The following is a 57,671-nucleotide window of genomic DNA, read 5'->3' on the forward strand; positions in this document are numbered from 1 at the left end:
GATAATATTATTAGAGATAACCGTTATGGTATTGCTATACTTGGTGATGATGTTTCTGCTAACGTTACAAATAATATTATTGAAGACAATGACACCCAAGGAAATCCAAATCTTGGTGGAAGTGGTATTTCTTTAAATGCAACTTCAGAAGGCAATATTGTAGTAGCAAGTGGCAATTCTATTCGTAGAAATTTATGGGGAATTACCCTTCAAGGAGAATCATCTATAAATTTAGGAGATGATATTGATAATGTTGGACAAAATGTATTTTCAGAAAATGGTAATGGCGGTTTTACTTATGCATTATTCAATAACACAGATAACGCCATAACCGCATTACATAATTGTTGGGATGAAGCTAATGCTCCAATTACTTTAGCAGATGCTGAAGCTGTAATCTCTCATCAAAATGATAATGCTACATTAGGACTGGTGACATTTGACCCTGTTGATTGTGGTTTTTTAAGTGTAGAAGATCTCGCTTTAGTTGATATTACCATTTATCCTAACCCTACGAGTGGCCAAGTGATTTTGGATAATAATAAATCATTTAAGCAAATGAATGTGTATAGTATTGACGGTAAGCTCATGCTGCAGAAAACACTTCAGATAGGAACTAATGAAATGAATCTTGATTTGAATTCTGGTATGTATGTATTAGAATTAAATGGAGACAATACTAAGGCTGTTAAAAAGCTGATTGTTAAATAATCGTTTTATTGAAAAAGAAAAATGAAAAAGAGGCTGTCTGAAAAGGCAGTCTCTTTTGTTGTTTTAAAAGTTTTTATAGTTTACTAATAGCAATTCGCTAAATGTGAACTAGAAACATCAAGAACCATGTTGTTTAAGTCGGAATAAGTTCCATTTTCTATTCCTGGGTCGTCTTTATTAGGTTTGTGTAAAAGTCTTAACATCAATTGTACACAACCACTATTACCTGTGGTTAAGGTGAAATTAGTGCCAATAGGTTTATTGTTAATATCAAAAGGACTGGCATATGCTATTTGAATATTAGAAGCTTCCGTAGGAGAGAAGATAAATATATGATCAGTACCTTCATTAATTATTTCTGAAGTTAAATCTTCAGGTGGACTCACATTTTCGTTGAGTAATTGCACCGAACAATTGTAAGTCATATTGGCGACAAAAGCGCCAGTAACATCGTCTTCTCCTGAATGCTGATTACCGTTCCATCCATCTTGGTCATACTTATATAAAACAATAGGTTCTAAACTAGTGTCTGTTGGTGTCATGGTGACGATGGAAGTGGTAATGAATTCAATCTCATTTACAGTTTCACTATCATCATTTCTGTCATCACTACTACAAGCTGAAAGTATTATTATTGAAGTGAAGAGGAATACATTTCTAAATAAAGATGGCATATGTAAGTTGATTTGAGTGTTTTTGAAATGGTATTTTTAAGTTTATAACAGAACCAAAATGCTACCCGTTTTAATCTTGTGTTGAATCTGACTTTTTGTAGGTAGAATGCTCAATGTTTTTTTGCTTTAAAATCGCATAAAATTTTCGTGGTGAAATTTTTAAATCCTTAGTGATTTCACTGACTTTTTTTTGCCCTTTTTTATAGTATTTTAAATTTTCAGTTACTTTTTTGTTGAAATAGTAATCTTTCAGTTTTTCAATAACCTGTAATTCGGTTAAATTAGCTTCCTCAGCGTAACTTTGTAAATCGGTTTTTAATTTCGATAATTTTGTTTTCATATTTGCGCTTTTTTTTAGGTTGAACATCAAATTAATTTGATGCTAACTTGTTTCTGGTTTGGTTGAATGGTTTGTGCTTTTAAGTTACAAAATAATTTAAAATAATAAAATGCTCTTTGTAAGTGTATTATATCTTAGTAGTTACTGTAGATGCCATAGAATAGGAAAAACCGTTAGCGTTACTACTTGATTTTTTAGTTATTTTCTCAACCAACCTAAAATTTTATTGTTGTCAATTTTCCATTTTTCCGCTTTATTAATCAAGTTGTATTTTTCTCTTGAATTTCCAAAAGGGCCAGGGTTTTGTTGAATAATTTCTATTTCTTTTTCGGTTACTTTAGAAACAATTGCTACATGGCCGTATTTATTGAGCAATGTGCCCTGGTAAACGACTAAATCATTGACTTTTGGTTTCGATTGACTAGGATTTGTGAATTGCGTTAAATTTCGCTGTTTATTTTTGTTACCATCATTTAAGTTTTGATCAAAAAAATCTTTTGCATGACCATAACTATTTGGCATTTTATGATGTAGAGCTTCATAGTAATATCGTTTTACAAATTCGACACATTGATATTTTAAGCCGATGTTATAACCATCATCAGTTAATTGCCGACCGTCAACATGTCCTACGCCACCGTTATAATAAACAGCAACACCATTTAGTTGGTCTATTTTTTGTCCGACTTCATATTTCGGATTGAGATTAATTTTTTTAGATATAAAAAATCCAACGAGACATAATATAAGTACTCCGAAAAGGCGTAAAATTCTTTTTTTCAATTTATTTGAAGTGTTTTTCGTGATTTTCTGAATAAGGATACCTTAAAAAAAATGTTTTTACTTACTTTTTTGCAAAATCAAACTTAATTGTTTTCCAAATACAGCAGAAATGCCAGCAGCTAAACCACCAATAGCGCCTGTAAGCAGCATTAAAATATAAGAACTGCCACCTAAAGGTAAAAGAATAGCGATACGTTTTGCTAAGGTAAAGTCGTTAGCATTACTCAATATAAAACTATAGGTAAACCATAAGATTAGGATGGCTAAAAATGGTATAAAAAATACAGCTGCTTTTTTTAGAGGAATAAAAAGAGCGGTCGCTGAAGCTGCTGCCATTATTGACCACCAAGGTAAAACGAATGATAAACCATAGGCTAATAAAAGTGTTACTATAAAATTAATAATATTTTTATTCATTATTTAATTGGTGTTAAGGTTTGTGTACCAATAATAACATCGGTTGCGTTATCATTTTGTAAAAAATTGAGATTGTGATATTTTCCTTCGGCCCAATCGTCTATAAAATTGTCGTAGTATTTACTCCCTGGGTTACCCGATTGTCCGCCAGGGTAAATGCCTAAAGCGGTAGGAGGTGAGGTCATTTCTACAATCATTCGCCATGACGGCCCCCAATTTTCGGACGTTGCATTTACGATATTTTTACCACCGCCAATCGGGATATCAAATCTAGAAAAAGCAGGTAAGCCCTGAAGTAAATGTCCTGCGAAAGTACCTTTGTAATTCACCCAATTAAGGCTGCCGTTTTCGGTTTTCCAATTGTTGAGGTCTTCTACGGCTTTGCTAAAGCTAAGATGAAATAAATCTTTTGCTGTTTCTTGCTTTGGAGTGTCTACAATATCCATAAAGGCATCGTCACCATTATTTTTTAATAAATAAATGGTCTGATAAGTAAAAGGTGAATCTACAGCTGTGTTTTCAATATCAAATTCATCCCAAACCATATCGTACAACACATCCCACCAGGCTTTCCAAATACTTGGACCGATTTCTTCCATATCATTATTGTACGTCCATTTTTTAGCCATCTCAAAAATCGCTTTTTCTTCGGGGGTTAGTGTAGAACTATCCATGGTGTTTAGCATGTAAGGCATTAGTTCTGCGGCTTTAAGATTGTAGTTGTTATTGTGTAAATCTTTAAAATCTTGAACGCTAAATTTTTCTTTAGACTTAAAAAAATCATTAATCACACGGTTTCTGTAAGTTTCATAACCATCATTATAAACAAAATAAGGGTAAGCTTCATCTACGGGCGATTGATTAGCGGAACTTACAAAACCACGTTCTGGATTTTTAGTATGGGCATTAAATTCTTGCGGAATAAAACTTTGCCAATCGTTTTCTGGTAGACTTCCGTCCATGACAAATTTCCCTTGGCCTTCCCATTTATTAGGAAACTGACCTTGCACCCAAATAGCAATATCACCTTCAGTAGAAGCAAATACAAAATTTTGTGCAGGAGCAACCCAGTTTTTTAATGCAGCAACATAGTCATCATAGTTTTTGGCTTTATTCATTTCGGTAAAGGTTTTTTGACCATTACCTGGAATATGACCGGTCCAACGCATGGCATAACCCGCCAATGCTTTGTCTGATTTAAAATTTTTGTCATACACTACAGGGCCATGATGGGTGTAAAGCACCGAATCTTTATAGGTTGGTTGCCCTTTAATTTTAATCTCCTCCACTCTAACCGAAACATCTTTCCATTGGTTATCAAATTTGTACTGGGTACGGTCGTCGTTAAATTCAATTTTATACCAATCAATAACATCTCTTGTGGCATTAGTTTCTCCCCAAGAAATATGTTCATTAAATCCCGAAATTACAGCTAATGCTCCCGGTAATGTGGCGCCAAAAGCATTATGATCCGGAGTACTCAACTGCATTACAAACCAAATGGAAGGTAGATTGAGACCTAAATGTGGGTCGTTAGCTAAAATTGCATTTCCAGAAGTTGATTTTTGTTTTGAAACAGCCCAGTTATTACTCCCATAATTAGGGTCTGGTTTATCTATAGTTTCTGAGATAGAGTCTAAAACGGGTGTGTTAAAAGGATTTTCTGTTTGTGGGACGTCAATAAAACTCCAATCTGTTTCTTTAGGAATAATAGGATCTGTTTTATCGAAGAATTCAGGAAATAATAAATCGAAGCGTTCTTGGCCAAATAAACGTAGCGCATTAGTGTTTTCCATGTCTTCATCACCACCAGCCAACATTTTGGTCATATACATTAATAGTAAGGCTGTTTTCTTAGGGGTCCAAACTTCAGGTTGGTAGTCGAGCAACTTATATTCAACGGGGTAATCTTTAGGGGCTAATTGTGAAATATAACTATTTACACCCTCTGCGTAGGCCTCTACTAAAGCCATCACTTCTTTATCTTTAGCCATTTTTTTTAGAGTTTGCTCTGCACCATAACCCATGCCTCGCCTACGTTCTTGTTTGTCGTAATCTAAGGCAGCTTCACCAATGATTTCTGATAGGCGACCAGCAGCTGCAAAGGTCTGAAACTCCATTTGCCAAAGACGATGTTTAGCCGTAATATAGCCTTGTGCTCGATATAAATCCAAATCGTTTTGTGCAAATAAGTGCGGAATTAACTCAGCATCATAGTGTACGGAGACCTTTTCTTGTAATTCAGGAATCGTGATATTTCCCGAAATGGATTCGTCCGTTTCATTTTGCCAGACACCCGTGTAAGGGTTTAAAAATTTTCCGATAGGCGGTATGGAACCAAATTTAGTGTTGAGTGCATAAAACATACCTATCATTAATATGAAAGATAGTGTCAGTTTGAAATACTTCATGAAATAGAATTATAGTCGGACTTAAAAATAGGAAAATATAAACTAAGGTTAGATATGATTCATACGAATTAAATCACACGGCGATACAATGAGTTTGCATAGCGCTTCATAAAAAAATATCACGCAAATCCGCAAAGTCGCAAAGTCGCAAAGAAAAATAAGGCTAGTAACTAAATTTTAATATTTTCTCACTAACCACCAATCACTAGCAAAAAAAACTACCGAAGTATTAACTTCTTAACCACTTCTTTTCTAAGTGATTCATTAAGCATTTTTATGATTTTTTCGGTACCGTAGCTTAATTCTTCACGTAATACACTAGAGCTGAGTTGTACATAGAGTGTTTCGTGTTTTAATTCTATAGCTGTAGTGTAATTATTGACACCATTTCCCATTAAATTTGCCCAAGCTTCACGCACATCTACCTTGTCTAAACCCGATTGTAAATTGTTGGTTTGGACGAATTCTTTTAAAATATCTTCAATAGGTTGATTGTCGTTCTTTCGTTTTGCCATAATCATTGCCGCCAAAGCGGTCATCTTTTTTTATTATTCTAAATCTAATTTTATTGGAACATAGCGTTTATAAAGATACACATTTTCATCTTCATTAATCACGCGAAGCTGTTCTGAAGTGGCCTCCAATACGGTTTCTTTCCAATTAGCATAAGGCGTCGTATAATACATATTTAATTGGTTGTCTTCAATTTTTAATTGAATGTTTTCCGCATCTTCAGACGTAAAATAAGTGTCATTAATTCCTGGTTTTAGTTTTTTTCTATACCCCTTTAAACTATCATTAACACTGATGTAGTCTATAGTTTCGTTGAACTTATACTCTTTTTTACTGCCATCTGCCATGGTGACTTCTTGTATTTCCCAATAGCCTTCTAAATGCTGGATATAGTTTTCTGGGTTTTTAGAGCAGCTAAGAACTAACAGTCCAATAGCAACTATAAGCGTAGATTTCCAACGGAAGAAATTACGGGAAGTTGTTGTGCGTCGTGCTTTCATCTCTTAAAGTTTAAAAATTTTATAGGATTGATGGGTTTGCTTTATCACATCTTCAGTACGTTCAGCATGAGTGTCGCTGATGAAAATTTGACCAAAGTGCTCATCATCAACCAGATTCATAATCTGTGCCACACGGTTTTCATCTAACTTATCAAAAATATCATCTAAAAGTAATATAGGGGCAACACCACTTTGCTGTTTTATAAAGTCGAATTGTGCCAACTTTAAGGCTATTAAAAACGATTTTTGTTGCCCTTGACTTCCAAATTTCTTAATTGGAAATTCGTCAATCAAAAACACCAAGTCATCTTTATGGGTGCCAACGCTTGTGTACTGTAAGCCTTTGTCCTTATTAATGTTTCTGTTTAATAATTCTTTTAATTCCGTATCAAACAAATCACTTTTATAAGTAAGGTTGATAGCTTCTTTACTTTGGCTAATGGCTTCGTAGCGCGATTTAAATATAGGGATGAAAGTCTTTAGGAATGCATCTCGTTTCTTAAAAATTTCACTTCCAAAGGTGTGTAATTGGTCATTGTATATTGCAAGTGTATCGGCATTAAAGGTATTGTTTAATGCAAAATATTTTAATAAAGCGTTACGTTGCGCTAATACCTTATTATAACTGATAAGTTCTGTTAGGTAGGTTTTATCACTTTGTGAAATTACACTATCTATAAACTTACGCCGTGTATCACTACCTTCTATAATTAAATCGCGATCTGCAGGCGAAATTATAACTAAAGGAATAAAGCCAATATGCTCACTGAATTTTTCGTAAGCCTTACTGTTTCGTTTAATAACCTTTTTTTGTCCACGCTTTAGGGAAACAATAATTTTTTCGTCACGGTCATTTTTAGTGAAATTTCCATCAACAACAAAAAACTCAGCATTATGATTAATATTTTGAACAGCGATAGGGTTAAAGTAACTTTTTCCGAAAGCTAAATGGTAAATGGCGTCTAATGCATTTGTTTTTCCGATGCCATTTGCACCAACAAAACAGTTGATTTTGACGTCGAAATCGAAAACCTGACTTTCAAAATTTTTATAATTAACTAAAGATAGTGTGTTTAGATTCATGAAAAGCGAAAAATTTGCTTGATTTTACTGAAGTAGCAAAGCTTTTAGACTTGTAAATAATTATTCAAAAATAACAAATAAATAGGCTTTTAAATCCCAATAAAAATTTTATTTTTGCGCACGCACAAAATGACAAGTTATGGCAACGTATAAGAAAAGAGGCTACAAACCAAAAACTAAAAAAGAGAAGGAAGAAATTGTTGAAGATGATTCAACAACAGCTGAGGTATTTAATTCCTTAGATGAAGGTGCTTCCCGAACTGAAGAATGGGTTGTAAGAAACCAAAAATATATTATTGGTGTCGTTGCTGCGATAGCTGTAGTAGTTTTAGGTTATTTAGGTTACAATAAAATTGTAGCAGAACCACAGCAAAAAGAGGCAATGAACGAAATGTACATGGCTAAAAAATATTTTGATGATGCTGTTAATGGTATATCATCAGACTCACTTTATAGAATGTCTTTAGAAGGTGGTGAAGGAAAGTACGGTATGCTCGATATTATTAATGAGTATGGCGGAACACCTGCAGCCAATTTGGCTAACTATTATGCTGGTATGGCATATTTAAATCTAAGAGATTACCAAAATGCTGTAACGCATTTAAGCGATTTTTCTAGTGATGATAAAATGCTAGACCCTATTGCTAAAGGTGCTATTGGAGATGCTTTTGTTCAATTAGAGCAGCCAGAAGAAGCTTTAGGTTATTATGAAAATGCTTTTAAAGCAGATGTAAACGAATTTACAACGCCTCTATATTTAATGAAGGCGGCAAGAATCGCGATTAGTTTAGACCAAAATAGTAAAGCTCTAGGTTATTTAGAGCGTATTAAAACTGAATTTTCTTCATCTAATGAAGCTGGAGATGCTGATGTTTTAATTGGAAAAGTAGAAGCAAGCTTGTAAAATATGGCAACCGAAAATCATAATTTATCAGAATACGATAAAGCATCAATCCCAAACGCGAAAGACTTTCGGTTTGGGATTGTTGTTTCAGAATGGAATGACACTATTACCGAAGGCTTATATAAAGGTGCCAAAGAAGCGCTTTTAGATTGTGGTGCTATAGAGGATCATATTGTACGTTGGAATGTACCTGGTAGTTTTGAGCTTATTTATGGCTGTAAAAAAATGCAGCAACCTAAAATATTTGATGCTATTATCGCTATAGGTTCTGTAATACAAGGAGAAACAAAACATTTCGATTTTGTTTGCGAAGGTGTTACACAAGGCATTAAAGATTTAAATATCATCAATGATACACCGGTCATTTTCTGTGTGCTTACAGATAATAATATTCAGCAATCTATTGACCGCTCTGGTGGTAAACACGGTAATAAAGGGACAGAAGCTGCAGTGGCTGCAATTAAGATGGCTTTTTTAAATAAGCAGTAAGCAGTTGTTTCCATTTTTATAACCTTTTCAGTTGTACTGTCTTGGTATAATTGACGTTTAATTTTGCCAGTGCCTACAAACTCTGGCATTCTTTTTGTTTATAATTTTAAGGAATCCTTAAGTGATTTTTCCTTGTATTTTCTTTACTTTTGAGTTTACACGGAATGGATTTGAAATAATCTAACAATTCAAATTAGTGTTCATTTAAAATTCATTAAGTAGTAGTAATCAAGTTTAATTTAGAGGTTAATTGTTTAAGCAAAGAAAAAATAAACGTTTTACATACAAACCACGCTTTCAGGATTCCGAAGAAACAAAGTTAAAAGATGGTTTAGAGTCAAAATGGAGTGAAGTTAAAGGCACATCAAAACGTAGTGGGAGCCAATTAAACACTTTAGTGGTTTTAGTTGTGATGTTATTTTCAATTTTTATTTTGTATTATATTCTCGAAGGCTATATTAAATAAGGATATTATGGGATTATTGAAAACGAAAAAAAATAGAAAGTATAATTATAAACCACGTTATTATAAAGGTGAAGGGAGTCCTTATGAGCTTAAACATAAATTTGATGATTATAGAACAACAGTAAATCCTGCCAAAGGATTTAAAGGAAAATTAAACGCAGCTTTAGATGATTATAAGCATAATCAGGATGATAATGTTAATAAGCGTGTTTTAATAATCGTAGCAATTTTAGTATTGTTGTTTTTGTTTATTATTGGTTTCGACCTTACTATTTTCTTTCCCAAAAACTAATGTCAGATATTATTCAACTTTTACCCGACCATGTTGCCAATCAAATTGCAGCAGGTGAGGTGGTTCAGCGTCCAGCTTCAGTAGTTAAAGAATTACTAGAAAATGCTATAGATGCCAATGCGACTGAAATAAAACTTATTATTAAAGATGCTGGTAAAACGCTAGTTCAAGTTATTGATAACGGCAAGGGGATGAGTGTTACCGATGCCAGACTCAGCTTTGAGCGTCATGCCACTTCAAAAATCCAGGCAGCTGAAGATTTATTTCAATTAAATACAAAAGGCTTTAGAGGTGAGGCATTAGCAAGTATTGCTGCAATTGCACATGTGGAGTTAAAAACTAAACAAGGTGAAGACGATTTAGGCACAACCATTGTTATAGAAGGCAGTGAGGTGAAATCTCAAGAAGTTACCGTAACACCAACAGGAACATCCGTTTCGGTGAAGCATTTGTTTTTTAATATTCCCGCGCGACGAAATTTCTTAAAATCAGATACCGTAGAATTGCGTCATATCACAGATGAGTTTCATCGTGTTGCTTTAGCGCATCCCAATATTGGTTTTTCCTTTTATCATAATGGTAGTGATTTGTTTAATGTGCCACAAGAGAACTACAGACAGCGTGTTGTTCATATTTTTGGGACAAAGACTAACGAGAAATTAGTACCTGTTGAAGAAGAAACAGAGGTTTTAAAAATTTCAGGATTTGTAGGTAAGCCTACATTTTCTAAAAAAACAAAATCGGAACAGTTCTTTTTTGTCAATCAACGTTTTATAAAAAGTCCTTATCTAAACCATGCTATAAAATCGGCTTTTGAAGGCTTGTTGAAGGATGGATATCATCCGAGTTATTTTCTAAATCTTACGGTGGATCCAAAATCCATAGATATTAATATTCACCCAACAAAAACAGAGATTAAATTTGATGATGAGCATACACTTTATGCCATATTGCGTTCAGCTGTAAAACATAGTTTAGGACAATTTAATATTGCTCCAGTTTTAGATTTTGAACACCAGAGTAGTTTAAATACACCTTACAATTACAAAGATAAATCTGCAGCGACTCCAGCCATTGAAGTGGATCGGAATTATAATCCATTTTCAGATGATTCTGCAGGGAAACCACAGTCTGTAAGTCGTAATACAGGATTTAAATCTGAACCTGCAGCATCTTGGGAAAGTTTGTATGTGGGCTTAGAGTCTAAGGGAAATACTGCTCAGTCTGATTTTAGTGAAGTTACTTTTGAAAGTGATTCTAAAAATGAATCCATATTTAGTGATTCATCTATAGAAACAAAAAAATCAACCTTTCAACTACAACAAAAATATATCGTTAGTACTTTAAAATCGGGGATGTTAATTATAGATCAAAATAAAGCGCATCAACGGGTTCTGTATGAAAATTTTTTAAAGCATATTACAGTTAAAGAAGCCACAAGTCAGCAATTATTATTTCCTTTGCAGTTACATTTTACACCTAACGAGACTAAAATTATTGAGGATTTAAAAACCGATTTAGAACATACCGGATTTGTGTTTTCAGAATTAAATACAAAAGAAATTATTATAACAGGAGTTCCTGTAGGTGTTCCAGAAAGTGAAGTGTCTATTATTTTAGAGCAACTGATTAGTGATGTAGAAAATGATTTGCCAGAAACTAATTTTAGTGCTGCCGACTTATTAGCTAAATCAATGGCTAAGAGTTTAGCGATTAAAAACGGGCAATCCTTAAGCAGTACAGAACAAGAACACATGGTAAACAGTTTGTTTGCATGTAAAGAACCCAATGTATCACCGACCAATAGACCCACATTTATTACGATGGCAGTTGATGATATTGAAAAAAAATTTATGTAACCTATGAGATTTAGTATAACAGATGGCGTAAAACATTTATTAATTATAAATGTTGTGATGTTCATTGGAACCGTAACTTTAGGCGATGGCGAATTGTTTAATCGGTTATTTACAATGTATTTTCCAACAAACGATTTGTTTCAACCTTGGCAAGTGGTAACACATATGTTTATGCACGGAAGTCCTGCACACTTGTTATTTAACATGTTTGCCCTTTGGATGTTTGGGACACCTGTTGAACAGCGCTTAGGCACCAAAAAGTTTCTATTTGTATATTTTTCGGCTGGTTTTGGAGCCTTGTTATTTCAGTTAGGGTATTATGCGGTCGATTATTTTTCAGCGATGCAAGTTATAGCTGATTTAAATATAGATAGTGATCTTTTACATCGTATTATGAATATTGATGCGTCTTCAGGTGATTATATTCAAGGTGAAATTCTTCATCAGAGAATGATACCTTTATTAAATGAGGCTAACTTTACGTCAACCATTTCTAATGATAGTTTTAAAGCTTTATTTGATTTGAATGTTTTAAACCGAAGTGCCATGGTTGGAGCATCAGGTTGTATAATGGGAATATTAGCAGCTTTTGGAATGATGAATCCTAATGCTGAATTAATGATGATTTTCTTACCAATTCCAATTAAAGCAAAGTATTTTATTCCTGGAATTATTTTATTAGATGTTATCTCAGCTGTCACCGGAACATCCTTCTTTAGTCCAAGTAATACCGCATATATGGCGCATGTTGGCGGTGCTGTTATTGGTTTTTTAATTATGTGGTATTGGAAAAAAAATGATATGAATAAATACCGCTGGAATTAATATGAGTACAGTTCAAGATTTAAAATATAAGTTTAATAATCTCGATGTTTTTGGTAAAATCATAGCGATTAACGTTGTGGTGTTTATTATTGCGCTCGTATTTAAATCGCTATTGCGTTTTGATATGTTCACATATTTTGAACTACCATCTGGTGCTATGGATTTTGTTTTGCAACCGTGGAGTTTAATTACTTATGGGTTTTTGCATTATGATTTATTCCATTTGATATTTAATATGTTGTTTCTCTATTATTTATCACGCATCACTACAAATTTATTTCGGACTAAAATGGTGCTCAATATTTACTTTTTGGGTATCATTTTTGGCGGGTTGGCTTATTTAGCTTTTACTAACTTAGTACCCACAGCTTTTTTTAGTGGAAGAGGTGTGCTGGTTGGTGCATCAGCAGGAGTTAGTGCCTTATTACTTTTTGTAGCAGCTTACATGCCGAATACCGAAATCCGATTGTTCAATGCTTTTAATGTCAAATGGAAACATATAGCTATAGTTTTTGTAGCCTTAGATTTAATTAGAGTGTTGTTAGGTCAGAACCAAGGCGGTTATATGGCGCATTTTGGTGGGTATATCTTAGGGTATTTATATGCTACCAAATTGATGAAAGGTACTGATATAGGTACTGGTTTTGAACGCACAATGGATACGGTTGTTGGTTGGTTTAAACCTAAATCAAATTTAAAGACAGTTCATAAAACGAAAACAAAAAGTTCAACATCTTATAAGACTAAAACTAAGTCTGATGCGTTAGATAAACAGAAGAAAATAGATGCTATTCTCGATAAAATAAGCAAGAGTGGTTATGATAGTTTATCAGCAGATGAAAAAGCATTTCTTTTTAAAGCAGGAAAAGATTAATTACAGTGAAGGGGTTAAGGTTTAGTAGTAAAATTATATTTTCAATCAATTCGTTGGTTGCATTTTTATTGCTTATTTCTTACATCTTACCCTACATTCCACCAAAAAGCTTTGCAACACTATCAGTTTTAAGTTTGGGTGTGCCTTTACTTATAATTCTCAATGTTGTCTTTTGTATATATTGGTTACTTCGAGTAAGAAAACAATTTATTTTATCTCTCGTCGTGCTATTGTTAGGTATAAACTACATTAATTCAATGTATAATTTTACTTCTACAACTAACATTGAAGATGATGCTAATTTTTCGGTGATGTCTTTTAATGTTCGGTTGTTTAATAAGTTTAATTGGATTCCTATTGATGACGTTAAATCAAAAACAGTTGAGTTTATAGAAAAGCATCAACCTGATATTCTAAGCCTTCAAGAATATCCTCGAGCAAACCCTATAAGTATAGCGGGCTACTTTAATTACAATGCAACTTATACTGAAAACGTCAAGGGGGGGCTTACGCTACTTTCTAAATTTCCAATTGTAAATTCTGGTTCACTTGAATTTGAAAACACTTACAATAATGGTATTTTTATTGATGTTGTAAAGCAAAACGATACAATTAGAGTTTATAATTTCCACTTACAATCTTCAGGAATTGAAACCGATGTAGAAAAGCTTAAAAAGGAAACTTCGGGACACTTATTTAAACAGGTAGGGTCAACATTTAAAACGCAACAAGATCAAGTAGAATTGTTTTTAGCGCATAAATCTAAAACGAATTACAGAACCATTGTTACAGGTGATTTTAATAACACCGCTTATTCTTATATCTACAAGAAAATTAAAGGGGATGATTTAAAAGATACTTTTGAAGCCGCTAGTAATGGTTTTGGGAGAACGTATGATTTTAAATTTTTTCCAATGCGAATCGATTTTATTTTAGTAGATGAAGACTTTACAGTCAATGGTTTTCAAACCTTTGATATCAAACTTTCGGATCACTATCCTATAAAAACGACTTTAAAATTACATTAACCAGCAATCTACGGTGTCCGCGATAATGTGTGCCACTAAGCCTAACCCTATAAATCGGGTTTTCTTAGAAAGTAGTAAAAGAACATATATTGCAATCGCATAGTAGGAGTGAAGCGGATGAAAATTGATGCTGCAACGGTTGGCTTCAAAAATCGGGCTAGCTAATAAATGGTCTAAATCAATCAGCATCCCTAACATCATAATGCCATATGCTTTTAGCCAATACGTTTTGTAGCATAAAATGGCAATAACTAAAGGTAAGCCAAAATGAATACCGTAATGGATAAATGATTGAAGCATAAATTCTTTACAGTGTTTGAATAATACGGGCTTGTTTCTTTAAATATAATTCTGTATTAGGACCTTCGTTAAACAATAAATCTAAAACACTAAGATTAGAAATAAAGCCATGTTTTTCTGTGAAAACTTGCGTATAAGGTTGAAGTGATTGTACTTTAAAATTACGTTTCACCAAATTTCTATAATCGGTTTTACCTGTTGGTGTTTTTTCAAAAATAGCAGTGTGTAAAGGAGAATTATCTAGCTGTAAGCATTCTGAAAGTAAATCAAAACACCCTAAATTAAAGTCTAATATATAATCGAATTGTTTTTCGAAAAGTGGCATTAAATCGTCGATATAGTATTCAAAAAAAGGAGACATGCTATAAGCCGATTGTAAGGATTTTAAATGTTGAAGTTGCCATTGTTCTTCATTAGCAATTTTTACATCCCTATAAAGCTGTCTGTTTTTCTGGGTGTAACTCACGGGAACAGTGAGTGCGAGTTTTCCATTAGCTCCATAAATTTCAGTGCGATTTCTATACGATTGTTTTTGGTAATTATCGGACACTTCAAAATAAACATCGTCTGAATTTACCATAGCCCCTATGTGTGCAATATTAGGAAAATATGTGGGGTAGATGAGACTAGTCATGTTGTAGGAAATCGATTTTTTACTTTTGTTAGGCTTTCATTTAGCTTTTAAAATACTACCAATTTAGAAGCAATTATATATAGAGGGCCACAAGGCATTCTTTTAAGTTTTAGTGATTATGTGTTTATCAATATATTGTCGCTACGACACAGGTGCTAAGTAGTTTTATTTGTTTAAGTTAAGAAATATCTTTCGCTTTTCTTTAGATCAAAAGTGTACAGTTATTTACAACTTTAAACAAATTATTAACTTACGTAATTAGATTTAGCTATTCTTAGCCTTTTTCTTTCGTCTCCACTTATTAAATCCGGTGATTCCTAAAACAAGAATAAGAAACGGAATAAAATAAGAGGTTCGTTCGCCAGAGCCACTAACGGTTGTGAAAATTCTATCCCAACGGAATTTCCAATTTTTAACACCATCATTTATACCATCGATGCTCATCCAAATGAATACGGGTTTTCCAATCACGTGATTGTAGGGTACAAATCCCCATGCTCTCGCATCAATTGAATTGTGGCGATTATCACCCATCATCCAATAATAATCTTGTTTGAATGTGTACGATGTTGTAGGCTGATTATTAATAAAAATTTGTTCACCTCTGGTTACAACTTGATTACCTTCATATTCTGAAATAGCACGCTTGTAAATCGAAATATTATCCATATTTAACTTCACTGTAGCGCCGGCTTTGGGAATCCAGAGTGGGCCAAAAAAGTTCGTATTCCAATTGTGTTTTAAATCGTGAGGAAATGTATTAGAATCTCTTATGCCTTCATCTTCAGCATGAAAAGTTAAGGATGTTATATTAGGGTGTATCTCAGCTTGTTTTGCTGCTTCAGGCGTTGCTTGTACAACAAAAGTTTCGCGTTGTTGGTTATAGCCAATACCATCTGTAATATCATATTTTTTTAGAATAGGCTTCACTTTTTGAGTGAGCTCATACATAGAGTTTGCAGTGATGTTGTTAAATTCAATATCATAAGAAAATTGAACTCTGGCTCTTTCTGGCAATACATTTTGTTTACCATTAATATAAACGACTCCATTTTTAATCTCAAGTGTATCGCCAGGAATACCAACACAACGTTTAACCAAGTTAGTTTTCTTATCAATTGGTTTGTAATAATTACGGTCTGGGGTAAATTGATTCATATCCACCAACGTATCTGCTGGTTGTCCAAAAACCACAATATCATTCCGTTCTATCTTTTCAAAACCAGGCAACCTAAAATAAGGGAGTTGCAGTTTGTTCATCCAAGAGGTATTACGTTCTTCATAATGATCGTTAAATAAATATGATTTTGATTTTATAACGGGAATAGTATCGTGTACCATAGGTGCAGCTACAGTAGTCATTGGTAATCTTGCCCCGTAGTGTACTTTACTTACAATAAGAAAATCACCAACAAGCAATGATTTTTCTAATGATGACGACGGAATAACAAATGGTTGAAAGAAATACGTATGAACAATAGTTGCAGCTACAATGGCGAATAGGATAGAAGTTATCCATTCTCCAGTAGATGTTTTTGGTGTTAATTTTCGGTCTTCAATATAATTAACATCTGTCATATAATTAAGGTAATACAGATAAAATCCTAAGGTAACGATGCATAATAGGGCATCAACTTTACTGTCTTTTCCAAAAGCACGTGCGGTTTCTACCCAAGCAGCAGGAATCATAATTAAGTTAACAATAGGTAAAAACATAATGATTACCCACCACCACGGACGCGAAATAATTTTCATTAAAATCACAGCATTGTATATTGGTACAAATGCTTCCCAAGCTTGTCTGCCTGCTTTAATGTATAATTTCCATGTGCCTAAGCCATGGATAACTTGTAATACGAGTAAAAAGATAAACCACTGTGTCCAGCTCATAATTTTATATTTTGTCTTGTGTGTAACACCTTATAAATTTCAAAATGTTTAGCCAACTAACTTGAAGTTTAATTGGTAAAGGTGTAAATTATTTCAGTTTGTTCTAATAGTTGGCAAATTAACCAATGTTTAACACATCTTTCATGCTAAATACACCTTTTTTATCTTTTATCCATTCGGCTGCAATTACAGCGCCTAAAGCAAAACCTTGTCTGCTATGTGCGGTATGTTTAATACTTATTGAATCTACTTCAGAATTATAAGTGATTTCATGAGTGCCAGGAACGTGTTCTATACGTTTAGCTTCAATATGAATTTCATTGGTTTTCGGTTGGTCTAAGGTCCAGTTGGTATAATCGGTATACTCTATAATTTGTTCTGCTAAAGTAATCGCTGTACCGCTTGGAGCATCTAATTTTTTGGTATGATGGATTTCTTCAAGTTCGGTTGTATATTCAGGGAAACCAGCCATTAATTGACTTAATTTCTTATTGAGTTCAAAAAACAGATTGACGCCTAAACTAAAGTTTGAAGCATATAAAAACGTTCCTTTTTTCGCTTCACAATAATCTAAAATCTCATTGTACTGATCTAACCATCCTGTTGTACCTGATATTACAGGGACTCCAGCATCTAAAGCTTTTTTTATATTAGACACGGCAGCTGTTGGAATACTAAAATCTATAGCGACATCGGTGTCTTTAAAGTTATAGTTTGCGTTAGCATCAGCTATTTTCAAGGTAATACTATGGTTTCTATTTAGCGCAATTGCTTCAATACTTTTGCCCATTCGGCCATAACCCAGTAAAGCTATTTTCATTTCTCTCTATTTTGTGATATGTTTTTTGGCTTAAAATTTAAAATTTAGTGTTAAGCCTAAATCTGAAGTGTTTTCCATTTCATTATATTGGTAATGTGGACTTAAACTTAGGTTTTCGTCAACATTGAACTGTAATAAATGTGCATCTACATTAGCATCAATAATATTTAATGCATATAGCCCAAGGGTTATTAAGAGTGACATTTCCTTGTTTCGGTTAAACTGCTGTTGGGCTCTCACAAGACCGTCGTCTGATATTAAACCATAAAACTCATCATCTTTAAAACCTGCTAAACGACTCTTGTAGGCATCTCTGTAGCGATTGTATTGCTTGTTGTTTCTCACATAGAAATAGACACCAGTACCAATAGCGCCCCAAACAATAGGAATTTTCCAATACCTTTTGTTGTAAGCTTGACCTAAACCAGGAAGCACTGCGGAATAAAAGGCTGCTTTAGAGGGTCTTAAAGGGTCGATTTCTTTTTTTACCAAAGTTTCATTGGCTATGATAGGAGTTTCTTCAATAGCAATACTTGTGCTGTCTTTTTCGGTTTGAGAAAATGAAAGTAGCACTGAAAACAAACCCAGTAAAAGACAATAGAACCCCTTATTTGTCACGTTGTACTAGTTTTTTTAAACGGTTGAAATCTTCTTCAGAATGAAAAGGAATAGTGATTTTTCCACTACCATTTTTAGCCACTTTAACATCGATTTTATGACCAAAATAATCTGAAAAATCTTTAACGCCTTTTTTGATGTTTTTTGAAATTTCAGTAATTGGTTTTTCTGTTTTTTCAGTAGGAGGTGTGTCTTCTGTTAATTGTTTTACCAATTGTTCAGTCGCTCTAACTGATAATTTATTACTGATGATTTTTTCGTAAATGTCGAGTTGATCAACCTGACCTTCAATATTCACCATTGCTCTTCCGTGACCCATGCTAATAAAGCCATCGCGAATACCGGTTTGAATAATTGGGTCTAACTTTAATAAGCGTAAATAGTTGGCAATTGTTGAACGTTTTTTACCCACACGCTCGCTCATTTGCTCCTGGGTTAAATCTATTTCGTCAATTAAACGTTGGTAGGATAATGCAATTTCAATGGCATCTAAATCTTGGCGTTGAATGTTCTCAACCAAGGCCATTTCTAAAGACTCTTGATCATTTGCAATCCTAATATACGCAGGTATGGATTCTAAACCAATTAATTTTGAAGCTCTAAAACGTCGTTCACCAGACACCAATTGGTAATTGTTGAAAGCTAATTTTCTAACGGTTATTGGTTGAATCACTCCAAGCTCGCGAATTGAAGAGGCGAGTTCTTTTAAGGTTTCTTCATTAAAATTTGTTCGAGGTTGAAATGGGTTTACATCGATACTATCAATATCGAGTTCCACAATATTACCGACGACTTTATCTGCATTTTTGTCTTCTGCAGAATTGATTTCGTTTTCAGGATCTTTTAATAAAGCCGATAATCCTCTACCTAATGCTTGTTTTTTTGTTGCTTTCGCCATTACGATTCATTTTTCTTAATCAGCTCTTTTGCTAAGTTCAAATAATTAACAGCACCTTTGCTGCTTACATCATAGTTTATAATACTTTCACCATAACTTGGTGCTTCACCTAAACGGACATTACGTTGAATAATGGTATCAAAAACCATTTCACTAAAGTGTTTTTGCACTTCTTCTACCACTTGATTAGAAAGGCGTAAACGCGAGTCAAACATGGTGAGTAACATGCCTTCTATATCTAACGTTTCATTATGGATTTTCTGTACACTTTTAATAGTATTTAACAATTTGCCTAAACCTTCAAGCGCAAAATATTCACATTGAATAGGAATAATTACCGAGTCGGCCGCTGTTAAAGCATTTAATGTTAACAGACCTAAAGAGGGCGCACAGTCAATTAAAATATAATCATAGTCTGATTTTAAACTGGTAATTGCTTTTTTAAGCATATACTCACGTTCTTCTTTATCTACCAATTCAATCTCGATGGCCACAAGATCGATGTGAGCCGGAATCACATCTACGTTTGGAGCATTAGATGCTAAAATAGCATCTTTTGCATCAGCAGAATGCTCTATTAATTGATATGAACCTATTTCAATAGTTTCTACATCAATCCCTAAACCAGAACTTGCGTTGGCTTGTGGATCGGCATCTATAAGTAAGACTTTTTTTTCTAAAGCTCCTAGTGAAGCCGCAAGATTTACAGAGGTTGTTGTCTTACCAACACCTCCTTTTTGATTTGCTATTGCAATGATTTTACCCATTAAATGATTTGGTTATATATAAGGGCTTAAAATTACGATTATTTACGACTTTAGAAAATTGAAGTTGTTAACAGTTATATAAAAAAACAACCTTCAAAAAATAATTAAGAAGGTTGCTTTTTAAATTAGGGTTAAATTTTATTTTTCTGGGTTATGAATCCCTGTGATATAACCTTGTGTTAAGTATTTCTTAGCAGCTGCATGTAAATCTTTTACAGTTAAACTGTTTACAGCCTCTTCAAATTTTAAAATGTTTTTAGCATCTTTTTTTAGGTAATCGGCATTTTTAAGCGCTCTTAACCAATAACGATTTGTTTTAATATCTTCCTTATGGTCTAAGATTTGCGCTTTTTTTACTTTATCTAAATCTGTTTCTGTTGGGCCATCTTTAATTAAAATATCAACTTCCTTCATTGTAGCAGCAATGAGTTTATCTACATTTTCTGGGCCGCAAGGGAAGCTAATGTTGAAGCTAAACCAATCATAAGGCATATTGCTTATTCTTGCATTTGCACCAGCTCCATAAACGCCACCTTCTTCTTCACGAAGTTTTTCAATAAGTTTAATAGATAAAACTTCAGCTAAACTACTTAAAGCTTGGGCTTCTTTTTTGTCATACTGTGTTGGGCCATGGTAGGTTATTCTAACAGAGCTTTTTTCATCTTCGCCTTTTTCAATAACTTTTTTATGTGAGCCTGTTAAAGGTCTAAAGTCACTTACTTTATAGGTTTCATTGCTACCTAAGCTAGGTAAGCTTGCTAAGTACGTTTCGCAATAGTCCACTAATTTATCTTCATCGATATTACCTACAAAGTAAAAATGAAAGTCACCTGCATCTGCAAAGCGCTCTTTATATTTTTCATAAGCTAAATTATAATCGGCGTTATCCATATCTTCTGCAGAAGGAAAGCCTGTGTATCTCGGGTTTTCACCATACATAAACTCAGACATTTTATCTTGAAAATAAAATTGTGGGCTCGACAATAAATTACCTAAAAACGCTTTTTGTTTGTCAGCAAAACTTTTAAAAGCCTCTTCGTCTTTGTTTAATGCTGTAAAATGAAGGTTTGTTAACTGAAATAGGGTTTCTAAGTCTTTAGGTGTAGTGTTTCCTGATAGACCTTCGCTATAAGTACCAATCGACAATCTTACATTGGCAATTTTTCCAGACATCATTTTACTTAGTTCAATTTTATCAAAACCATTAATGCCAGCTTCGTTTAATCCCCCATTTGCATTGGTTGTTGCAATATAATCTTCATCACTATATAAAGAAGTGCCTCCATAACTAAACGCATCAAATAATATTTCATCATTTTTAAAGTCAGTCTTCTTATAAGTTACCGTAGCACCATTGCTCAAAGTAAGCGTGGTTGTTCCAAGTTCCTCATCTGTTTTAGACGCTTTAACGCTACCTTTAGTAGGCATTTCTGTCATTAAAGAACTAGCAACAGCTTTATCTTCGTAAGGTTTTAATTCCTTTGCGTTAACGGAATCTAATAGTTCAAGTACTTGTGCTTCTGTCGCTTTTTCTAAGTTGTCTTTTTCTGGTCCGGTGAGGACAACAACACGATTATCTTCTTTAAGATAAGTTGTAATTAGGGCATTGACTTCTTCGAGAGAGATGGTTGGTAATTGTGAATTCATAAAATCGAAACGCCAATCCATACTCGGTATCGGGCTTTGCTCTAAAAAGTTGTTAATGTATCGTCCAACAATTCTTTCAGACTCCATTTTATCACGATCCTTGTAAGCACGTTCCATATTAGCAAGAATGTCTTTTTTTGCGCGGTCAAACTCACCTTCAAAAAAACCATGCTGACGTACACGTTCGTTTTCTGTAAGAAGTGTTTTTAAAGCGTCTAATTGACCTTCTGGACTTGTCATTGCAAAAGATTGAAACGCATTTTTAGTACGAGCAAAAGTACCGCCGTAATAGGTGTATCCGTATACAAAAGGTGGATTAGCTCCATTTCTAATTTCATCTAAACGGTTATTAATCATTTGTGAAAATAAATTTTCTACCATAGATTTTCTGTAGTCGGCATAAGTTTCATCTGGTTTAGAGTCCACTTTGTCCTTAAACATTAATTGTACATTAGCAAAAGGAGCTTCTTTGTCTGACTCAATAGCGACAAACGTTTCTTTGTGGTTTGGTAAATCGAAAGATGGTCTAGGTCTTGGGTTGTCTGGATTTTTTATATGTCCAAAATGAGCTTTTATTTTTGCTTCGAGTGTAGCTTCATCAATATCACCAACGGCAACAACCGACATTAAGTTTGGTCGGTACCAGTCGTTGTAAAATCGTTTTAAACTTTCATATTTAAAAGTCTCAATACTTTCTTTTGTGCCAATAGGAAGGCGTTCTGCATATTTAGAACCATGCATTACTTTAGGTAAATATTTTTGCATCATACGCTCGTTTGCACCTTTACCTAAACGATATTCTTCTAAAACAACACCGCGTTCTTTGTCAATTTCTTCATCGGTTAATAGGGCATTGTGCGCCCAATCTTCAATGATTTGAAAACCTTGTTCTAGTTTTTCCGGGTCGTCGCTGGGAATAGGGAGGATGTAAACCGTTTGGTCAAAGCTGGTATAAGCATTAAGGTGTGCTCCAAATTTTACGCCAATACTCTGAAGATAATCTACTAATTCATTTTTTTCGAAGTTTTTAGTCCCATTAAAACACATGTGCTCCATAAAATGAGCTAATCCTAATTGGTCATCGTCTTCTAAAATAGAACCAGCATTTACTACAAGTCTTAATTCTACTTTGTTTTCGGGTTTAGGGTTGTTTTGAATGTAATAAGTTAAGCCATTGTCTAACGTTCCTGTTTTTACATTGGGATCTGTGGGAATCGGATCAGAAGGATTAAACGAAATTTTCGATTCTACGGATTTAACAGCTACTTGGGCATTTAATGGTAATGCAATAACTGAGCACAGTAGTAGTACTGTACTGAATAGTAATTTTCTCATTGATTGATGGGTTTAATAAATTAAGGTTAATTATTAAATTTTCTGTAATTTAAATATTATATCTTAATTTCTAAAGGATTATGGCTTTTTTAACTAAGTAATTAGTTGAAAAATTTGTTTGGTTTGGAATTGTAACAATTTGTTTTAGTCCTTATTGGTTTTTTATTATTGATTTACAAACTCGAGGGTTTAAACGTTTTTAAACTTGGATTAGTTGCTTTGGTTTAGCTAAGGGATGGGTGAGAGCTCTGATTTTAATTCTGAAACTTATAATTTAGCCCAGTTCTAAAATTTCAGAAGCGGAATTAATCATAATGACATCTTCTTTTAATCGATTTAATTTTGAAGTTAAAGCTTAAGTTTTAAGTAACCCGTATCTTTACTAGTAGAATATTATTGCAAGCATTAAAACGGCAAAATTGAATTTATTTTGAAAATTTTTGAGGTTGAAGTATGGGGTTTAATCCATTAATAACTCTAAGATTTGAATCGCAGCATCACTAATTTTAGTGCCAGGACCAAAGACTGCTGCAGCACCTGTATCAAATAAATATTGGTAGTCTTGTTGCGGAATGACGCCACCCACAATGACCATTATATCTTCTCGTCCATATTGTTTTAGCTCATCTATAACTTGTGGTACCAGAGTTTTATGTCCCGCAGCTAATGATGAGACCCCTAAAATATGAACATCGTTTTCAACCGCTTGTTTGGCAGCTTCTTTTGGGGTCTGAAACAAGGCGCCTATATCGACATCAAAACCGACATCGGCATAACCGGTAGCAATGACTTTTGCACCTCTATCATGGCCATCTTGGCCTATTTTAGCAATCATGATACGTGGTCTTCTACCATCTTGTTCTGCAAATTTATTGGCTAATGCTTTTGCTTTTTGAAAGCTTTCGTCGTTACTTATTTCTTTACTATACACGCCTGAAAATGTTTTAATTTGTGCTTTGTAGCGTCCAAATTCGGATTCTAGCGCATTGCTTATTTCGCCTAGTGTAGCACGTTTTCTTGCGGCATCAATGGCTAGCGCTAACAGATTTTGGTTAAGGTTAGAATCTTTAGATTCCTTATTAGGATTTGAATTTACAAAAATTTTAGCTGCTTCTGTTAATTTTTCTAAAGCCTTAATTACGGCGTTTGTATCACGATTCGCTTTGATGCGATTTAAACGTTCAATTTGTTGCAAACGAACGGTTTGGTTGTCAACCTCTAGCGTGGAAATAGGGGCTTCTTGTTTTAATCGGTATTTATTGACGCCAACAATAATGTCTTTTTCAGCATCTATACGTGCCTGTTTACGTGCTGCTGCTTCTTCTATTCGTAATTTGGGGATACCGGCTTCAATAGCTTTAGTCATGCCACCTAATTCTTCAACTTCTTGAATCAATTTCCAAGCTTTATTGGTGATATCATCAGTTAACTTTTCAACATAATAACTGCCAGCCCATGGGTCTACAGTTTTGGTAATATGTGTTTCTTGTTGTAAATAAATCTGCGTATTTCTAGCAATACGAGCGGAAAAATCAGTGGGTAACGCAATGGCTTCATCTAAAGCATTGGTATGTAAACTCTGTGTGCCACCAAAAGCTGCTGCGGAGGCTTCAATGCAGGTTCGGGCAACGTTATTAAATGGGTCTTGCTCGGTTAAACTCCAGCCAGAGGTTTGGCAATGGGTTCTTAAAGCGAGTGATTTTTGATTTTTTGGATTGAACTGCTTAACTAATTTTGCCCAAAGTAAACGCGCAGCACGCATTTTGGCGATTTCCATAAAGTGATTCATCCCAATAGCCCAAAAGAAGGAGAGGCGAGGTGCAAAGGTGTCAATGTCCATACCAGCATCTAAGCCTTTTCTTATGTATTCTAAGCCGTCTGCTAAGGTGTATGCTAATTCAATATCACAAGTGGCACCAGCTTCTTGCATGTGATAGCCCGAAATACTGATACTATTAAATTTTGGCATGTTTTGGCTCGTATATTCAAAAATATCAGAAATGATTTTCATTGAAGGTGTTGGCGGATAGATGTAGGTATTTCTTACCATAAATTCTTTGAGAATATCATTTTGAATCGTTCCAGCAAGCTCTGCTGGTTGTACGCCTTGTTCTTCAGCAGCTACAATATAAAAGGCCATAATTGGTAAAACGGCACCATTCATAGTCATGGAAACCGACATTTTATCGAGTGGAATTTGGTTGAAGAGTACTTTCATATCTTCAACAGAATCTATAGCAACTCCAGCTTTACCAACATCACCTACTACACGTTCGTGATCAGAGTCGTAGCCTCGGTGTGTCGCTAAATCGAAAGCCACAGATAAGCCTTTTTGTCCTGCAGCTAAATTTCGTCTGTAAAATGCGTTGCTTTCTTCTGCGGTTGAAAAACCGGCATATTGCCTAATGGTCCAAGGTCTGCGTACATACATAGTAGAATAGGGGCCACGAAGATTTGGCGCAATACCTGCAACAAAATTTAAATGCGCTAAATCTTGACTATCTTCTTTTGAGTAGGTCGCTTTAATTTTAATGTTTTCAGCGGTTAAGAAGTCGTTTTGCTCCTTATCCTTCAGACTTCCTGCTTCGTTTTTTAAATTGATATGTTGAAGATTTTTTCTCATTTTAAGTATTAATTTCTTTTGTCACCGTATGCGATAGCTTTAATATAGGGTTGGAAATCTAGTGCTCTATTCGATTTTGTAACGATTGTAAATGTGTTTAGAAATTTTGATTCGATGTAAAATTCCCAAAATACCGAATCGTTACTGGTCGTAGTTTTTCCTCTTGAAATCATTAATTGATAATCACTATTGTTTATAAATTTGTCATCCGTAAAAGTAATTGTAGCCGATGAATCTTTTGTGTAACCTTGGAGTGAAGAATTTCTATAGTCTTTAAAATAATTCATCTCTAGGTCGTTTAGTCTAATGTGCTTTAGTTCGTTTATGATTAAAAACGCATAATGATTAGCGTCTTCCATATAAAAGTATTGTGCATTGAATGCTTCAGGGTGAACATAAGCATTTCTGTAAAAATGATTGATACTTTCTTTTAATTTTGGATGCGAAATGGTTTTTATTAGTGAATCGAATTCTTCATCATTTGTTACATAAGCACCTTTGAATTTTTTAGGTATATAATAGCTCAAATTAGAGCCTTCTGAAAAAAAGTATTCACCATCTAAATTAAGCGTATGGTCTTTTTTGGAGTTATGACAGTTAAATAGTGTGATTAATAAAATGGTTGTTATTAAAATTCTAATTGTCATAAGTATTGATTTTGTCAATAGTGTGTTTTACTCATTGTTTAATCTTTTGATTTCCAATTTTTCAGATAGTCTTTTTTCAATGATTGGTTCAATGATGGTTTTTCGTTTTTTGATTTTTAAAAATGGACTAATTTCTAAATCATTTTTCATCTGGTCAGTCATATTGGGATGTTTGTTGGTTCCTAATAAGACTAATTTTTCCGTGTCAAAATCGGCTTGTTCTTTAGCAGCACTTTCTTTAATTTTTCTTTGAATAATCCCTTCTTTTAATTGTCTTAAAAAACCACCATTAGCTTCAATGTCTTTAAAAATAAGGAGTGCTTTTTCAGCTAATTGTTGCGTTAAACTTTCAATATAATAAGCGCCATCTGCTGGATTGTTGACTTTGTCAAAATAGCTTTCATGTTTTAAAACTAAGAGTTGATTTCGCGCGATGCGTTCACCAAATTCATTTGATTTATGAAATAGAGCATCATATGCAGTATTGTTAATTACGTTTGCACCTCCTAGTATAGCACTCATACATTCGGTTGTAGTTCGGAGCATATTAACGTTATAATCGTAAATGGTTTTATTGCGTTTGCTTGGTGTGGCAATAATTCTGCAATCTGTATTTATACCATATTCTGAAGCTAGTGTTGTCCATAATAGACGTAAGGCTCTAATTTTGGCGATTTCGAAGAAATAGTTTGACCCTGTTGCGATAACGAATGTCACTTTGGCTTCATTTAGTGACTTATCTTTATTATTTTCAAAATGATTAAGATATTCATTGACATGTGCTAAACCATAAGCGAGTTGTTGAATGATGTTTGCACCAGCATTTTGATATAAGCTTAAATCGACACTTAGTTGCTGGGTAGATTTTACAATGGCTTCAAACTTAAGATGGTCGTCTTTAAGATTAGTGAACCAATTGCCTGTTTTGGCCAGTTGACCTATAATGTCATTGTGTAGTGTTATTTTAGATTTCTCTACTGACTTTTCTGTGATAACTGATAAATTTTCAGCAAAAGCTTCAGAAAGAAAAGAACACTTAATGTCAATGCTTATTTCATTTAAATTGATATTTTGAAACAAGTCTTCAATTGAAATTTTTTCAGACTCAATTTGAAATAATATGTTTTCGGCCCCACGATTAATTGCATCAAGTGCTTTTAAGTTGGCTTCTTTTGCATTGTTAACTGAAATGGATTGACAGATTTTCCAGTCTGTTGCTTTACTTTTTGTGACCTCAGGAAAGTCTTTAAATTCATCGGCATGGTAAAACGGTTTTACAGCGATACCTTCATTGCTTGTCCAGATTAGAGTTTTGTTATAGTCAGCACCATTGAGGTCAACTTGAATTTTCTGTTTCCATGCTTTAGAAGAAACAGCATTAAAATTTTTAAATAATGCTTTACCCATTTGGTTTTTATTTCGCTATACTGTCTTCGTATTCAATTATAAAAATGTCTTCATTAGACTTTTTCATGTAATAGTTTTCGCGTGCGGTACGCTCAATACCTTCGTCTGTACTTAATTGTTTAATGGCTTTGCTGTCTTTGGCCATTTCGTTTTTATAGTGTTCTTTTTGATATTCTAGTTCGTTAATATCTGTATTTAGCTCATGATGAAATAACAACGAGTGTGCATCAAAAAATAACATCCAAACCACAAAAACCACGATTACAATAGTGTAAATGTTTTTAAACGGTTTTAGATATTTGGTATTGAAAAATCCCATTAGAGTCTTTCGTTGATTATAGTTTTAACAATGTCTACAGCAACAGTGTTGTATTTGTTATTTGGAATAATGATATCAGCATATTCTTTCATTGGCTCTATAAATTGCTGATGCATTGGTTTTAAGGTGGTTTTGTAGCGTTGTAGAACTTCATTAATATCTCTGCCGCGCTCTGTGATATCTCGTTTTAAACGACGGATTAAGCGTTCGTCTGAATCGGCGTGCACAAATATTTTGATATCAAAGAGATCTCTAATTTCTGGATGTGAAAGGATTAAAATACCTTCAACAATCATTACTTTTCTAGGTTTTGTAACAATAATATCACCTGTGCGATTATGTTTTACAAACGAATAAACGGGTTGATTGATGGATTTTCCCTCTTTTAACTCCGTTAGATGTTGTTCTAAAAGTTCAAAATCGATAGATCTCGGGTGGTCAAAATTTATTTTTACACGTTCTTCAAAACTTAAGTGCGACGTGTCTTTGTAATATGAGTCTTGCGAAATTACGCCCACTTGTCCTTCTGGCAATTCTTTTAATATGGTGTTAACCACTGTTGTTTTTCCGCAGCCAGTTCCGCCTCCAATTCCTATAATGAGCATATTAATTTTGATTTGTTTGAATGCGCAAATTTAATTATTTATGTAGTAAACCATATTTATAATTTGGAAACTTTCTCAGGAGTAATAAAGTTATCAATTTCATTCCCCCAGCTATTGTTGATATAATTCATAACGTCAGCCACTTCATCGTCTAAAAGACCTAAAGGTGCCATAGTGCTATTGTAGGTGATACCATTGACTACAATTTCGCCAGACAGTCCGTGCTTAACTGCTTTAATGCTTTTAGTTTGATTTTCTCTTAAAAAATCGGAATCTGCTAAAGGTGGAAATGCTTTGGGTACACCTTTGCCGTCAGCTAAGTGACAAGTGATACACATATCATTGTAGATACTTTCACCGCGTTTAATACTCGCTTCAAGTTTTGGTTGATCTTGTTCAGTAACCTTTTGGTAGTTTGCAGCTAATTCTTTTTGTTTAGTGTTAGATTGGCATGAAACTAATACCGTTACTACAATAGAAAGCAAAACTATTTTTTTCATTTTCTAATTAATTTTACAATTCCTAAATTTTCAATTCCGACATAAATATAACCATCAGGCCCTTGATTTATACTTCTTACACGTCCCAGTCCATCTAATAAACGTTCTTCTTTAATGACTTTATTGTCTTTTAGAGTGCACATATCTAAATATTGAAATTTTAAAGATCCTATAAGAAGCTTCCCTTTCCAATCACCATATTTATCACTATCTATAAATGCCATTCCGCTTGGGGCGATTGAAGGATCCCAGTAATGAATAGGTTGTTCCATGCCTTCTTTTTCGGTAATATCTGTAAACGATGTACCACTATAGTTAACACCGTAACTTATAATTGGCCAGCCATAGTTTTTTCCCTTATTAATAATATTTATTTCATCACCACCTCTAGGACCATGTTCGTGTGTCCAAATGGCTTTAGTTTCTGGATGAAGTGTCATGCCTTGTGGATTTCTATGTCCGTAAGAATAAATGGCTGTTTTTGCATTTTTTTCATCAACAAAAGGATTGTCTTGAGGAATTGAGCCATTTGGATTAATACGATAGACTTTTCCACCATCTTTGGTGATGTCTTGAGGATTTTCGTCTCTATTACCACGATCACCTATTGTAAAGTAAAGATAGCCTGCATCGTCAAAAACTAAGCGTGAACCAAAATGTTGGCCTTTGCTTGTATCTGGTGTGGCTTTGTATAAAACACTGACATCTGTTAAGCTATTGTTATTAAGTTTTGCTCGTGCTATGGTGGTGTTTCCGCCAGAAGTTCCTTCATCTGAAGACGCATAAGAAAAATACAACCACCCGTTGTCTTTGTAATTGGGGTGTAAAATAATATCCATTAAACCACCTTGACCTCGTACATAGATTTCAGGAAGTCCAGAAATGTTTGTTTTTTCACCATCTTTAAAATGAATTAATGTTCCTGATTTTTCGGTTATTAGTATTGATTCGTCAGGGAGAAATGTAAAACCCCATGGATTATTAAGGTCGGAAACAATTATCTCGTGTGTATTTTGAGTATTTATGGGGTTTTTGTCCTGGGCACAAGCTATTGTACTTGTGAGGATTAAACCAATAACGATGTTTTTTATAGTCATGTTGAAATTGATTTATCAAAATTTAGAATTTAAAGTTAGGTAAATGTTATTGGATTCTAAAGAAAATCTCTATATTTGCAGTCCGAAAACGGGAAACCATATTTTCGGGGTGTAGCGTAGCCCGGTTATCGCGCCACGTTTGGGACGTGGAGGCCGCAGGTTCGAATCCTGCCACCCCGACTAAAAAAGCCTTGTAAGTCTTACGATTTACAAGGTTTTTTGGTTTTAAACATTTAAAAATGGCAATGAATACCATTTTTAAATTTACTTTTTAATTAGTCGATGTTGACTTACTTTTCCATTAGATTCAATTTGAACTAAATAAATACCACTTTTAAGCGATTCAATTTTAATAGCATTATTAGCATTAACCGTTTCCGAAAGTACTAATTTACCAAGCATATTATACACACTAACATTTACGCTCTCTACAGTTTTAAAATATAGTTGGTTAGATGCTGGATTTGGATAAATACTAATGGTTTCAATATGGTCATCTTCAATACCTAATACTTGTTGATTGATAACACCAACGCCATCTAAATCAAAGCCACTTGAATAAAATGGTGTTGTAAAAGGGTCATTGATGGCATTGCCAAAACTATCGTATGTGGCATAAGCAGGGTCAATACTACCGACAACATCAATAATCTTAACGTGTGTAATATTGTTTTTGTCTAACAGTGCATCGTCTTCTAAATCAGCTAAGTCAAATGGGGTTCCAAAAAGTGCTCTATATTTTCCTGCTAGATTATTGATGTAGGTGGGATCTATAGTATCAAAACCACCGACTTGAGTATCGGTTTGTGTCTCGCTGTGTGATGGAAACCTAAAATAGTTAACACCATCAGAACTCACTTCTACAAAAGCCAATTCGAGAAAAGTGTCGCTAAACCCGTTTTCAAAAACAGCAAAATCAAAACCATCACCATCAGCAATCGGGGTTTCAAAGGTTAGGATGGCTTGTCCGGCATCACCTAAACTAACAGCATTATTGCTTGCTTCGCCAAGTGCCTCAACGGAGAGTCCATAGGAAGCATAATTACTACCCTCATGTTCTGTTAAAGGATTTGAAATATCGATAAGCCCACGTTGCAGTATAATGCCGTTTGCCCAAGCTACAAAATCAGGACTGTTAGCAGGAATAGCAGTAGAACCAGGTTGTTCTGCTGCAGGTGCATAACTTTGTGCCTGAAGAATAAAGCCAGAACATAAAAAGAGTAGTATTGCCTTTATCATTTCACGATTAATTTTAGGGTTGATGTATTTTGATTTAACTCAATAGTGACTAAATAAATTCCGCTTTCAATGCCATCTAAAGCTATAGGTTGCGTCTTAGTGTATTTAACGTCTTTTACTAATTTTCCAGAAATATCATGCATTTTTACACGTGCATTTTCTGTAAGGTTGAGGTTAAAGCTTGTTTTTGCAGGATTAGGAAATAAAGTGACGTTTTCAAATGCATAATCATTAACATTCAAAGTGCTACTGTTATTTTGATAAACACCGTTTGGAAGTGCTCCCACGGTATATTCTGTGGAGTAATTTCCTGTTTCGTCGTAAACATAAACTTTTCCTGAGTTACTGTAGTCAACAGCATCTAATAAATAGAGTTTATCGTCTATTTTTTCAAAGCCATAAGGGATTAATGCACTATTATCAGAATTAAATGCCGTAGTTGGAAGTGTGGTAGCATTTAATGCCATTTTAAAAATATCACCATTTAAAACATAAAATAAATCGGTTTCGTCTACGGTTAAGAAACTAGGATGTTCTGAAGTTTCAAAGTTGAATACGACTTCGTTATCATAATCTAATAAGTCTATTTTATGAAGACTTCCTGTAGTTTCATTACCTGTCCATGATGGTTTTCCGCTAGAAAGAACATAAAGATAGTCGTCGTCAACTTTTATAGTAGACGGTACATCACCAACCGTAATAGTTTCAACAGCATTAGTTGCTAAATCAATGACAGAAATTGTATTACCATGACTGTAACCACCTTGTTGTGCAACATATAATTTTCCGTCTTTTTCTACGATTTCTTCCGGACCTTCAGCTACTGCAATTGTTTCAGTAATGGTATTAGTTTCTAAATCGATAACAGCGACATAATCATCTTCAGTATCTATAGGATCTCCCCAATTAGTTACATAGCCATAGCCATTGTAAAACGCAATATTTCGAGGGGAGCTAATCTGGTCAGTAATACTCGCTACAAAGGCAAAGGTCGTAGCATTTATTACCTTTACTTCATTGCTACCGTTAAGCACAACGTAAGCATAATCGCCATTAAAGCCCATACCTTGTGCTGTATTTCCTAATTCCATTTCAGGATTTTGAGTAGAGAAAACATCATTCTCTAAGGTGCCTTGGGTATCAATAGATGAAAGTGAAGCCGAATTAGTACCGTATAAGCCTTCATTTAAAATAAAAATACCTTCAGAATAATCTTGTGCATAAGTGGAAGCAGAGATCAGTACTGCAGTTAAGATGTAAAGTGTTTTTTTGTAATAGTTTTTCATAATATAATTGTGTTTGATTGTTTATAAATTATTAAAATAAAATGCGTTAGGAATTATTTGAACTGAAAATTGATTTTGTAAGTCGCCATTTAAACTATAAAGTAAAGCGTCGCCGTTAGAAACATAGTCTTTGGCGTCAGCAATATAGATTGTGTTTTCATAAATTTCAAAGGCATAAAGGATTGCAACACCATCTGCTGAAGGTGAAAATGTTGAATCTTGCGGAAGCTGAAAATCAGCAATACTAATTGTATATACATCATTGTCTAATGTGTAATACAAGTTTTCATTGGCTAAGTCTAAAAACCGTGGGTGTTGCCCAGATGAAAAATCTAGTGTGGTAATTTCATTTGTGTTTGATAGATTTATTTTAAAGAGTTTAGCAAGTGTTTCTTCACCTGTCCATGATGCTTTTCCTGAGCATATGACATAAAGTGAACCATTATATATCACCATGTCATCTGGGACATCTGCTACAGGAATACTCGACTGAACACTTTGTGATGCGATATCAATGACACTTATGGTATTGCCATAGCCATAACCACCTTTGTGAGTGACGTAAAGCTTACCGTTATTTAACAGTATTTTTTCAGGGCCCTCAGCAACTGGAATTTTAGTTTCGACAAGATTTGTATCTAAATTTAAAACAGCAACATAATCATCATTAACGTCATTAGGGTCGCCCCAATCGGTAATATAGCCTTTGTTACCACTAAACTCAATATATCTAGGGTTAATAAGCAAATCGCTTACGGTGGCGATATATTCAAACGTGTAGCGATTAACCACTTCTACGGTAGCCGAGTTGTTGACCACAACATAGGCATTTTCTCCATTGAATCCCATACTTTGTGCTGTGTCTCCAAGTCCCATAGCGTTAACATTAGTATAGATTGAATTATAAACTTCACCTGTTTGATCTAAAAATGATACCGATGCATTAGAATAACCAAAGCCACCTTCATTTAGAATAAAAATACCATCGGTATAATCGCCTGTTAGAGGCAGTTCAGTGGTAGGGTCATCTCTGTCATCACTGGTACACGAGGTCATAATGAGTAGTGACAATACAAATAAACTTGTGAGCTTGTAAAAGTTTCTTTTCATGATTTAAAATTTTAAATGGAGGTAAAGGTTGAAATTCCGACCCGGCATTGGGCGTTTGAGAACGCTTTCATAAGATTCGTTCCAAAAGTTTAGTGCCTGAGCGCCAATTTTGTAATTGCGGTTTTTGCCTAAGGTATATTCAGCCCCTAAATTAGCAACCATGTAACTGTCTAAAATATGTTCGGTAGCATGGTCTGTGGTCGTAAATACTTCATCGTTATTGAGGTATTGGTAATAAGCTGAAAGTCTTTTGTAATTATAACCTACAGAAAAGGTGAATTTGTAATAAGGCACATAAATCAGCTGTTTGCCGGTTTCTTTGTTTTGAGAGACGGTATAAGCAAAGGTCCCTGAGCCAGTGAATTGATGATTTCCAAATGATTTTTGAAACGTAACAACAGATTCTAAGCCATAAATTTCAACTTTATTCGTGTTTTCTGGTCTAAAAATACCAGCACTATCAGGCACCCAACGCAATAAGTTTTCTACATAATTATAGTAGCCTGTTACAGCTATATTGAGGTTTTTGAAATTGAAATTATTGCTAACCTCACCTTGGTAAGATTCTTCTGGTCTTAAATCTTCATTGCCTACACCTTGCCAATACAAGTCGTTATAGGTTGGTATTCTAAAGTTTTTAGAGGTATTAACTTTTAACTGATAGAAGTCATTCAGTTTTGTACTAAACCCTGCGGAATACAATAGTGGATTACCGTATTCTTCATTGGTTTCTTGGCGCAACCCTAATTCATAAAGAAATCTTTCTGAAAGCACATGTTTAAAACTCACTAATGCGGCTGATAAATTGCGTGTTTCTGCTGCGATATCAGAACCACGACCGTCATTGTGTGTGTAGTTGACTCCTGTGGTCAATAGCATTTTATTAGAAAGGGCAAAGTCTAGTCCGTATTTAGCAATAAAACTAGTGACTTTTCCGTAGGTGTAATAGTCATTATTAACATTGGCAAAATAACGGTATTCTTCTGTGGTTGTAGCGACTTTTAAATTTGATTTAAACCGTCTAAAATCACTTTGCCACTCTATTAAAGAACGTGTGTTGAAGTCTGTATATTTCGTTTTTAATGCATTGGGTGTTGGTACCGAAAAATTCCGTCGACCATCATAAACATTAGCAAATAATTTAAGTGTGTTGTTTGTGTTTAATTTACTAGCTGCAGCAAAACTGATGTTTGTATTGTGGTATTGTCCGTTTATATTAATCCGGTCTGTTTCGGGATACGAATAATCGTTATCAGATGCATTTCTAGCCATGCCTAAAAGCATGCTGAATTTTTTAGATGAATAATTAGTTTGGTAATCAATACCGTAGGTGTTAAACTCGCCATAATTAGCAAAAAGTTCATTGTGAAAACCTTTGTTAAAGCCGAGTTCATTGACTAGGTTTATAGCACCTCCGATAGCTCCACTACCATCGGCAACACTAGAGCCGCCGGGTTTTATTTCTATTTTGTTGTAGCCACGTGTATTAATGGTGTTAAAATCGGTTTGCCCAGTGGTTTGTGAGTTAATATTAATGCCGTTCCAAAGTACAGCGGTTTGTGACGCAGTTGTGCCACGGAAGGATGGCGAAGATACCATACCGAGACCATTCTCCTTAAAATAAACGGTACTATTAAAGTTAAGAAAATTAGTTAGTGACGCTTGATTTTGTTTTAGCACGCTATCCTTAACAACAGTTACATTTCTTGTGTAGGTTGAATCTTTAAGTTGGTAGGCTACCAAATACACCTCTCGCAATGCCGTTATAGAGTCGGTTTGTGAGTGAAGCATAGAACAAAAACCTATGCAAAATAGTATGGTGCATAAAACATATTTCATAAAACCCGATGCTTTTTACCCGAAAGCCGCTGTGTTAATTACTGATAAAAATTGGCAGGTCTCCTGACTCGTGTCCGACTAATGTTCCTTCCCACTCTAAACGAGCAGTGGATATGTGAAGTTATTCATTAGTGGCATCCCAAACGGGACAAAACTTACAGTTGCGGGAACAGTTCAGGATTATTAAGTTAGTGACTATTTTACCTGATTCCCTTTTAATTGTATCTATAATTTTATAGATGTAAACCAATAAAGTGTAAAGGTAAATAATTGTATTCTAATTTGTACTGAAATTGCTTATTAATTAGGTTGTATTTTTTCGATTTTTTAGACCAAAAGAATGTTGTTTGAAGATGATGAGTAAATCAGTTTTTGTTTATAGAGTATACTTTCTGATGTTAACAATAATCAGCTTATTATTGTGGATTTCGCATTGAAAAATTATGGATTTAAAATTCAACCCTAACTACAAGATTTGTAAATACAAATACAAATACAAGACTAATGCTATTGAAAAAGAGTTTCAACGGATTGTTCAGATTTAAAGAAAATGATTACTTATTATTATCTGCTTTCAGAATTTGAACACGCTTATCAAGTGTTTTTAAATGGCGCTAAAGAAAAGCACTGAAAATTATTGTTTTTAATGATTAATTGTAACTTAAACGATAAAAAAAAACCGAAGATTTATGTCTTCGGCTTTTTATATTTCTTGAGAGTTGTATTATTCCACAATTTTTATATCCACAGAAGTCCTGCTTTGCCAACCGGTCTCATCGGTTACGGAATAAGCGCAATGGTAATCACCTGTATCCACATCATTAGGAATAGTGATTTCTATATTAATCTCGTAAGTTGTTAGTCCATCTTCAATATTAAAATTTTCAATATACATTAATGGGTTTACGGCTACTTTTATAGGATCTGTTTCGCAATACACATCTTGGTCATCATGGGTGTGATGGTCAAAGTTGTGGTGAAGATCTAAACTATAGGATGCTAATGCTTGATTGTCTGAAACCTGAGCTCTAAATATGTAGGTTTCTCCTTTAACTAGTTGCTCACATGCTTGTGGAAAACCACCATCATAATTAATGGTAATAGTAGGTCTTTGTTCGTCAATGTCCGAGCTATCATCACTAGAACAAGAAGTAACCAGTATTGTAAAAAATAAAAAGCTAACATATTTTGATAGCACTCTCATTTTTTTTGGATTTAAAAACTTAGTCATTTTTTTTTTTTTTTTTGAAATAATTTGTCAGATTGAAAGCAGTCGAAATACATTAGTAATTAATACTATAAGTTTTTCAACTGCGCTCAAAATGACATAGGGTACATTTTAATAACCTGTAAATTAGTATTTAGGATGCTGTAATATCGATATGTGTTTCGTATGATGTGGTATTACCGTCTTCATCTTCAACAGTAAATGTAACATGATACTCTCCAACAGGTGCTGTTGCAGGAACGTCAATATGTTCATGGAATTCTACTTCAGTTAAATCATGGTAGCCTTCTGAGAATACATATTCTTGATCCCATTCTACGTCTCCTTCTCCTAAAGGAAGATCATGTCCGTGAACATCAACTGTAATTTCATGAATACCATTAAGAGCATTGATCATAAATTCAGCATGAAAATCATCACCTCTTACAGCAGTTTCGCTAACGCCGAATTCGCTAAGTGTAATATAGTCTAAAATTTCTAAATGGCCCTCAATTTCAGTGCTGTTTCCAAGTTCATCAATAACCACTAATTCAATATGGTATTCACCAGCTGGGATATCGGTTGGGACATCAACATGCTCATGAAATGTAGGATTAATGACTTGGTAATTACTACCTGTATATTCTTGGAAAAAATCCCACTCAACTTCACCTTCAGCAAGTGGTAAATCGTGTGCATGTATAGAAAGTGTAATGCTGCTCACTACAGACTCAGCATAAATTTCAGCTTCCAAATGAATATCTGAGCCTTTATAAGCCACTTGTTCTGTAGAATGTGCGCTACCTTCTCCGTATTCAAAACCAGTTATTTCTGGTGCATCAACACTAGAGGAACCGTTGTCGTCATCGCTGCTACATGAGTTTAAAAGAATGCCAAAAAAAGCAATAAATGCTAAGAGTTTAAAATTTGATTTCATAAAATTTGTTTTAATGTTTAAAGTTTCTGTTTTCATGATTTTTTAAATTTATTTGTGATTATTAAAATGTTTGTGTTAATGCTATTGAGATGTTTCTACCTGCCTCAGGCACATCGATTAAACGGTAAAAACTGGTATGATCAAAATATTTAGTATTGAAGACATTATTGAGTTTAAACTTCACATCCAAAGGTTGCTTCGTTTTAAATAAGTTTATTTGAGTAAGAAGCGACATGTTTAAGACTTGATAGCCATCTGTTTTTTCTTCTGGTGGTACAATTTCATCTTGTGCTGCTGTAATTTTATAATCAGCAATTAGTTGGGGTTGTTTAAAAAAGAATGCATTTTTAAATTGGTAACGTGCTGAAAATAATCCGGATAATGGTGGCGAAAACGGAATGGTAAAACCTTCTTTGGGACCACTTGTTTGTCGTGAATACACGTATTCTGCAGAAGCATCTAATTGTAAATTATTAATAATGCTGGTACCTGCTCTTAATTCGCCACCTGCTCTAAATACTTTGTTTTGCGTGTATTCGTAGATCTGTAAAGTCTCGTAATAGTTTGATGTCGGATTCAAGTAAATAAAGTTTTCAAAAAAATTGACAAACGGACTGATACCGAGACTAAAATCCTTTGTCGTATGATCAATATCTAAATCTAATTGATAAGATTCTTCTGGGTCTAAATCGAGATTTCCTTGTTCATAACGATACATGTGGTAGTTCACACCATCTGAAGCTAATTCATTAGGTAAAGGCATTCTAAAACTCTTTCCTATATTTATTTTGAAGGTGGTATTTTTAAGCAAGTAACTCAGTCCTACAGAAGCGCTCAAGTTTCCAAAATTGAGCGTTTTATCTTGTGCGCGTTGTAAGTAAACATTGGAGGTTGAGCCGTTAGCATTATTAATGGGGGTACGATACCAATCAAAATACGACTTGCTATTTATTTGTCCAAAATCATAACGTAAACCAGCTAAAAGGTGTAAGTCGGAATGGATTTCGAATTGGTCAAAAGCAAATGCACCGACTGTAAAACGTGTGTATTCTGGTATTAAAAAGCCCCAACCGCTTATACTATTATCTTGAAATTCTAGATTGACACCGGCAACAACTTGATGTTGTTTATGGGGTTGAAACGCATCTTTTACATTTAAAGAAAAGGTGTTTTTATGAAAACCACGTTCTTTTGTGTTTGGTGGTGTTGGCATATATCCATGTGGTGTAGGCTCGGAGCGCTCTTCTCTTATGTTATTTTGAAAGCCTAAATCCACGTTGATGCTATGATTATCTAAGGTAATTGACGTGTTATTAGTGATTTTAAAGTGGTTGACCTTATGATAAGGCAAGTCCACATCACGGTTTGAACTGTCGTAATCAATGGTTGATGTTCTTACTTCTAAACCATGGGCATTAGCAAAAAAACCATTTTTAGCATTTACGTTGCTAATCGTTGTTTCTGAAGTAATGCGGTCTGAAACATAACCCATACTAAAACTAGCATTTGCTTCTTTTCCTGCTGTATTACGTAAGTTATTGTCCTGTAAAGTAAAGACGTAATTTTCATAATTAATTTTATCCGTCGGTACTTTATAGTCGGCATAATCTCTGTAGGTTAAGCGACCTCTATAAAACCAATTATGACCTCTTGCTTCTATACCAGTTGAGATACCGATTAAATCATTATTGCTTTCGCCTAAAAGGTTAACTTCGCCATTAAATGAATGCCTTGAAGGAATGGCATTAGGTTGAATATCTACAACACCAGCAATGGCGTCTGATCCATAAACTAAAGCGGCAGGGCCTTTTACAATTTGAATGTTTTCAATACCATATTGGTCGATTTCTAAACCATGATCATTGCCCCATTGTTGAGCTTCATGTTTTATACCATTTTGAACCACAGCAACTCTATTAAACCCTAAACCTCTAATAACAGGTTTTGACTGTCCTGAGCCAATATTTATAGTGCTTACACCTGGAATTTTACTCAAGGTTTGCATCAAACTATTTTCTCTATTAGTAGTAAGAAATTCCTTAGAGACTAATTGAGATACTACAGGTGATTCTTTGTTAAGCCTTTTTTTAGTTTTGCCGTTCACCTGTATTTCATGTAATGCTGTAGTAGATTCGTCTAAGAAAATTTTGAGTGCTTCCATGTTTGGACCAACGTCAACATTGATGGTTTGGGTTGTATAACCTAAGTGCGATATGGTAAATGTATGAGTCCCTTTGGTAACAGCTTTGATGGTAAACGCACCTGAAGCTGATGAAACGGAAAATAAACCTTTACCAATAATATTGACACCTTCAAGAGGTTGTAGAGTGTTGGAGCTTGCTACAATTCCTTTTATTTGAAAAGAATCTTGTGCAAATACCATTGAGCTTAGACTAAAACATAGCCATAGACTCAGCGTTTTGTAAAACATAAAGCGATACTATAAGATTTGAATAATTGTTCTTAAGTGGAATTTCAATAAAACCTATTCTATTTGTATTAAATGAAGCTTTTCTAAAGTTGTGGAACTTCAAAATGCATTTATGGCCAGCTATCAATTATGATTTTATTTAAACTTAAATAGATAGTTTTAAGCGCATTCGTTAAAAACGGAGTTTATGCTTAATTAATAAAATGGAATAGGGAATCTAGATAGAAAAGGGTGGAGGTCTAGATAGTAATTGGTTAGTAGCAATCGTGTTAGAAGCTATAAAACTATAGTGTTTAACGCCGCTCTTAGTAACGATTAATTCTGTATTCTCAATTAAAAACTCCTGAGAGTCTGGAGCCAATAGTGGTGTTAGACTAAGTGTTGTTGCGTTATCACAAATAGTACAATGTAAAGCATGATCGTTGTGATCATTATCCTCTCCATGGGTTAATGCATGAAGCCCTATCATTTTCATCGAGAGGAAAAGGATAAGGAACAGAAAAGTGATACTATTTTTTATTTGACTAACTTTCATTAAAATGAAAACAACCTAATCTAATTAAAAATTTACGTTTCTAAACAACATCTATAATTGCAACGTGATTATTGCTTTATTGTTGTTCTTTGATTTGCGAAGATAATATTTATTTATGATATTGCAATAAATTACTGCAAACAAATCGCATTAATGAAAAAACGAAGAAATACACCAACCAAAGCTGCTGTTTTAGAGGTGTTGACTAAAACAGGTAAAGCCTTAAGTCAAGATGCAATTGAAGCACAAATAAGTATAGATATAAATAGAGCGACCATATATCGGGTTTTAAATCGATTTTGTGATGATGGTGTGTTGCATAAAGTGATTGCTGAAGATGGTAAGCAATATTTTGCATTGTATGAGTCAGGTAAAAAGGCCTTGACACATCAGCATTTTCATTTTAAATGTAAGGTATGTGACACTTTAGAATGTCTTCCTGATGAGGTTAGTTTTACTATTCCTGAGGGGTATGTCGTGGAAAATGTAAATTGCGTATTAACGGGTGTTTGTAAAAAATGTGCTAAACTCTAAAAGCCTAAAAATTCCTCATCACTTAAGGTTTTCATAAAAGCAATAAGGTTTGTTTTTTCTTCTTCTGAAAGTGGAATTCTGTTATTGTTATCCTTTAGAATAGGGTCTAGATTGTCAACATCTAAAACACCATTGTCAAAATAATCTAAAACGTCTCTTAAAGTCGTAAATTGTCCAAAACTTCCGTAAGGTGCTGTGTGCTCTATATTTCTTAAGCTAGGCACTCTAAAGCTCATGTAATCGTCTAAATTCCCTGTTACTCTGGCGCGTCCAGCTTCGTCTGTATTAGGATTAATAGGAAACCCAATACTTCTAAAACTTTGGTCGGTAAACAACTCTGTGCTGTGACAACTCGAGCATTTTTGCTCAAATGTTAAAGCGCCTTCTGCTTCGCTTATAGTATAAGTCGCTTCATTTTGCTTAACACGGTCGTATTTGCTATTGGCAGAAATTAAGGTGTATTCATATTGAGCAATACTTTTGTAGATGCGTTCTGGAATCATATTGTCATCACCAAAAGCTTTTTCAAATAGCGCTTGATATTCAGGGTCAATTTCAATTTTACTGATGACTTCCAAAATAGAAGAATCCATTTCTTCATGGGTAATAATAGGTACCAACGGTTGGTTTTCTAACTGAAGCTTACTACCATCCCAATTGTAAAAATTCATGAAAGCTAAATTCTGAATTGGCGGTGTGTTTCTAAGTCCAATTCGGCCATCAATTCCAATGGCTTGTGCGTTAGAATCTGCAAAGGCATTAATTTGAATATGGCAGGTAGCACATGAAATCGTATTATTAGCACTAAATCTTTTTTCAGAAAATAGTTTCTCACCCAGTTCAACGCCAAAAGTTGTTGGTGTATTGGAGTAAAATGCATTATTAAGCAATGGGAAATCCTCAGGTATACTTAATTCAAGCTCAGGATTGTTATACGGTATAGATTCATAATTATCGTCTTTGTTACAAGACATAAATAAAACCATTACAACAGAAAGAAGTGCTATATTTTTCATTTTGAAGTGTGTTAGATTCAAAAAAATTAAAAATAGAGCCATCTAAACATTATATTTCAGATGGCCCTAAAAATTAGGATTTAGTTCTCTACAGATTGAATAGAAAACATTCCAGTTGTATCAGTGGTACCGTTACCTCCAATATTCTCTACAAACTTTGTCATTTCAACAGCGGTATGAATACTTGGTGTAGCATTGCTTTCACCTAAGGTTATAGTATGACTTTGACCACTTAATAAATAATCAAAATCTGCATTTATTACAATAGTAGGCGCACTATTTCCTACGGTAGCGTTTGTTGGAAGTGTTAAAGTAATATCTCTATACGCATCTACACCTTGCGTGTAACTTCCTTCTTCACCTTCTACAGTACTTCCAGAGTGAATAGATAAAACATCATTGTTAGAACCATAGAATCCTTCAATTTTAGTAAAACGGTATCCAGTTCCCCATTCCCAATGCATTTCAGTATCATTTTCTCCAGCGCTTGCATAGAAATTTGGAAAGCTTGCTTCATCTAAAGTATTTAATTCAGATTTTACTCCTAAACCAAATCTAATTTCAGAATAGTCACCAACAGGAATATCACTCATTACATAATTTAACGTTTCAGGAAGCGCATGGTTTATGACCGTTGCACCATTGTCTAAATCATTTACATTATAAGGTATTTCAGTACCATCTGCTTTAATTAAGCGTATGTTACTTATAACGTATTTTACTTCTTCAAAGTGGTGTGTTTGTCCTTCATCTGAAGTATTTACAGTAGCTGAAGCCGATGTAGCATCACCAAGAACGATAGGTGTCGCTCCAAATGTGTTGTTAAATTCTAAGGTTACATTGTTTGCAACTGGGTTATCATCATCACTACTACAAGACATGAAAGCAACTAAAACTGCTGCTGATAAAATATAATTTTTAAGATTTTTCATTTTTTTAAATTTGTGTTATTTGGTATTTGTTTAATATTAAGTACGTATAAAATCTACCTATAACATTGGCGGCGGGACTAAAATCTCTAGATAAGGCTCCAAATGGTGAAACTCTATATACACCATATTTAATTTATTTGTAATGCTGTTGTGGGGCTCTATCTCAAATTCAGGATTAGAATCAAATGCCAAATCTAAATTTTTTGTAGTCATTATTTTTTCAGAATCAGATGGCTCCGTTTCTTGAAGTTCTTTACTTAAATGACATTTGCCGTTACAATGTAATTCGGGTTGGTCTTTATTGACACAAAATTGTTCCGTAATGGCTTTTTGGTTGAGTTTAAAGTGCATAATGACCACGGCTTGTTGCGATACAACAAACAGGAATAAAAGGGTCATTATAAGACTAAAAACTTTATGCATTGCTTAGAAGTTAAATTTTAATGAAGTGAATATATTACGACCCATTCTTGGGATATTTCCCCAATCGGCATACGTGCTGTAATATTCATTCAGAATATTTTCTGCGCCTACCTGTACTACAGTTTTGTAAGCCGCAATTCTGAAGGTGTAGTCTGCAGATAGATTCCAAACCGTGTATGAAGGGGTTTGGTCCTCGCCGTATTCTGGACTGTAGTTGATTTGCTCTAAATCACCATTAATTGACGTTTGAAAATTGAATCTATTGTATTTATAATGCAGTGCGGTTTGGTAACTTAAAGGTCTTATAAATGGTAAATTATTTTCATTTTCGTCCTTTCCACGTGCGTAGGTGAGTGTGCCTTTCCAGTGAAGATTATCTAAAATAGAATAACTTCCGTTTAGAGAAAAATTAAATAAAGTTGAATAATCTAAAGAGGTATAGCTTTTAACACCAACAGACTGATAGTTCATAGGGCTTCCTAAGCTCAAAATTCTACCGATAATATAATTTTCAATGTAGAAATAATTCACGTTAGCTTGAATACTAAGTTTGTCATTTGCATAGCCAGCACTTGCATTCCCTTCATAAGAAATTTCATTTTTTAAATCAGGATTTCCAACATAATCATAACGGTCAAAACTATTGTAAATGTAATAACCATAACCTTCGGAAACTGAAGGTGCTCTATGGCCATAACCACCACCTACAGAAAAATTGAAATTGTCAATATTTAGTTGATAGCCTGCGTGCAAGCTAGGAAGTAATCTTGTTTTTTCTTGAGGTGTTCCTGGGTGAAATATCCAGTTAAATTCCACATATTTTGAATGATTGTAATTCAACCCTAAAGACCCTCCAAAATTCAATTGGCTTTGATCTGAAAACGCCCATGAGTTGTTAAGTGAAAGTCCCGCAAACGTGGTGGTCACAGCAGGCCAGCTGTAAGCAAACATAGTACGTTGGCTTCGGTCCTGAGGATACATACGCATTTCTGCTGTAGATAAATTGTTATAGGCGTTTAGTTGTATTTCTGAATTAAACTTACCGCGTTTTAAGTTGATATTAGATAACAAACCATAAGTGGTGCTCCAACCCGGCATATCCATGTGGACTAAATTTTCAGGTCGTGTGGTGTCATCCATATAATGTTCTATAGCATTAAAATAGACTTTAGAATCCCAGGCTCTTACTAGGCCTTCTTCAAATAATTGTTTATACGTTGCTGAGGTAATTAAAGCTCTTGACAGCCATAAATCCATAGGCAATGCAGGGTAACCAACATCTTTGGCCTCATCGTAAATAGCTTCAATTTTAACAGATGAGAGTTCCGTTGTTTTATAAGCTAATCCTAATGATGCATTGAATTTGGTAAATTGAGAATGGTCCACTTTGTCATCATTACCATCACTGTAATTTTCTGCTTTTCGGTAAGCTAAACTTCCATCGGCAACAAATTTATCCGAAGAATATGAGGTATTTGCCAGATTGAAAAACTGTTTGTTATTAAATTCAAATCCGGTTTGGTAAGCGCCGGTCCATTCTTTTAAGCGATTAAACGGTGTGCTTTTTCGTTTTAAATCAATACTTCCGGCAACGGTTGCGCCATGCATGTTGCCTTCTTGTCCTGATTTGATGTCTATTTCAGCTAAGTTATTGCTCTCTACATAAGAGGTAATAGGGTCCATTTTATCAGTACAGGCACCAAAAACATGCATCCCATCAATCGTAATTGTTGAGCGTTCCGAACTCATGTTGTTCAATAGCGGTTCCCAGGCGTAAGCGCCACGTTTTATAAAGCTAATATTATCAGAAGAGGCCAAAAATTCATCAACAGAAACCGCCATTTTCATGTCCGTTTCAATTTTCTTTTTAATTATGGTCATCAGCTGAACTTCCTCTAAGGCAACAACGCTGTCTTTCTTTTTCTCTGTGTTTTGCGCACCTGAGAATAGTCCTATAAAAAGTAATATGATTAATGTGATTGATTTCATCATTATTAAAATAATATATCAATATGAAGTTCACTTCTTGCACCTTCAATACCAGGCGTAAATTCGGTTGAAACTTCAGTCCCTTTTATAATTTCGCCATATTGATTTTGCATTCTGAAATTTAGAGTCCAGTTTCCGGTCATGGTATAATTTACTACGCCGTAATACAAACCATCATCTTGCTGTGTTAAGTCTACATTATTAGGAGACGAGTGATTTCCCATTGACGGTTCTGGCATTCGTGGGTCTAATAATAAGGTGTAATCGGAAACGACGGCGTAGGAATACTGTGAAGGGTCAGGAAATGTGCCTGCCTCATTAGATGGTGGATTGTACTTGTAAATTCCGGCCACCAATTCGTTTTCTGCAATTTTCGGTTTTTGAGGGGCTACCAAAGCTATAAAATACTGCTCACCATCATCAGCTGTAAAGGCTGTCATGTTTAAATTCATATTGGTTTGCGTTTCAACTGTAATGTCTTGATTAAGACTATAGGTCTGACCATTATCTGTAAATGAGATGTAGAGTTTCCAAGTATCAGAATCATTACTTTCACTGGTAAAAACAGCATAAGTTGAATAATAGGCGTCTGTAGTGTTGTAGTCTACATTATATTGATGTGGACAAGAACTGTTGTTTCCTGTGTAATCCGTTACAATAGGTAAAAACGTAACGTCTGATGCATTTAAATTTTCATCTGTTTGCGTATTCGTTATGGTTAAGCGTATGTCATTGTAACCTTTATATAGAGTCCCGTTTAAGGCTTCAATATCTATTTGATAATTGTTTTCAGCTATAGAAACCACAGTTTCATATTCAAAATGCTCGGTGACTTCGGTGCTTATTTCAGCTTCGTAATCGGTTTTATCTAGGGTGCAAGACGTTACTGCAATAAACATTACAGCCACGAAAAAATTAATGTTTTTCATCACTTTTAGGTGTTTTTTGTTTTAAAAAAAACTTAAATGTGTAGCAGTTGCCTCTCCAATTAATAATTGGCTATTGATAGGCTAATAGTGAGTTATTAAATTAGAGTTGCAAATTATAATCGTACATAAACAATGTAAATCGCTACAGAGAATGGAGGAGAAAGCACTTATATATAGAACGGTATATTAAGAGTTACTGCTATATTATTTTACAGCAATTCGGCTTTAAACACTAACAAATTTTTAATTGATAGTGTATAAAGTATACCATAGCAAAATGCGTAGACATCTGGCTAAGTATGATAAAGTAAAGTGTTTCTAATTAAAATTAAACTAGTGGAGGATGGAAGATAAAATTCATAAAATTGAATTCATAAATTTTATTGTAAGACGGTTCAATTTTTGAATTTTCTTCTTGGGCAGTAAAACTGATAGGCGTCTTAAAGATATCTTGATAGAAAACCACTTGTTGCTCTGAAGCAGAAGCGTGGTTTTTATCGGTGCTTTTTTCAGAATCTGAAGCTTTAGCTAGTTTCTTTTTTAAGTAACATTTACCGTTACAAGCTAATTCTGGTTCGTCTTTATTGACGCAGAGTTCGTTTTTAATATAATCATAGAAAGTAGCATACTCTACAAATGGAATTGTAGGCTTTAAAAGCATAAATAGTGCTAAGAAAATTGTTGCTGTTTTCACAGTGCGAAGTTCTCAATTTTTTTTTAGACTTCCTAATGTTTTAATATTTGAAGTATAAGCTGATTATGAGTTCATGAACGCGTGTGGAATTAAATAATTTTAGAATTTAAAGGAATAAAAAAGTGTGAGGGTTTATTATGTTATTATTTGATGGTATTTTAGAACTTTTAAAACCCAAAATTATATTTAGTAGTTAGATACAAAATAATTTTAAATGAAGATAAAGATTGATAAATTCGTGCTATTTATAATAGCCGTTATAATAATTGCCTATTTTTTTCCGGAATGGGGCATACCAAAAAGTAAAATTCCTATCGATACGATTAGTGCGATAGGAATTTCGTTTATTTTCTTTTTCTATGGATTAAAATTGAACCCTACACAATTAAAAGCAGGACTCAAAAACTGGAAGTTACATCTTTTAGTTCAAGGGGCTACGTTTTTAATGTTTCCCTTATTGGTTTTGGCTTTGCATCCTTTTATTCAAAATCAAGAGCAAGAAACCATTTGGTTAGCGTTCTTTTTCTTGGCAGCATTACCATCAACAGTATCCTCATCGGTGGTTATGGTTGCTATGGCCAAAGGAAATATTCCTGCAGCAATTTTTAATGCGAGTATCTCAGGAATTATAGGTATTGTAATTACACCGCTTTGGATGGGCTTGTTTGTAGATCCAACTCAAACTAATTTTGATTTTACAGATATTTACCTGAAACTAATTATTCAAATCATTTTACCTGTAATTGTCGGACTGTTTTTGCAGCGGTATTTTGGTGATTTTGCACGTAAACACAGTAGTAAATTAACGTTGTTTGATAAGTCTATAATTTTATTGATTATCTATAAGAGTTTTGCGTCTTCTTTTTATAACAACATTTTTAGTGCAGTGTCACTTTTACATTTACTCTTACTTTTAATAGGAGTGATATTACTATTTGTAATTGCTTTTGTATTGACTGGTTTTGTTGCAAAAAAACTGAACCTGAATAGAGAAGATCAAATTACAGCTCAGTTTTGTGGTACCAAAAAATCATTGGTTCATGGTACTGTTTTTTCTAAAATTATTTTTGGTAATATGGCAACAATGGGTGTTATATTGTTGCCCTTAATGTTATTTCATGCGACTCAAATTCTGATTATTAGTGTTATAGCTTCAAAAAAAGGTCAGTTGTAATATGCGTTTTTTTTAAGTTTAAAACCATTGGAAATGGATACCTGAAGCTACAACGGCTCCAACTAAAATAATTAGTACAATAATTACAAATTTAGCTCCAAATTTCGTTTTGTTATCTTTTTGAAAAATATAATCTCTTCTTTCTTCGTCTTCGTCTTTTACAAACTTCATAGTTTCTATTTTATTGGTTAATATATACGGTTTTCTTGTTGACAAAAGCCAACATACCTTCTTTAGATAATTCACGACCATAGCCTGAAATTTTAGTACCTCCAAAAGGTAATCTTGGGTCTGATTTTACCATATCATTGATAAAAAATGCACCGTCTTCAATTTCTAAAGTACGTTTTGATGCGGCTTCATAATCTGATGTGAAAATCATAGTTCCTAATCCAAATTTAGAATTTGAAGCTGTCTCATAAGCTTCATCTTCAGATTTTACTTTAATAATCGCTGCAACAGGCCCAAAGGTTTCCTCTTTAAAAACAGGCATATCTTTAGTCACGTTACCGAGGATTGTTGGTTGATAATAGGCACCATCTCTTTTGTTTCCATATAATACTTCAGCGCCTAAGTCAATTGACTTTGTAATTTGTTCTTCTAAGGTGTCAGCTAAATCTTCGCGTGCGAGGCAAGATATTGTTGTGGCTTCTTCCGTCGGGTCTCCATGATGTAGTGCTTCAACTTTAGACGTGAATTTTTCAATAAATTCGTCATAAATGCCTTCAACAACAATAAATCGTTTTGCGGCAATACAACTTTGCCCTGCATTTTGCATGCGTGCTTTTACAATGGTATCCATATGTTGGTCTAAATCTGCATCTTCTAAAATAATGCAGGCATTATTACCTCCTAGTTCTAAAAGTGATGGTTTAAGATTTTTACCTGCCAACTCTGCAATTTTTCGACCAGCTTTTTCGCTTCCGGTTAAGGATACGGCTTTTACAATATCGTGTTCCATAAGCACTTCTATAGTGTCGTGATCCGTGATTAAGGTTTGAAAACACCCTTCAGGATAGCCAGCGTCTAAAAATAATTTTTCAATAGCGACTGCACAACCTGTTACATTGGAGGCGTGTTTTAAAAGTGCGACATTTCCAGCCGTTAGCGTTGGGACCGCAAATCTAAAAACCTGCCAGAATGGAAAATTCCAAGGCATAATAGCTAAAACACAACCTAAAGGGTCATAACTTATAAAACTCTCTTGCGCATCGGTTTCAATGAGGTCATCTTGTAAAAACTGTTCTGCATTTTTAATGTAAAAATCGATGAGATAAATACATTTATCAATTTCAGCTTGACTTTCTAGAATTGGTTTTCCCATTTCTTCAGTCATTAAAAGACTTAATTCCGTTTTGTTACCAAAAAGTTGATCCGCAAGATTTTGAAGTAATATAATGCGCTCACTAAAATCAGATTGCTTCCAAGAATTGTAGGTGTTATCTGCTAGTGCTAGTTTTTTATTGATATTAGATTTGGCATCTAATTTATAAGTTTCGAGATGATTTCCGTTAAACGGATTGTAAGTTTTTATCGTAGTTTTCATAACTGTAAAATGTGATTCAAAATTAATTTTATTCTTGGTGTATAGTTAATGCGTTTACTAAAATATTTAACGCTAATAATAAATAGCATTTCAGCTAATATTGCTATGTAAAGAGTTAAAATAACGTGGGTTTGTGATGTAACTTTGTAACACAGCAAAGCGCTGAACATTAAATTTAACACATAAAAATAACAATAATCATGAGTAATAACGGAAACACAGTTTTAGGAATTTTAGCAGGTACAGCAGTAGGGGCAGTTTTAGGAATCTTGTTTGCACCAGATAAGGGAAGTGTAACAAGACAAAGAATTGCAGATGAAGCAGCAACCAAAAAAAATTTAATGGCTGATAAAGCTACGGAACTGAGAGATTCTTTAGGAAATACAATTTCAACCCAAAAAGAAAACTTAGACGAACAAGTAGAAGCGTTAGTATCTAATGCAAGTTACAAGGCAGAGGATGTTATTACAACGCTAGAAGCTAGATTAAAAGACTTGAAAGCAAAGAATAAGAATCTTCAGAAAAAAGCCTAATTTATGAGTGTATTTGAAGATTTAAAACATACAACAGAAAAGACTTCAGATATTGGTGAGCGTTACGTAAGAGCGTCTCACCAATATTTTAGGCTTAAGGTTTTTCAACAATTAACTATTTCGCTGAGTATGGCAGCAAAGGTGTTGGTTGTGGGAACATTATTGTTTGGAGGTCTTGTATTTCTGTCTATTGCAGGAGCAATAGAGTTAGGTAACGCACTCAATAGCTATTCGCTTGGATTCTTAATGGTTGGTTTAATCTACCTTGTAATAGCACTTATATGCTACTTGTTAAGAAAGAAATTTAACGCTTTTATTATTAAGAAAGTAGGTCTTAAGTTTTTTAATTAAATGAAAAAGCTATAGCTCCAAAGCATCTTTTCCATTTAGTTTATAATGACCTGAAATAAATTTTTAAAAAAATAATATATGAAAACTTATACATCCTTTGATGATATTGATAACGATTTAAAACGCTATAAATTAGAGCGTGATATTGCGTGGGAAGAACTAAAACTAATCAAATCAGAATACAAACAGGATCTTCAGCCGCTTAACTGGGTCAATACGGCTTTACAACTAACAGGTAAATACAGTTTTATTGCGATTATAAGAAAGTGGTTGTTTAAGAAATAATGATTAAATCTCTACTTTAGAAACAATTTGCTTTTTAAACTCGTTAGGTGAAATGTTGAATTTTTCTTTAAATATTTTAGAAAAATAACTTCGACTGGTAAACCCAATGGTATACACAACTTGGGAAATATTTAAATCTGTTGTTTTTATTAAATTCCTAGCTTGTTCTAATCTTATGTGGCGGATAAACTCCGTCACTGTGCGTTTGTATAAAAACTTAAAGCCGTTTTGAAGTTTTGCTTGAGATAAACCATATTCTATAGATAATTGGTCCAAAGAGTACTGTTTTGAAGGCTCTTTTTCTATTAAATTACAAATCTTTTTTATGGTCTTAAGGTCTTGCTTAGATATTGATTTAGGCAATTTTTCACCTGAATTTTGTCTGTTATGTTGCTGAATGTGTAAGGATAATATTTCATAAATCTTTGCCTCAATTTTTAGAATACGCAGCATTCCTTTGGTTTTGATATTACGGATAGACTTTACATCATCGGCCATTTTTAAATTCAACTCCCCGTAATGTAAAAATCTATTTTCATAATCGGTATCTACAAAAACTTCGTATAATTTTTTATTTAGAGTAGAAACATCTGTAGTTCTTTTTTTTAAGAATTCTTTTCGGGTAATCTGAATAAAATTAATCTGCAGCTTTTCATTTTTTGGAAAATGTAAATAATTAATACCATCAGATTTATTAGCGAAAATAACGGATTGAAATTGCTGTGTTTTTCGCTCTACTTTTTGCGCTTCTAATCGGTGTGCAAAACTTCCTTTTAAATTGTAAATAAATCGTATCGGATTATATTTTTCAGCTTCAATCTTAAGAATAAATTCTTTGTGAAATTTAATATCAAAATCTAATAAATTCACACCCCAGTCAAAAGGAATGTAAGTAATTTTACCTAAAGCATTTGCATTATCAATAGTCATTGTGTATTCACCCCATCGTTCTTCAATATGACCGTCTAAATGGTCACTGATTTGTGTAAGAATATCCCTAGTGCTTGTAGGACTTAATAAAATTTCTATCATGTTAGTAAGTGGACGATTGGTTAATCAATATAATTTCATCATAAAACGTAATCGTATGACAAGTCTTTTAAATTCAACTTGTTTAACGTGCTATTAATAAAAAAGGAATTGATGTAAATTTAATCTAATTTAAACCTATTTATCTTAATTTTTTTACAAAAATCACTAATTATTAGGCCTTAAACTGTTTAATGTGCTAAACAGTTAATTTTTCAACCGAAAGAGCAAATACGCATCCCTTTATGTCTCTATTTTTGGTCGTATAACCAATTTAAATTACAATACCTATGAACATATATGAAGCCATTAGGAAAGATCACGATATACAAAGAAATCTTTTAGACAAATTAGTTGATACTTCTGGTGATACAAAAAAACGAACAGAGTTATTTAAAGAACTGCGTAAGGAACTCACTTTACATGCTAACGCCGAAGAGCGTCATTTTTATAAACCATTAATTCCAACTGATATGATGCAAGATTACGCTAGACATGGCATTGCAGAACATCATGAAATTGATGAGCTTGTTGAGGCTTTAGAAGAAACAGAAATGGATTCATCAGGATGGTTAAAAATCGCAAAAAATTTAAAAGATAAAGTAGAGCATCATCTAGAAGATGAAGAGCGAACCTTTTTTCAGCTTTCGGGAAAAGTATTTAACGATAAAGAAAAAGAAGAATTAGCTACTAAATATAATTCTTACATGGAAACACATAGGTAATTGTTGTTTTAAGAATATAACTAGTAGTGGAAGCTGTCGTTTAAGTTTTTATGAATTGGTTGAAATACTAGTTTATTAAATTTTAAACGATAGCTTTTTTTTAGGGATATAAATAATGTAGCTATAAATATTTAAAATAGATAGTAAGTTTTCTGGAGTTTGTTAAAATTATGGCCAACAACTAATAACGTTAACCTCTTCTGTAATTGAATTAATGAAGTCACCGTAAGCATATTATTTTTGTTTAACAGAAATAATATTAAGATGTAAAAGGTAAGCATCGAAAAAAAAAATTACCCATAATCTAAATCAAAAATAAGATGACAACATACACAGCAGAAGTAGGAAATAAATTAAACGATTTATTAGAAAAAAATTACGACGCAGAAAAAGGCTATACTAAAGCAGCTGAGAATGTAAATCATTCTGGTCTTAAAAACTTTTTTAATCGTAAAGCAGAACAACGACGCGTTTTTGGTCATGACCTTAAATCAGAAATTAAATCTTTTGGCCAAGAGGTAGATAAAGGTGGAAGTGTTACGGGATCAGCACACAGGACTTGGATGGATATGAAATCTTGGTTGTCTCAAGATAACGAGGAATCTATGTTAGAGGAAGCTATTAGAGGTGAAAAGACGACCGTAAATGAATATAGCGAAGTGCTTAAAGAAACTAGTTTACCAAGTAGTACTAAATCTATTTTAATGTCTCAAAAAAATAATATTGAAACAGATTTAGCTGAAGTAAAATCATTGGAGAGTTTAAAGTAGAATTTAATTAGTTAGTGATTTGAGCGCATTCTATATCTTAGGATGCGCTCTTTTTTTTTAGTAACCACAAACCTTTTGATTGAAATGCTTTAAAAAATTTAAAAGACAACCCGGGTTTTAATTTAGAGCTGCGCTTTTTTGAGCTACTTTTTTTAGTGTATCGGATAACAAAAACAAGGATATATCCTTTACTTGTAGAAAAAATAAATGTTTTATAAATTATCAAATACAATCGATTTATTAAAAATTGAGTCTGCTTTTGATGCCCATTTTAAATATCCCTCACTCTACGAGACTAACCCTATTATAAATGGTCTATACGAACAGTCACTTCCTGTAATAACAAAGGAAAACCCCGACCAAATTAACTATGCTATTTGGGGAATGGTACCCCAAAATTATAAAGACGGTTGGGATAGCTTTCAAAAGCTGTCTAATACCTTAAATATTCCATTAAGTAAGGTAAACACTTTGGGATGGGTACATAGTTTATTAAATCAGCAACGCTGTGTAATTATTGTTTCAGGTTTTTTTACCTCCTATGTTTTTAATGGCGAAGTTTATCCCTATTATGTCTACAGTATAGACCATAAACCCTTTGCTCTAGCAGGTGTTTATTCAATTTTAAATGATGGTTTTTTATCGGTTAGCCTTATAAGTTCTACAAAGCAAAATGAATTAAAACACATTCATAATTTAGGTGAAGATTTCCCTATTGCCCTATCTAGTGAAGATTTTGAGGATTGGTTTAATTTAGATATAAACTTACCTAATTGTGGGATTGAAAATTTGAAACCTGTAGAATTAAATGCACATACAATATCTAAAGAGTTCTATAAAAATGATATTATTTACGATGCCGTACTAGAACCAGCAAATTATTATAGTTTACCTATTCATTCCTTGAAGTAAAACAGAACAATTAGTAGTTCTTAGTAATTATAAAATTCTATATAGCTTGTGTTTGTTCAATATCTTTTGAAAACTACAGGAATAATTAATAAGAAGTAAAACTGACAGTAATGAACTTACAATAGTTTAAAGCTTTTGAGTGATTCTGTATTGCGTTAATATGTTTGTTTTTTGAGTCAACAACAGTAGAAAAAAGAACATAAATTTGAATTATATATAGTTAACAGCAATTTATGCTGAAACACTTTTATTAGTTTAGTAAGGGTTGGTTACCCAGTAGTAGATCAAGCGAATTCTCTTTTAGGGTTCGCTTTTTTTTTTAGAGGATAATTCAATGTTAATACGGTTAATATCAATTGCGTATGAGCAAATCAGTATAAGTAATATGCACCATCTTTGTAATGAAGGTTAGAAACGCTAACCAATTAACTTAAAACCATAAAATTATGTTACGTTGGACAATCACATTCATTATAATAGCAATCATAGCAGCCGTTCTTGGATTTGGAGGCATAGCAGGTGCCGCAGCAGGTATTGCTAAAATCGTATTTTTTATATTTATCGTACTTTTTGTACTATCTTTATTAAAAGGCGTCATGAAAAAATAAAATAACAATACTATAAAATATTATAGCCTTGAGAACCCTATGGTTTTCAAGGCTTTTTTTATATTCACGGAAAACCGTGAGCTATAAGCATTCTGGTTTTGGTACTATTGTCTAATTTAATTGCACAAAACGGTGTTGATTCTTTTTAAGTTTACAGATTGAAAAAACAATAGGTACTTTTGTAATTAGGATATAGTGAAGTAATGCAAATCAAAACTATAATTTTTATTTTTTTCGGGATGTTATTTTCAATGGGATTTACCCAAGAAAAATATTCAAGTTTTCGAGCTTTTGGTGAAATACCTAGCGTTGTAGATGCGTCACTTTATCAAAATTTAAATGCTGCCGAAACTCAAGAAATCCGATTTCAATATTTAGATACTATTGCACAGGTTTATGTTAAGTCTGGTCATGCAGATTCATTGATGCATTATGCTAAACTAATTAAAAACGAGGCACTTTATAAGGCGTCAGATATAAAGGATGTAAATATTATTAAGCAAAGAGCTTTGTATTTTGAAGGTATAGCAACTCAAAAAATGGGTTTATTAGATGAAGCTATTAAGTCTTATATACAAGGTCTAGAAATAGAAACTTCTAAGCATTCTTTTCAAAAGCACTTAAAACTTCAACTTGCAGAAGTTTATTTAACTAAAGGAGAATTTGAAAAGGCTAGGCTATTATTAGAAGAATTGCCGCAAGCCAAAACAGATAACAATTTCTATTTAAAAAATACAATTGCTAAAAGTCGTTTTTTAATTCTGAAAAACAATAATGATTTAGCAGCCAAGATGATAAATGAAGCATTGTCTGAAGATTTTATCGAAAAACATCAAAAATTAAAATTAGAATTACAGCTCAATTTATCTGAAATAGAACTCAATCAGGGAAATTTTGAACGTTTAATTCAAAGTTCAGACCGAATAAAAAATGAGGCTCTAGATAAAGGGTTTTATGATTTGTACATAGAAGCCTCTTTAAATATAGGTTTTGCTTATGCCATGTTAGATAACTTCGATGTTTCTGAAGTAGTTCTAAGTTCAGCCTATATTAATTCTATTCAATGGCACCGGTTAGAGCTTCAAAAAAAAGTCATTAATGCTTTGGTTAAACTTTATAATGCAAAGGAAGATTATAAAAATGCTTATAATTTAATGACCCAATATCAAAGTGTTAATCGCGAAATAGAAAATAAACAGAATCAGCGCTTAGTAAAAGACTTAGAACTGAAATACGAGACACTAAAGAAAGAAAGAGAGATTAGTCAACTACAAGAAGACCAATTATTACAACAAGCCGAGATTGAAAGGCAGACAACTATTAAATACGCGTTTTTAATTGGGTTTTTAATCATTCTTATTCCTGTTATTTTACTGCTTGTGGTTTATTATCAAAAACTACAAACCCAAAGTTTGCTTAACAAACAACAAGAGGCGATGAATCAGCAAGAGGTTGAAAACTTACTGCAAACCCAAGAATTAGATCTTGCTAAAAATGCTATTGCAGTACAATCTAAAGAGCGTGATCGTATTGCGAGAGAGCTACATGACAGTATTGGTGGGAATTTAGCAGGTATAAAATTAAAGATGAATAGTCTAGATAATCATCAACCAGAATTTAGGCAAATTTTAAATCAGCTCGATACAACCTATAATCAAGTTCGTGATATTTCACATAGTTTAATCCCTAAAGAATTTGAAACTTCGGCATTTATAGATTTGGTTACAAATTATATTCATAATATTAGAGATAATGCCACAGTAAGTTTACTTTTTAATGCTTACCCTAAGGAAACAATTAATACTATTGCTGTGTCGCTTCAAGTCGCCTTATTCAATATGATAAAAGAATTGGTAACCAATGCACTAAAACATGCTAAAGCTGATGAGGTGAGTATTCAAATGACAGCACTTTCCGAAGAGAATAGTATTGAGCTGATTTATGAAGACGATGGACTAGGCTTTGATTTAAACAAAACAAGTAAGGGAATCGGTCTTAAAAATATTGAAAAAAGAGTTGCTGACTTTAAGGGAACCATTTCTATAAATACAGCTGAAAATAGGGGCACAGTAATTAGTATTAGTTTACCACAATCTTAATTTATGAACACATCATTTTCCATAATTATAGCAGACGACCACGCGATGTTTTTAGATGGCTTAAAAAGTATCCTGTCTGAAGAAAAATCGATAGATATTACACTCACAGCTAAAACAGGTGCTCAGGTTTTAAAATATCTAAGGATTAATACCGACGAAAAAATTGACTTGGTAATTACAGACATTAATATGCCAAAAATGGACGGTGTGGAATTGAATAAAGCTATTAAACAAGAGTTTCCTCAAATAAAAACCCTAGTGG

General features: G+C 33.7%; 60 protein-coding genes, 1 tRNA gene and 1 riboswitch (2 of these 62 only partly in view). Of the genes, 21 read left to right on the forward strand and 40 right to left on the reverse strand.

Annotated features, from left to right (window positions below):
• A protein-coding gene (locus HM982_RS04565) for a T9SS type A sorting domain-containing protein (protein WP_179351928.1) crosses the window boundary here: on the forward strand, positions 1–711 show its final stretch. 762 nt of this gene lie to the left of the window's left edge; only the last 711 of its 1,473 coding nucleotides appear in the window; the start codon falls outside the window, past its left edge; the stop codon is at positions 709–711.
• An 83-nt stretch (positions 712–794) separates the two neighbouring features.
• Here the strand turns inward: HM982_RS04565 and HM982_RS04570 are convergent, their stop codons facing one another.
• From HM982_RS04570 to recF, 8 genes are all read right to left on the reverse strand, one after another.
• Entirely contained in the window at positions 795–1,385 is a 591-nt protein-coding gene (locus HM982_RS04570) for a type 1 periplasmic binding fold superfamily protein (RefSeq protein ID WP_179351929.1), read from the reverse strand.
• A 70-nt stretch (positions 1,386–1,455) separates the two neighbouring features.
• On the reverse strand, positions 1,456–1,725 hold the full coding sequence (locus tag HM982_RS04575) for a hypothetical protein (RefSeq protein ID WP_179351930.1): 270 nt from the start codon (positions 1,723–1,725) through the stop codon (positions 1,456–1,458).
• A gap of 198 nt (positions 1,726–1,923) precedes the next feature.
• Positions 1,924–2,508, reverse strand: coding sequence for a CHAP domain-containing protein (locus HM982_RS04580; protein WP_179351931.1), 585 nt, complete (start codon positions 2,506–2,508; stop codon positions 1,924–1,926).
• 57 nt (positions 2,509–2,565) lie between these two features.
• Positions 2,566–2,925: a hypothetical protein gene (locus HM982_RS04585; protein WP_179351932.1), complete on the reverse strand. Its 360-nt coding sequence runs from the start codon at positions 2,923–2,925 to the stop codon at positions 2,566–2,568.
• Positions 2,925–5,336, reverse strand: a complete 2,412-nt coding sequence (locus tag HM982_RS04590) for a penicillin acylase family protein (RefSeq protein WP_179351933.1) — start codon at positions 5,334–5,336, stop codon at positions 2,925–2,927. The genes HM982_RS04585 and HM982_RS04590 overlap by 1 nt, the downstream gene beginning before the upstream one ends.
• A 218-nt stretch (positions 5,337–5,554) precedes the next feature.
• Complete coding sequence (locus HM982_RS04595) at positions 5,555–5,851, reverse strand: DUF721 domain-containing protein (protein WP_179351934.1); 297 nt, start codon at positions 5,849–5,851, stop codon at positions 5,555–5,557.
• Positions 5,852–5,884: 33 nt separating this feature from the next.
• Positions 5,885–6,349 (reverse strand): lipocalin family protein, encoded by a 465-nt coding sequence (locus tag HM982_RS04600; RefSeq protein WP_179351935.1) that lies wholly within the window; start codon positions 6,347–6,349, stop codon positions 5,885–5,887.
• 3 nt (positions 6,350–6,352) lie between these two features.
• Complete coding sequence (gene recF, locus HM982_RS04605; protein WP_179351936.1) at positions 6,353–7,432, reverse strand: DNA replication/repair protein RecF; 1,080 nt, start codon at positions 7,430–7,432, stop codon at positions 6,353–6,355.
• A gap of 139 nt (positions 7,433–7,571) precedes the next feature.
• On the opposite strand from recF, the gene HM982_RS04610 reads away from it, so the two are divergent.
• From HM982_RS04610 to HM982_RS04645, 8 genes are all read left to right on the forward strand, one after another.
• On the forward strand, positions 7,572–8,336 hold the full coding sequence (locus tag HM982_RS04610) for a tetratricopeptide repeat protein (RefSeq protein WP_179351937.1): 765 nt from the start codon (positions 7,572–7,574) through the stop codon (positions 8,334–8,336).
• A 3-nt stretch (positions 8,337–8,339) separates the two neighbouring features.
• On the forward strand, positions 8,340–8,825 hold the full coding sequence (gene ribH, locus HM982_RS04615; protein WP_179351938.1) for a 6,7-dimethyl-8-ribityllumazine synthase: 486 nt from the start codon (positions 8,340–8,342) through the stop codon (positions 8,823–8,825).
• Positions 8,826–9,075: 250 nt separating this feature from the next.
• Positions 9,076–9,291: a hypothetical protein gene (locus HM982_RS04620; protein WP_179351939.1), complete on the forward strand. Its 216-nt coding sequence runs from the start codon at positions 9,076–9,078 to the stop codon at positions 9,289–9,291.
• A 7-nt stretch (positions 9,292–9,298) separates the two neighbouring features.
• Entirely contained in the window at positions 9,299–9,583 is a 285-nt protein-coding gene (locus HM982_RS04625) for a riboflavin synthase subunit beta (protein WP_179351940.1), read from the forward strand.
• Positions 9,583–11,442, forward strand: a complete 1,860-nt coding sequence (mutL, locus tag HM982_RS04630) for a DNA mismatch repair endonuclease MutL (RefSeq protein WP_179351941.1) — start codon at positions 9,583–9,585, stop codon at positions 11,440–11,442. Before HM982_RS04625 ends, mutL begins: the two co-directional genes overlap by 1 nt.
• 3 nt (positions 11,443–11,445) lie before the next feature.
• Positions 11,446–12,267 carry a rhomboid family intramembrane serine protease gene (locus HM982_RS04635; protein WP_179351942.1) on the forward strand — a complete coding sequence of 274 codons (822 nt, stop codon included), beginning with the start codon at positions 11,446–11,448 and terminating at the stop codon, positions 12,265–12,267.
• A 1-nt stretch (position 12,268) separates the two neighbouring features.
• Complete coding sequence (locus HM982_RS04640) at positions 12,269–13,141, forward strand: rhomboid family protein (protein WP_179351943.1); 873 nt, start codon at positions 12,269–12,271, stop codon at positions 13,139–13,141.
• 257 nt (positions 13,142–13,398) lie between these two features.
• Complete coding sequence (locus HM982_RS04645) at positions 13,399–14,169, forward strand: endonuclease/exonuclease/phosphatase family protein (protein ID WP_246296567.1); 771 nt, start codon at positions 13,399–13,401, stop codon at positions 14,167–14,169.
• Here the strand turns inward: HM982_RS04645 and HM982_RS04650 are convergent.
• The 15 genes from HM982_RS04650 to HM982_RS04720 form a co-directional block, all read right to left on the reverse strand.
• Positions 14,161–14,469: a DUF6122 family protein gene (locus tag HM982_RS04650; RefSeq protein WP_179351945.1), complete on the reverse strand. Its 309-nt coding sequence runs from the start codon at positions 14,467–14,469 to the stop codon at positions 14,161–14,163. The two genes, HM982_RS04645 and HM982_RS04650, sit on opposite strands and share 9 nt — an antisense overlap.
• A 7-nt stretch (positions 14,470–14,476) precedes the next feature.
• Positions 14,477–15,103 (reverse strand): WbqC family protein, encoded by a 627-nt coding sequence (locus tag HM982_RS04655; RefSeq protein WP_179351946.1) that lies wholly within the window; start codon positions 15,101–15,103, stop codon positions 14,477–14,479.
• Positions 15,104–15,367: 264 nt separating this feature from the next.
• Positions 15,368–16,993 carry a signal peptidase I gene (gene lepB, locus HM982_RS04660; RefSeq protein ID WP_179351947.1) on the reverse strand — a complete coding sequence of 542 codons (1,626 nt, stop codon included), beginning with the start codon at positions 16,991–16,993 and terminating at the stop codon, positions 15,368–15,370.
• A gap of 118 nt (positions 16,994–17,111) precedes the next feature.
• Positions 17,112–17,813: a 4-hydroxy-tetrahydrodipicolinate reductase gene (dapB, locus tag HM982_RS04665; RefSeq protein ID WP_179351948.1), complete on the reverse strand. Its 702-nt coding sequence runs from the start codon at positions 17,811–17,813 to the stop codon at positions 17,112–17,114.
• A gap of 30 nt (positions 17,814–17,843) precedes the next feature.
• Positions 17,844–18,431 (reverse strand): DUF5683 domain-containing protein, encoded by a 588-nt coding sequence (locus tag HM982_RS04670; RefSeq protein ID WP_179351949.1) that lies wholly within the window; start codon positions 18,429–18,431, stop codon positions 17,844–17,846.
• Entirely contained in the window at positions 18,421–19,329 is a 909-nt protein-coding gene (locus HM982_RS04675) for a ParB/RepB/Spo0J family partition protein (RefSeq protein ID WP_179351950.1), read from the reverse strand. The genes HM982_RS04670 and HM982_RS04675 overlap by 11 nt, the downstream gene beginning before the upstream one ends.
• Complete coding sequence (locus HM982_RS04680; RefSeq protein ID WP_179351951.1) at positions 19,329–20,096, reverse strand: ParA family protein; 768 nt, start codon at positions 20,094–20,096, stop codon at positions 19,329–19,331. Before HM982_RS04680 ends, HM982_RS04675 begins: the two co-directional genes overlap by 1 nt.
• A 138-nt stretch (positions 20,097–20,234) precedes the next feature.
• Positions 20,235–23,078: a M16 family metallopeptidase gene (locus tag HM982_RS04685; protein WP_179351952.1), complete on the reverse strand. Its 2,844-nt coding sequence runs from the start codon at positions 23,076–23,078 to the stop codon at positions 20,235–20,237.
• A gap of 460 nt (positions 23,079–23,538) precedes the next feature.
• On the reverse strand, positions 23,539–25,701 hold the full coding sequence (gene scpA, locus HM982_RS04690) for a methylmalonyl-CoA mutase (protein WP_179351953.1): 2,163 nt from the start codon (positions 25,699–25,701) through the stop codon (positions 23,539–23,541).
• An 8-nt stretch (positions 25,702–25,709) separates the two neighbouring features.
• Positions 25,710–26,348, reverse strand: coding sequence for a hypothetical protein (locus HM982_RS04695; protein ID WP_179351954.1), 639 nt, complete (start codon positions 26,346–26,348; stop codon positions 25,710–25,712).
• 27 nt (positions 26,349–26,375) lie between these two features.
• Positions 26,376–27,755 (reverse strand): methylmalonyl-CoA mutase subunit beta, encoded by a 1,380-nt coding sequence (locus tag HM982_RS04700; RefSeq protein ID WP_179351955.1) that lies wholly within the window; start codon positions 27,753–27,755, stop codon positions 26,376–26,378.
• Positions 27,756–27,762: 7 nt separating this feature from the next.
• Entirely contained in the window at positions 27,763–28,074 is a 312-nt protein-coding gene (locus HM982_RS04705) for an FtsB family cell division protein (RefSeq protein WP_179351956.1), read from the reverse strand.
• Positions 28,074–28,679, reverse strand: coding sequence for a uridine kinase (gene udk, locus HM982_RS04710; RefSeq protein WP_179351957.1), 606 nt, complete (start codon positions 28,677–28,679; stop codon positions 28,074–28,076). Before udk ends, HM982_RS04705 begins: the two co-directional genes overlap by 1 nt.
• Before the next feature lie 56 nt (positions 28,680–28,735).
• Positions 28,736–29,179 carry a c-type cytochrome gene (locus HM982_RS04715; RefSeq protein ID WP_179351958.1) on the reverse strand — a complete coding sequence of 148 codons (444 nt, stop codon included), beginning with the start codon at positions 29,177–29,179 and terminating at the stop codon, positions 28,736–28,738.
• Positions 29,176–30,276 carry a PQQ-dependent sugar dehydrogenase gene (locus tag HM982_RS04720; RefSeq protein ID WP_179351959.1) on the reverse strand — a complete coding sequence of 367 codons (1,101 nt, stop codon included), beginning with the start codon at positions 30,274–30,276 and terminating at the stop codon, positions 29,176–29,178. Before HM982_RS04720 ends, HM982_RS04715 begins: the two co-directional genes overlap by 4 nt.
• A gap of 105 nt (positions 30,277–30,381) precedes the next feature.
• Between HM982_RS04720 and HM982_RS04725 the strand changes: the two genes are divergently transcribed.
• Positions 30,382–30,456 (forward strand) — tRNA-Pro (locus tag HM982_RS04725).
• Positions 30,457–30,540: 84 nt separating this feature from the next.
• On the opposite strand, the gene HM982_RS04730 is transcribed toward HM982_RS04725, so the two are convergent.
• The 8 genes from HM982_RS04730 to HM982_RS04765 form a co-directional block, all read right to left on the reverse strand.
• A complete protein-coding gene (locus HM982_RS04730; RefSeq protein WP_179351960.1) occupies positions 30,541–31,515 on the reverse strand; it encodes a T9SS type A sorting domain-containing protein in 975 nt (324 codons plus the stop codon).
• Positions 31,512–32,801 carry a YncE family protein gene (locus tag HM982_RS04735; protein ID WP_179351961.1) on the reverse strand — a complete coding sequence of 430 codons (1,290 nt, stop codon included), beginning with the start codon at positions 32,799–32,801 and terminating at the stop codon, positions 31,512–31,514. The genes HM982_RS04730 and HM982_RS04735 overlap by 4 nt, the downstream gene beginning before the upstream one ends.
• Positions 32,802–32,822: 21 nt before the next feature.
• On the reverse strand, positions 32,823–33,911 hold the full coding sequence (locus HM982_RS04740; protein ID WP_179351962.1) for a YncE family protein: 1,089 nt from the start codon (positions 33,909–33,911) through the stop codon (positions 32,823–32,825).
• A 3-nt stretch (positions 33,912–33,914) separates the two neighbouring features.
• Positions 33,915–35,750: a TonB-dependent receptor plug domain-containing protein gene (locus HM982_RS04745; RefSeq protein ID WP_179351963.1), complete on the reverse strand. Its 1,836-nt coding sequence runs from the start codon at positions 35,748–35,750 to the stop codon at positions 33,915–33,917.
• A 36-nt stretch (positions 35,751–35,786) separates the two neighbouring features.
• Positions 35,787–36,016: riboswitch (cobalamin riboswitch) on the reverse strand.
• A 458-nt stretch (positions 36,017–36,474) separates the two neighbouring features.
• A complete protein-coding gene (locus HM982_RS04750) occupies positions 36,475–36,981 on the reverse strand; it encodes a DUF4625 domain-containing protein (RefSeq protein ID WP_246296568.1) in 507 nt (168 codons plus the stop codon).
• Between the two features lie 130 nt (positions 36,982–37,111).
• Complete coding sequence (locus tag HM982_RS04755) at positions 37,112–37,894, reverse strand: DUF4625 domain-containing protein (RefSeq protein ID WP_179351964.1); 783 nt, start codon at positions 37,892–37,894, stop codon at positions 37,112–37,114.
• A 61-nt stretch (positions 37,895–37,955) separates the two neighbouring features.
• Positions 37,956–40,277, reverse strand: coding sequence for a TonB-dependent receptor (locus HM982_RS04760; RefSeq protein ID WP_246296569.1), 2,322 nt, complete (start codon positions 40,275–40,277; stop codon positions 37,956–37,958).
• Positions 40,278–40,542: 265 nt separating this feature from the next.
• Entirely contained in the window at positions 40,543–40,800 is a 258-nt protein-coding gene (locus tag HM982_RS04765) for a hypothetical protein (protein WP_179351966.1), read from the reverse strand.
• 213 nt (positions 40,801–41,013) lie between these two features.
• On the opposite strand from HM982_RS04765, the gene HM982_RS04770 reads away from it, so the two are divergent.
• Positions 41,014–41,394, forward strand: a complete 381-nt coding sequence (locus tag HM982_RS04770; RefSeq protein WP_179351967.1) for a Fur family transcriptional regulator — start codon at positions 41,014–41,016, stop codon at positions 41,392–41,394.
• Here HM982_RS04770 and HM982_RS04775 read toward each other — a convergent pair.
• The 6 genes from HM982_RS04775 to HM982_RS04800 form a co-directional block, all read right to left on the reverse strand.
• Positions 41,391–42,410: a cytochrome-c peroxidase gene (locus HM982_RS04775; protein WP_179351968.1), complete on the reverse strand. Its 1,020-nt coding sequence runs from the start codon at positions 42,408–42,410 to the stop codon at positions 41,391–41,393. The genes HM982_RS04770 and HM982_RS04775 overlap by 4 nt on opposite strands.
• 80 nt (positions 42,411–42,490) lie before the next feature.
• Positions 42,491–43,342 (reverse strand): MbnP family protein, encoded by an 852-nt coding sequence (locus HM982_RS04780; RefSeq protein ID WP_179351969.1) that lies wholly within the window; start codon positions 43,340–43,342, stop codon positions 42,491–42,493.
• A 57-nt stretch (positions 43,343–43,399) separates the two neighbouring features.
• The gene (locus HM982_RS04785; protein WP_179351970.1) at positions 43,400–43,765 is read right to left on the reverse strand and encodes a hypothetical protein; all 366 of its coding nucleotides are present in this window, start codon (positions 43,763–43,765) and stop codon (positions 43,400–43,402) included.
• Positions 43,766–43,768: 3 nt separating this feature from the next.
• Positions 43,769–45,754, reverse strand: a complete 1,986-nt coding sequence (locus HM982_RS04790) for a TonB-dependent receptor plug domain-containing protein (protein WP_179352374.1) — start codon at positions 45,752–45,754, stop codon at positions 43,769–43,771.
• 5 nt (positions 45,755–45,759) lie between these two features.
• Positions 45,760–46,683, reverse strand: coding sequence for a hypothetical protein (locus HM982_RS04795; protein WP_179351971.1), 924 nt, complete (start codon positions 46,681–46,683; stop codon positions 45,760–45,762).
• Positions 46,684–47,011: 328 nt separating this feature from the next.
• Positions 47,012–47,377 (reverse strand): hypothetical protein, encoded by a 366-nt coding sequence (locus HM982_RS04800; protein WP_179351972.1) that lies wholly within the window; start codon positions 47,375–47,377, stop codon positions 47,012–47,014.
• 214 nt (positions 47,378–47,591) lie between these two features.
• Here HM982_RS04800 and HM982_RS04805 point away from each other — a divergent pair, with 214 nt between their 5' ends.
• A complete protein-coding gene (locus HM982_RS04805) occupies positions 47,592–48,551 on the forward strand; it encodes a bile acid:sodium symporter family protein (RefSeq protein ID WP_179351973.1) in 960 nt (319 codons plus the stop codon).
• Between the two features lie 18 nt (positions 48,552–48,569).
• Here HM982_RS04805 and HM982_RS04810 read toward each other — a convergent pair whose 3' ends face one another.
• Together HM982_RS04810 and HM982_RS04815 are read right to left on the reverse strand one after the other, a co-directional pair.
• The gene (locus HM982_RS04810; RefSeq protein ID WP_179351974.1) at positions 48,570–48,722 is read right to left on the reverse strand and encodes a hypothetical protein; all 153 of its coding nucleotides are present in this window, start codon (positions 48,720–48,722) and stop codon (positions 48,570–48,572) included.
• 10 nt (positions 48,723–48,732) lie between these two features.
• Positions 48,733–50,097, reverse strand: coding sequence for an NAD-dependent succinate-semialdehyde dehydrogenase (locus HM982_RS04815; protein ID WP_179351975.1), 1,365 nt, complete (start codon positions 50,095–50,097; stop codon positions 48,733–48,735).
• Positions 50,098–50,297: 200 nt separating this feature from the next.
• On the opposite strand from HM982_RS04815, the gene HM982_RS04820 reads away from it, so the two are divergent.
• From HM982_RS04820 to HM982_RS04830, 3 genes are all read left to right on the forward strand, one after another.
• On the forward strand, positions 50,298–50,630 hold the full coding sequence (locus HM982_RS04820; RefSeq protein WP_179351976.1) for a YtxH domain-containing protein: 333 nt from the start codon (positions 50,298–50,300) through the stop codon (positions 50,628–50,630).
• 3 nt (positions 50,631–50,633) lie between these two features.
• Positions 50,634–50,981, forward strand: coding sequence for a phage holin family protein (locus HM982_RS04825; RefSeq protein WP_179351977.1), 348 nt, complete (start codon positions 50,634–50,636; stop codon positions 50,979–50,981).
• A 78-nt stretch (positions 50,982–51,059) separates the two neighbouring features.
• Positions 51,060–51,266 (forward strand): DUF6327 family protein, encoded by a 207-nt coding sequence (locus HM982_RS04830; protein ID WP_179351978.1) that lies wholly within the window; start codon positions 51,060–51,062, stop codon positions 51,264–51,266.
• A gap of 3 nt (positions 51,267–51,269) precedes the next feature.
• Here HM982_RS04830 and HM982_RS04835 read toward each other — a convergent pair whose 3' ends face one another.
• A complete protein-coding gene (locus tag HM982_RS04835) occupies positions 51,270–52,298 on the reverse strand; it encodes a helix-turn-helix domain-containing protein (protein WP_179351979.1) in 1,029 nt (342 codons plus the stop codon).
• 287 nt (positions 52,299–52,585) lie between these two features.
• Between HM982_RS04835 and HM982_RS04840 the strand changes: the two genes are divergently transcribed.
• The 6 genes from HM982_RS04840 to HM982_RS04865 all read left to right on the forward strand — a co-directional run.
• Positions 52,586–53,020, forward strand: coding sequence for a hemerythrin domain-containing protein (locus tag HM982_RS04840; RefSeq protein ID WP_179351980.1), 435 nt, complete (start codon positions 52,586–52,588; stop codon positions 53,018–53,020).
• A gap of 320 nt (positions 53,021–53,340) precedes the next feature.
• Complete coding sequence (locus HM982_RS04845; RefSeq protein ID WP_179351981.1) at positions 53,341–53,790, forward strand: ferritin-like domain-containing protein; 450 nt, start codon at positions 53,341–53,343, stop codon at positions 53,788–53,790.
• 207 nt (positions 53,791–53,997) lie between these two features.
• Positions 53,998–54,702, forward strand: a complete 705-nt coding sequence (locus HM982_RS04850; protein ID WP_179351982.1) for an SOS response-associated peptidase family protein — start codon at positions 53,998–54,000, stop codon at positions 54,700–54,702.
• A 446-nt stretch (positions 54,703–55,148) separates the two neighbouring features.
• On the forward strand, positions 55,149–55,310 hold the full coding sequence (locus tag HM982_RS04855) for a DUF1328 family protein (RefSeq protein ID WP_179351983.1): 162 nt from the start codon (positions 55,149–55,151) through the stop codon (positions 55,308–55,310).
• A 203-nt stretch (positions 55,311–55,513) separates the two neighbouring features.
• Positions 55,514–57,409, forward strand: a complete 1,896-nt coding sequence (locus HM982_RS04860; protein ID WP_179351984.1) for a tetratricopeptide repeat-containing sensor histidine kinase — start codon at positions 55,514–55,516, stop codon at positions 57,407–57,409.
• A 3-nt stretch (positions 57,410–57,412) separates the two neighbouring features.
• Positions 57,413–57,671 carry the 5' end (the start) of a response regulator transcription factor gene (locus HM982_RS04865; RefSeq protein WP_179351985.1) on the forward strand. 389 nt of this gene lie beyond the right edge of the window, so the window shows 259 of its 648 coding nt (coding positions 1–259); the start codon lies at positions 57,413–57,415; the stop codon falls past the right edge of the window.

Source organism: Winogradskyella vidalii, from assembly GCF_013403955.1.
In the GTDB taxonomy this organism is placed as follows: Bacteria; Bacteroidota; Bacteroidia; order Flavobacteriales; family Flavobacteriaceae; genus Winogradskyella; species Winogradskyella vidalii.

Bases quoted from the DNA above. Each gene is read 5' to 3' on its own strand.
- HM982_RS04850 (WP_179351982.1), top strand. From the start codon at position 53,998: ATGTTTTATAAATTATCAAATACAATCGATTTATTAAAAATTGAGTCT.
- HM982_RS04775 (WP_179351968.1), bottom strand. From the start codon at position 42,410: ATGAAAAATATAGCACTTCTTTCTGTTGTAATGGTTTTATTTATGTCT.
- HM982_RS04820 (WP_179351976.1), top strand. From the start codon at position 50,298: ATGAGTAATAACGGAAACACAGTTTTAGGAATTTTAGCAGGTACAGCA.
- HM982_RS04825 (WP_179351977.1), top strand. From the start codon at position 50,634: ATGAGTGTATTTGAAGATTTAAAACATACAACAGAAAAGACTTCAGAT.
- HM982_RS04715 (WP_179351958.1), bottom strand. From the start codon at position 29,179: ATGAAAAAAATAGTTTTGCTTTCTATTGTAGTAACGGTATTAGTTTCA.
- HM982_RS04805 (WP_179351973.1), top strand. From the start codon at position 47,592: ATGAAGATAAAGATTGATAAATTCGTGCTATTTATAATAGCCGTTATA.
- HM982_RS04755 (WP_179351964.1), bottom strand. From the start codon at position 37,894: ATGAAATCAAATTTTAAACTCTTAGCATTTATTGCTTTTTTTGGCATT.
- HM982_RS04810 (WP_179351974.1), bottom strand. From the start codon at position 48,722: ATGAAGTTTGTAAAAGACGAAGACGAAGAAAGAAGAGATTATATTTTT.
- HM982_RS04705 (WP_179351956.1), bottom strand. From the start codon at position 28,074: ATGGGATTTTTCAATACCAAATATCTAAAACCGTTTAAAAACATTTAC.
- HM982_RS04735 (WP_179351961.1), bottom strand. From the start codon at position 32,801: ATGAAAAACTATTACAAAAAAACACTTTACATCTTAACTGCAGTACTG.
- HM982_RS04830 (WP_179351978.1), top strand. From the start codon at position 51,060: ATGAAAACTTATACATCCTTTGATGATATTGATAACGATTTAAAACGC.
- HM982_RS04590 (WP_179351933.1), bottom strand. From the start codon at position 5,336: ATGAAGTATTTCAAACTGACACTATCTTTCATATTAATGATAGGTATG.
- HM982_RS04650 (WP_179351945.1), bottom strand. From the start codon at position 14,469: ATGCTTCAATCATTTATCCATTACGGTATTCATTTTGGCTTACCTTTA.
- HM982_RS04815 (WP_179351975.1), bottom strand. From the start codon at position 50,097: ATGAAAACTACGATAAAAACTTACAATCCGTTTAACGGAAATCATCTC.
- HM982_RS04835 (WP_179351979.1), bottom strand. From the start codon at position 52,298: ATGATAGAAATTTTATTAAGTCCTACAAGCACTAGGGATATTCTTACA.
- udk (WP_179351957.1), bottom strand. From the start codon at position 28,679: ATGCTCATTATAGGAATTGGAGGCGGAACTGGCTGCGGAAAAACAACA.
- HM982_RS04855 (WP_179351983.1), top strand. From the start codon at position 55,149: ATGTTACGTTGGACAATCACATTCATTATAATAGCAATCATAGCAGCC.
- HM982_RS04860 (WP_179351984.1), top strand. From the start codon at position 55,514: ATGCAAATCAAAACTATAATTTTTATTTTTTTCGGGATGTTATTTTCA.
- HM982_RS04645 (WP_246296567.1), top strand. From the start codon at position 13,399: ATGTATAATTTTACTTCTACAACTAACATTGAAGATGATGCTAATTTT.
- HM982_RS04740 (WP_179351962.1), bottom strand. From the start codon at position 33,911: ATGAAAAGAAACTTTTACAAGCTCACAAGTTTATTTGTATTGTCACTA.
- scpA (WP_179351953.1), bottom strand. From the start codon at position 25,701: ATGAGAAAAAATCTTCAACATATCAATTTAAAAAACGAAGCAGGAAGT.
- HM982_RS04680 (WP_179351951.1), bottom strand. From the start codon at position 20,096: ATGGGTAAAATCATTGCAATAGCAAATCAAAAAGGAGGTGTTGGTAAG.
- mutL (WP_179351941.1), top strand. From the start codon at position 9,583: ATGTCAGATATTATTCAACTTTTACCCGACCATGTTGCCAATCAAATT.
- HM982_RS04730 (WP_179351960.1), bottom strand. From the start codon at position 31,515: ATGATAAAGGCAATACTACTCTTTTTATGTTCTGGCTTTATTCTTCAG.
- HM982_RS04600 (WP_179351935.1), bottom strand. From the start codon at position 6,349: ATGAAAGCACGACGCACAACAACTTCCCGTAATTTCTTCCGTTGGAAA.
- recF (WP_179351936.1), bottom strand. From the start codon at position 7,432: ATGAATCTAAACACACTATCTTTAGTTAATTATAAAAATTTTGAAAGT.
- HM982_RS04700 (WP_179351955.1), bottom strand. From the start codon at position 27,755: ATGGGTAAAGCATTATTTAAAAATTTTAATGCTGTTTCTTCTAAAGCA.
- HM982_RS04655 (WP_179351946.1), bottom strand. From the start codon at position 15,103: ATGACTAGTCTCATCTACCCCACATATTTTCCTAATATTGCACACATA.
- HM982_RS04750 (WP_246296568.1), bottom strand. From the start codon at position 36,981: ATGACTAAGTTTTTAAATCCAAAAAAAATGAGAGTGCTATCAAAATAT.
- HM982_RS04785 (WP_179351970.1), bottom strand. From the start codon at position 43,765: ATGCATAAAGTTTTTAGTCTTATAATGACCCTTTTATTCCTGTTTGTT.
- HM982_RS04610 (WP_179351937.1), top strand. From the start codon at position 7,572: ATGGCAACGTATAAGAAAAGAGGCTACAAACCAAAAACTAAAAAAGAG.
- HM982_RS04575 (WP_179351930.1), bottom strand. From the start codon at position 1,725: ATGAAAACAAAATTATCGAAATTAAAAACCGATTTACAAAGTTACGCT.
- HM982_RS04595 (WP_179351934.1), bottom strand. From the start codon at position 5,851: ATGGCAAAACGAAAGAACGACAATCAACCTATTGAAGATATTTTAAAA.
- dapB (WP_179351948.1), bottom strand. From the start codon at position 17,813: ATGAAAATAGCTTTACTGGGTTATGGCCGAATGGGCAAAAGTATTGAA.
- HM982_RS04770 (WP_179351967.1), top strand. From the start codon at position 41,014: ATGAAAAAACGAAGAAATACACCAACCAAAGCTGCTGTTTTAGAGGTG.
- HM982_RS04745 (WP_179351963.1), bottom strand. From the start codon at position 35,750: ATGAAATATGTTTTATGCACCATACTATTTTGCATAGGTTTTTGTTCT.
- HM982_RS04695 (WP_179351954.1), bottom strand. From the start codon at position 26,348: ATGACAATTAGAATTTTAATAACAACCATTTTATTAATCACACTATTT.
- HM982_RS04840 (WP_179351980.1), top strand. From the start codon at position 52,586: ATGAACATATATGAAGCCATTAGGAAAGATCACGATATACAAAGAAAT.
- HM982_RS04720 (WP_179351959.1), bottom strand. From the start codon at position 30,276: ATGACTATAAAAAACATCGTTATTGGTTTAATCCTCACAAGTACAATA.
- HM982_RS04765 (WP_179351966.1), bottom strand. From the start codon at position 40,800: ATGAAAATGATAGGGCTTCATGCATTAACCCATGGAGAGGATAATGAT.
- HM982_RS04795 (WP_179351971.1), bottom strand. From the start codon at position 46,683: ATGAAAAACATTAATTTTTTCGTGGCTGTAATGTTTATTGCAGTAACG.
- HM982_RS04685 (WP_179351952.1), bottom strand. From the start codon at position 23,078: ATGAGAAAATTACTATTCAGTACAGTACTACTACTGTGCTCAGTTATT.
- lepB (WP_179351947.1), bottom strand. From the start codon at position 16,993: ATGAGCTGGACACAGTGGTTTATCTTTTTACTCGTATTACAAGTTATC.
- HM982_RS04845 (WP_179351981.1), top strand. From the start codon at position 53,341: ATGACAACATACACAGCAGAAGTAGGAAATAAATTAAACGATTTATTA.
- HM982_RS04585 (WP_179351932.1), bottom strand. From the start codon at position 2,925: ATGAATAAAAATATTATTAATTTTATAGTAACACTTTTATTAGCCTAT.
- HM982_RS04780 (WP_179351969.1), bottom strand. From the start codon at position 43,342: ATGAAAAATCTTAAAAATTATATTTTATCAGCAGCAGTTTTAGTTGCT.
- ribH (WP_179351938.1), top strand. From the start codon at position 8,340: ATGGCAACCGAAAATCATAATTTATCAGAATACGATAAAGCATCAATC.
- HM982_RS04790 (WP_179352374.1), bottom strand. From the start codon at position 45,754: ATGAAATCAATCACATTAATCATATTACTTTTTATAGGACTATTCTCA.
- HM982_RS04570 (WP_179351929.1), bottom strand. From the start codon at position 1,385: ATGCCATCTTTATTTAGAAATGTATTCCTCTTCACTTCAATAATAATA.
- HM982_RS04675 (WP_179351950.1), bottom strand. From the start codon at position 19,329: ATGGCGAAAGCAACAAAAAAACAAGCATTAGGTAGAGGATTATCGGCT.
- HM982_RS04640 (WP_179351943.1), top strand. From the start codon at position 12,269: ATGAGTACAGTTCAAGATTTAAAATATAAGTTTAATAATCTCGATGTT.
- HM982_RS04625 (WP_179351940.1), top strand. From the start codon at position 9,299: ATGGGATTATTGAAAACGAAAAAAAATAGAAAGTATAATTATAAACCA.
- HM982_RS04635 (WP_179351942.1), top strand. From the start codon at position 11,446: ATGAGATTTAGTATAACAGATGGCGTAAAACATTTATTAATTATAAAT.
- HM982_RS04760 (WP_246296569.1), bottom strand. From the start codon at position 40,277: ATGGTATTTGCACAAGATTCTTTTCAAATAAAAGGAATTGTAGCAAGC.